We start from the raw sequence: 44765 nt of genomic DNA, 5'->3' as shown, positions 1-44765 counted from the left end.
CAGTCCACTGTCCCGTCACGGCAGACCAGGGCAGCGGTCTGCATGTCTCCGATGAGCGCGTAGTCCTCGATGGGATGAGGCATAGATCCAGATCCGTCCCTTGGGGGCGCAGTGCGGCTTGTGTGGTGCGCGGGTCAGTCAGGGCATCGGCTTGCTGCGGGGTCGTGTGGCAGCCAGGGCGACGGCCCGGGCCAGGCGCCAGGCGATGCCGTCGGCGGGTTCGCGGACGAGGCGGAGGTGAGCGGCCAGGAGCGCGTGCAGCACGGTGTCCACGTTCGGGCGCCGAACACCGGCAAGTGCTGCGCGGTGCTCGCCCAATGCCGTATGGCGTGCCGACCAGGGGCCTTCAACGAGGTCTGCTCCGGCGGGAGTCCGCCGGAGTCCGCACCAGTCGTCGTCTGGGTCGGCGATCGTGCGGGCCTGTTTCAGCAGTGCCGGGGAAAGTCGTCCGGTGGTGGGCGGCTTTGGCTGGGCGGACAGCCAGTGCATCCCGTTCGCGGTGCTCTGGTAGATGCCAGTCACGACGGCCACGATGTTCGCTGCCGCGAGCACCGGCGGAGGGGCCAAGGTGTGAAGGTGGGCGTGCTGGTAGGCGACCACTGCCGAGTCGGTCGCCCAGACCTCTTCCGCAGCCCTCAGCGTCCTGCGGGTCCCCCACAGGCCGGTGTGCGGCCGGTAGGGGGCGAAGACGACGTCGTTCATGACGCCGGTGTCGAGCAGGTGAGCTGCCCACGCGCCGAGCGTCGTTACCGCGTCGCCGGTGTGCGAGGGATCGGAGAGGCGGATGGTCAGTGAGGTGTGCGGCGGTTCTTCCGTGTCGCGGGAGGAGATCCACCAGATTGAGCGGGGCAGATCTGCAACGAGTGTCGGCAGGTGGTCGATCAGCAGGGCGTGCCGGTCCTGCGGCTGGCAGTAGAGCTTGGCGGACACGTACGGGGAGGCGCCGGGCAGGTGAGCCTGGTCGCGCTCGACGAGCGGGGCGTGGCGCACGGGCGGTGCTGGCCGGCGTGGCGCCTTGGAGGACAGGTAGGTCACGATCTCGTGGGGCCGGCCGTCGCACCATCCGTAGGCGTCGGCTGGTTCGGCCTCGGTGAGTGTGAGCTGGCCCAGCGACCGGAACCGCTCCAGACGCGTGCGCAGCAGCGCGCGGTGGGAGGGGTCCTGCAGGTCCAGCCGAAGTCGCACATCCCAGTGCGTCAGGTGGACATGCCGGGGAAGCCGCCAGTGCTCCCGCAGTGCGGCGAAGGCCTCCTCCCAGTCGTCGACGCCTGCGTCCGGGCCGGGCAGACCGGCGTGGTCAAGGCGCCAGGTGGCCGGGCTCAGGATGCTGCGGCCCGCTCGTACCCGGGGCTTGGCGGCCAGGTGCCGGGCGGCACCCCAGTCCCAGGCGGCCGAGTCGCCGATGCTGCCGATGAGCCGGCTGCTCTGGCCGCGTTGCATCTCGTCGAGGAACCGGGCAACTCCCGGGGTCTGGCATTCGATCTGGAGCGGGTGGGGGATCGCGGCCTCGAGGACCTGCCGTCGTGAGAGCGAGACCAGGTGCAGCCGGTCTTGGTGCCAGATCACAGCGAGGTCGTCGGGCGAGAAGACACCGGAGTCGGCTTCGCGGTATTCGGACAGGGAGATGAGCGGTGCGATCAGGCGAGGGGTGTGGGTGATGTGGATGGCCTGCGGCAGCAGTGCGGGGAAGGCGAGCTGTACGGGGAGGGCGCCGTGCACGGTGGTCGGCCGGCGGGCCAGAAGTCCCAGCAGGTCGCTGGGGCTTTCCTGGCGGGCGAGCAGAGCGGCGAACCGGCCACCGCTGAAGTGCCCCCACCCGCGGCTGACGCGGCGAACGTCAAGGGTGAACTCCCCGTCGTTCAGTGCCTTCGTGCTGGGCGCGTACACGGAGGCGGTCAGCTCCACGTGAGGGGGCGCGTCCGCAGCGGCGGCTGGCCGATGGCCGGCGAGCTGCTCGATGAGGTTCTCGTCGAGGACCAGATCCTGACCGGCGGCGACGGCGCGCTGGGCGGCGGCCACCAGAAGTCGGTCACGGCGCCCAGTGTCCTGATACGGTGCCCGCACGGTGCCGTGGTAGTCCTCGGGCAGACCGAGCCCGGTGTGCGGGTCGAGGAGATCCATCAGGGGAACGAGCGCTTCTTCGCCGTACCGGCGGTAGAACCGGTCACGGTAGCGGTTCCAGGCCAGGGCCCCGTGCGGCTCCGGCGTGACCCGGGCGAGCACACTCGCTGCCGCCTCCGCCTCCCAGGCCACCGCCCGGGGAACCGTTATGTCGGCATCCAGTTTCACGTCCACGGCGAGCGGGGCGGGCCGGTCAACGATCTGGCGCATCCGCTCACTGACAGCGATCCGGTGTCGCTCCGGTGCCGTGGGGTCCTGGGGGTGCTGATGGTTGAGCGAGTCGACCTGCGTGTGAATCTCCCGCAGGGCCGCCACCAGGCTCGCCGAGGAGGAGGACGGCATGGCGGAGGGGTCCCCCAGTTCCCGCACCACGTGCCCCAAGGCGTCGATGTCGGTGCTTGAGGGCTGGAGGCTGGTCAGCAGTATGCGCCGGGAGATCAGCAGGTCCAGCAGCTCCTCGCAGCCGGGCACCCCGAGCTCGGGATGGTCGGCGGCCAGCTTGTCGACCACCTCGCGATAGGGCAGCGGGACGGCCGTCATCCGCACGACGTCTTCGACCGCCGCAGTGCGCCGCACCGTCACTTCGTGCACCGCGGTTCCCGTCGCGTCCAACGCGCGCGGCCGCCACGGCAGGACCAGCCGCTCACCGCGGACCCGCAGGACGTTGCTGGCCGTGATCCGCAGACGCCGCCGCACCTCCGGCACCGCCTCAAGTTGTTGGACCACGGCAGCGAGCCACTCCCCCTCCGCGCGCGTGAGCAGCTGATGGCCTGTCCCCCACCGCGCCTCGGCCTCTGGGCCGAACCGGCCCTCAGCGATGCCGGCGAACAATCCGAACGGCGTCACGCGGTACGAGAGACGCAGGACGTAGCTGAGCAGGGACATGGTGAGCCGTCGGACTTCTTCCACGTCCACAGGCTCTTCCGCGAGGCCGTCGATCTCGCGGGCAAGGTCGGGACTCGCATGCCGCACGGCGGCCGCGACCTGCGGGATGCCGGCGAGCTCGAGCACCCACCGGCGCCAGGACAGCGCCTGCTCAGGTGTGTTGGTGCTCAGGTCAGGGGCCGGCGGAACCCGGAGGCCGTGGAGGAGTACGGAGCGCACCATGATTTCGCGTTGGGCGCGGAAGGCGGGTCGGGAGCTCATGTCGCCTCGGTCTTCTTGCTGGAAGCGGTAGGGATCGGACAGGACAGGTTGGTCACGCGTCGCCGAAGAAGTGCCGCAGTGCGTCTGCGGTGCCAGGTACTTCGTTCTCTTGGAGATCAAGGAACTCGACGAGCGGAGGTTGGCCGGTCTGCTGGGGACGGCCGGTGTCGGGTGCGTCGGTGAGCTCCGATGTCGTTGCGAGGCCGGCAGCGGTCATGGTCAGGGCTCCAAGGGGGAGGTGATGTGGCTGATGAGAGCTGGAGGCGAGGGCAGTGACGATGGGGTGAACCAGCAGGGGCCGGCTGAGTGGGGCCGTCCAGGTGCACCTGCCCGAAGGCTGCGCGCAGGTCACGTCACCGACGGCGATCTGCGCGCTTCCATAGCCGATCGGGCGCTGTTGAGGACGCGGACGGGTCCGCCCCCGGAACGAGCGACTGAGGCGGCGCGGCTGTCAGGCCCGGCCGATGGCGCGTTGACGTTCGATGTCGGTGACGTGGCCGCGCTGGTGGCCGATCTCAAGGCGGGCGGCCCGGGTGTAGTGGTCGACGACGCGCTTCCCGAACGCCGTCCCGGGAAACGTGCTGCCGGTGAAGTGGCCGAGGGCCTCGGCCAAGTCGCCGGGAACGGGAACCGCGTGTGCTGAGTAGGCGTCGCCGGTGCAGGGCGGGGGCAGCTCTGGGTTGTCGTCGAAGCCGTGCACGATGGAGGCGCAGGCGGCGGCGAGTGCCAAGTAAGGGTTTGCGTCGGCGCCGGCCCACCGGGCTTCCAGATGGGTGCCCTCGCCGGTGCTGGTGCCGGTGACGCGGACGGCGCAGCCGCGGTTGTCGAAACCCCAGGTGTGGCGGGTGGGGGCGAAGGAATGGGGGCGGTAGCGCTTGTAGGAGTTGATGGTGGGTGCGTACAGCGGGGCCAGGTGCGGCATGCCGGAGATCAGTCCGGCGATGGCCCGATCCATGGCCGGGGGCAGGTCTGCGTGGCGATTGCAGGCGAAGGCGTTGGCGCCGTTGTCCGTCCACAGGGACAGATGGAGGTGCAGGCCGCTGCCCACGTCGTTGGAGGGGGCGGCCATCCACACGGCGGTCATGCCCCGGCGCTGGGCGAGGTCGTCCACGATCAGCCGGTAGGCGGGGTAGGCGTCGCATGCTGCCAGGGGGTCGCCGTAGGCGAACGTCATCTCGACCTGGCCGGGAGCACCCTCGGTCTTGATGGCTTCGACGGGGATGCCGGCCAGGCGGAGGTCCTCGTGGAGGTCGCGGAGGAATGCGCCGGCCTTCAGCGGGTGGGCGAGGGCGTAGTCGAGGTTGTGGGGCCAGGCCGGGCGCAGATCACGGTATCCGGAGCGGTGGAGGGCGTCAGGGGTGCCGTTGACGAGCAGGAACTCGCTCTCGATGCCCACGGCGACGCGGAAGCCGTGGTGGGCGAGGTGGTCCAGTTGCGCGCGCAGCATGTGGCGGGGGGCGATGTCGACGGGGGTGCCGTCGTGGTCGAAGACGTCACCGATCACCATGGCGGTGCCCGGTTGGTAGGGCAGCGTGCGTGCGGTGGCGGTGTCAGCCTTCACCTGGACGTCGCCGAATCCCTGGTCCCAGCCGGTCAGGGCGAAGTCGCTGAGGGGGGTCATGTCGACGTCGGTGGCCAGGGTGTAGGCACACATCTCCGCCTGGCCGCCGAGCCTGTCCATGAAGAGGGGGGCGTCGAGGATCTTTCCTCGCGGACGGCCTCGCATGTCCGGTACGGCGAGCATCACCCGGGTGATCTTCCCGCTCTCCACGGCCTGTGCCAGCCAGGTCCCTTCCGGCGGGGCGCCGACGCTGTCCTGCTCGCGGTCTTGGTTCGGCTCCTGGTGCTGTTGTTCGTCGGCCATCACACGAGACCTTCCACGAGTGCCTGGTCGGACGGGGTGGTGAGCTGGTAGTCGCGGCGGCCCTTGGTGACCCAGGTCAGCCAGGCCAGGAGCAGGGCGACGGCCAGCGAGACGCCGGCGTAGTTGAACGTGTCCGCGGTGATCGGGGAACTCTGGGGCAGGCAGAAGACCACGGTGATGGCCAGGACGTAGAGGACGGCGATCCAGCCGACAGGGCGCCGCCAGCGGCCGAGCGTCCACGGGCCAGGCGTATAGGCCGTGCCCTTGCGCAGGGCGAGGTAGACGGGGATGCCGTAGGAGGGGATCATGCCGACGGCGTTGATCGCGGTGATCGCCCCGTAGGCTGCCGGGGAGTACAGCGCGGGCAGAGCCAGGACGAGGGGCGCGCCGACGGCCAGCCATACCGCCGCCACCGGGGTCTGCGTCGTGCCGCTGACCTTCTGCCAGAGGTGCGACCAGGGCAGGGCGCGGCTGCGGGAGAACGCCCAGATCATGCGGGAGGCGGCCGCGACCTCTGCGTTTCCGCAGAACAGCATGGCCACGATCACGACCAGCAGCAGCACCTTGGCCCCGAAGACGCCCAGGACGTCGAGGAAGATCTGCGCCGGAGCGACGCCGGTCGCCGAGTTCAGGGTGCCCTGGTAGTCCTGGATGGACATCAGCAGTGCCACCAGCAGGAAGAAGCCGGCCACCCATGACACCCAGATCGATCTGACGATGCCTCGGGGTGCGGAGTTCTGCGCGTCGGTGGTCTCCTCCGCGACGTGGGAGCTGGCGTCGTAGCCGCAGAAGGTGTAGCCGGGCAGCAGGGCGCCGATCAGGCACACGTACAGCACGCTGTCGAAGCCGCTCGTGTTGGCGAAGTGGGTGAACACGAACTCCGGCGAGCGGTGCTGGACGGGGGCGAGGAGCAGCGCGAGGACGATGGCGGCGACGCCGCCGATCATCCACCACGCCCCGATGGAGTTGAGGGCGTTGACGACGCGGACACCGCGCACGTTGACCAGACCGTGCACCGCGAGGATGCACGCGAAGATCAGTATTGTGAGGCCGGGTGTGGGGTTGATGCCCCACTGCATCTGTGCGAAGGCGCCCGTGAAGACGGCGGCGCCGTAGTCGATGCCGGCGATGGCGCCGAGCAGGCCGAGGAGGTTGAGCCACCCGGTGGTCCAGCCCCAGCGCGGCCCGCCGAGCTTCTCGGCCATGAAGTAGGGGCCGCCGGAGGTGGGGTAGGCGGAGACCACGTCGGCCAGGGACATGCCCATCAGCAGTGTGAGAAGGCCGATCAGGGCCCAGCTGCCCAGCATGACGACGGGCCCGCCGTGGCCGAGGCCGTAGCCGAACAGGCTCATGCCTCCGGCCAGGACGCAGATGACGGCGAAGCTGATCGCGAAGTTGCCGAATCGTCCCATCCTGCGTGACAGTTCGGGCTTGATGCCCAGCTGCTGAAGGACAGCGTCATCGGCGGCGGCTAACGGTGGGGTGGCAGATCGCGGCACAGAACGTCCTTGGTGTCGTCGAGAAGGGGTGCTGGGAGAAGGAGGCGGAGTGGCGGCGTTCTCCAGCTGGGCGGGTCACGAGCAGACGCGGTCCGTGGCATCACGAGCGCCGGTGGCTTCGTGGACGGCAACCGCGGCGTGCTCGCAGGAACTCCGCCTGCCAACTGTGCCGCCCCAGGACTGCTGCGACCTGCGCCCAGGGAGCGGGAGTCGCGTGGGGTCCGATCTCGTCGAACACGGCGTCGGCCCCGCCCTCTCCCGACGCGGCCAGCATGAACGCCAGATGGTTCAGATCGAGTAGCGACAACCGCGACCGCTCGCGAGCTGGCGTGGCCCAGAACCACATGTCGCGTGCTTGGCGGGCGTGATGCTTGATCTGTTCGGTGCTCCAGTACAGGGTGGCCGTCCTGCGGCCGGCGTGCACCTGGCGTTGGTAGTCGGACACGAAGGCATACAGGGGCAGCACAAAATCAGCGGACCCTGCTGTGGCGCGGCTGGCGGCCCAGCGGGTGAAGTCGGTTGCGCCGGATCTCCACGATGCTTCGATGTACTCGCGCATCCGCTGGTTCACTTCACGGTTGCTGGGGTCGAGGTAGCGCACGTGATGCCAGAGCATCCATGGGGCCGGATCGAGCTGAAACGTGCGGTCCGGCGGGTTGTAGGCCCAGGTATTGCGGAGCTGCTGGTAGGGATCCAGATCCTCGAAGGTGCTCGATACTTTGGCGAGGTCCAGCAGGCTCAGCCACGGCACCGGCGACGACGGCGATGCGTAGGCTGCGGTGAAGCAGGCTCTGCGGGCGGCCTCCCTCACCTGCTGCACGAGCTCTCCTTTCCCGTCCTGCCAGACCCGCACCGCCTGATGGGTCAAGACGCGGCACCACATCACACAGGCGCCGGGGTCGGACGGCTCCGTGTCTAGCCACGCCTTGACCGCCCCAGGCGCTCCTTGCCCTAGCGGCACGATCTGACTGCGGGAGGTCCACAGCCACCAGTCCTGACCGGTGGCGTCCAGGAGGCTCTGCAGGGAACCCCACCTGCCGACCCGAAGGTCTTGCAGGACGGGGCGCAGCTGCGCGTCACGGCCGGCCAGATCCACGACCAGATCGTCGCTACGCACGAGCATCGGTCCGCCCCGGGCCTGCGGTGGAATCACGGTGCACGGGGTGGAGCACAGGGTTTTGGTGAGATAAGGACTCAGACACGGAATTTGACCTTCAGGAACCGGATGAGGAACGGATGGGGTGGTGTCGGCCCGCCACCAGGACGCGATTCGCGCGCGGGCCGACACCGGCTAGAGGGAACTCGGCGCGGGCCGACAGCCCAGATGGCAAGCCAGCGACAGAGCAGCCCGGACTGTCTTGCCGCTGAAGTCCTGACAGACGGAATACGTGATCACAGCGCCTTGCTGGGCGGCCGTCCACAGGCCACTCCCCCGCTCGCCAACGACGGCTTCGCCGAAGCGGGGGAAGGACGGGTTCGCGTCCACGACGTCGATGAGGAGGCTTTGGTCCGCGGTGATGCTGAGTACGACGTCGAGCTTCTCGGTCGCGGATGGAATCTGTCCGTGCTGGATGGCGTTGTCCACGAGAGTGCTGATCACACTGACCGCGGCAGGGGTAGGGCCTTCCCAGCCCAGCAGGGTGAGCGCCGAGCGGGTTCGGATCCGAGCCATCCGGGGCGCCGAGGTGTCGGCGGGAAGATCCATGGAGATGCGGTCGACGACCGGTGTGCTCGGCTCCATGGGGGTGCGAAGTGCACGCTCGGGCAGGCGCAGGGTGCACCAGGTCGACGTGCCGTCGTCGCTGACACCCCACTGCTCCGCCAGGCAGTCCAGGAGGAGGAGACCGCGGCCGTTCTCGTCATCGAGGCCGGCCTCGCGCAGCACGGGACGCTCGGACGAGCCGTCGGCGACCTCGATCACGCAGTGGGAGCCCCGGAGGCAGACTTTCACAGCGAGGTCACCTTCGCCGTAGCGCAGAGCGTTGGTCGCCAGCTCGCTGAGAAGGAGGCAGGCATCATCGATCAGCTCGGGGTATCCCCAGTACGTGAGGCTGGCCCGTAGGTTCTGGCGGAGCCGCTGAGGCCAGAGCGCGTCCTCCACGGACTTTCCGGCGGAATCAGGGCCCGGGTTCCGCGCGGTCGAGATCTCGAGGGCCCTGAGGGCCGTCCGGACGCCTTCGTGGTACTCAAGCGCACGGGATGTCATGTCGAGACCTCCGGACGGCCAATGGGGGATCGACACGGCTCAGGGCATCGCGAAGTCGGAACGCCGACTGCTGCTCGTCACGCTGCGCCGTGGCTCAACTACTTTCTTGCATGACGGAGTTGATGTGCAATGGAGCGTGCAATTTTCACGACGAATGGCATATGCAGTTGTCTGGACTCTTGGCTGTGCAAGAAGTACTTGGGGTGGCACACTTCCAACTCGGGCATGGTTAAGGGGCACTTGGGGAGGCTTGGACCGGACTCCGGGAGACATGAACCGGACTCTGGGACGGGTGGACCCCACTCGATCGGCGCGTGCCTCGGCACGACAGAGGGGATGACGAGTGGCCGCACCGAAGGGGCCGACCAGCAGGCGGGTGCACCTGGGCAAGGTGCTCACCAGGATGAGGGAAGACCTCGGCATGAGACGCGAGGACGTCGCCTCAGCCCTGGGCTTCTCTCCGGAGAAGCTGTGGCGTGTCGAGAAGGGCAGGACCAGTCTCCCCAACCCTGGCGACCTGAAGAACCTCCTCGCTCACTACGGGGTCGAAGATCTTGAGGTCGTCGAGAGCCTGCTGGTCATCCATCGGGAGTCCCTGCAGGAGGGCTGGTGGGTCCCATACTCCGCACACCTGCCGAAGGGCATGCGTGAGTACGTGGGCATGGAGGCAGACGCCGAGTCCATCGCAGCATGGCAGCCGTCGCTCGTCTTCGGCCTCCTGCAGACTGAGCGATACGCACGCGAGCTGCTGCTGTCCGCGAAGGGCGTCGACGAGACCACCACAGAGTTCATCGACGCCAACGTCGAGGTGCGCATGGCGCGGAAGGCGCTTATCACCAAGGAAGACCCGCGGGAGCTGTGGGTCATCATGGGCGAGGGCGCTGTCCGAAGCACGATCGGCAGCCGTGAGGTGATGGCCGAGCAGTACGAGGAGATCAAACGTCTCGCCGCCCTCGACACGGTGACGGTGCAGATACTGCCGGCAGCGTCCACGGGCTACCGCGTCAGCCAGAATTTTGCACTGCTGGACATGGGCGAGCCTCTGGGCAAGATCGTGCAAGCTGACCAGCCCGGCGGACAGGCCAGCATCACCGACAAGAAACCGGACGTCGGCAAGTACTCCCGCAGGTTCGACGCCTTGCGGGCTGCGGCGCTCGCACCCAACGAGACGCCGAGTTTCATTGATGAAGTCCACAGGGACATGGAGCGAAAGTTGGCATCGTGAACCGTATCCGCAAGTCCACTGACCTGGCGCCGGAAGAGGCCTGGTTCAAGTCCTCGTACAGCAGCGGTTCGGAAGGGAACTGCGTCGAGGCCGCCGATCTCGAAGCTGAGGTGGGCGTCCGTGACTCGAAGGACAAGGCGGGCCCCGCGCTCGTCTTCCCGAAGTCGTCGTGGTCCGCCTTCGTGACCAGCGTTCGCGCGGGTGAGTTCAGCCCGCGCGCCTGATACCTGGCGCGCTGAAAAATGGCGGCCCCCCTCAGACACATTGAGGGGGGCCGCCATCGCCGTTCTACCCGTCTCCCCTCCAGCGGGGCGACGTTACGCAGAACAGTGTAGGTCTGCGCAACCCGATTGTTCGAGTGTTACTGACCTTTTCGAGCCGGGGCATGTATGGGGACCCTTATGAAGGCCCGGGGAGTTCCTCGGGCCCCGCAGTGTCGAGCGTTTTGGTGTGAACGTCAGGAGAGTGCTGCCTGGCGTTCGTCCTCGCGCAGGGGAGGCTCGGCGAGGAGCGGCTTCGTGGGGCCGAGGAGCATGGGCTTGAGCATGTCCGAGGGAGAGAACAGGCGGGTGGGGGGCTCCAGCAGGCTCATGACGTCGAGGAGGGCGTGGAGGGCGCGAGGGTTGGAGGCCCCGGTTACAACGCACCGGTCGACGTACCGGGCGAGCATCCGTTCCGCGGCGGTCGGCGGGGTGTCGGTCGCCCCGGGGTAGGACGCGTCCTGGCCGACGGCCAGGCCCCAGGCGGCGCCGACCGGGCGTGCCGCAGCCTGCTGTATGCGCCGGGCGGTGTCGGGCGCGGTGAGGGAGTGGGAGCGCAGGACGTCGCGGACTGCGACTGCGCACTGAGCGCTCACGCTGAGGCCGTGGCCATAGACCGGGTTGAATACGGCGATCGCGTCCCCGAGGGCGACGAACCCGGCGGGCCACTGCTTCATCTTCTCGTAGTAGCGGCGGACGTTGGCCGTGCTGTGCGACATCGTGACGTCGCCGATCGGCTTCGCGTTCTTGAGTAGCTCCCCGATGATGGGGTCTCCGAGGCCGAGCGCGAAGTTAACGAATGCGTCGTTGTCGCTGGTGGGTTCACCGCCGCGGGTGCCGCAGAGGGTGACGATCCACCGCCCGTTTTCGATCGGCAGGATGATGCCGCCCTGGCCGGGGGCCGTAGCGGGGTTGGCCTGGACGTTGATGAGGGGAAAGGGCCTGACTGCGGTGCTGCCGGGGGCTTCGAATTGCCGGGTGGCGTAGGCGACGCCAGCGTCGACCATGCGCCGCTCGACCGCGGGCAAGCCGAGGTCCTCCAACCACGCCGGGGCCCGGGTGCCGCGGCCGGAGGCGTCCACGACCAGGTCGGCGTCCAGGACCTCCTCGACGCTGTCGGTCTGGACGCGGATGCCCGTGACTGCAGTGGCGGTGCCGACCAGGCCGAGGGCTGTGGTGTTCTCCCGGAGGGTGATCCGTGGGTCCTTCAGGACGCGGGTGGACAGCACGTGGTCGAGGAGGGGCCGGGAGCACACCAGGTTCTTGTGCGGGACGTTCTCGAAACGCCTGAACCACACCTCGTTGGGGGCACGGCTGACCATGTCGCCCATGATGCGGACCAGGCGCGCGCCGCTGTCGACGGCTTCGGCCACCACGCCGGGGAGCAGCTGCTCGAAAGCCTTCACACCTCCGGTCCACACCAGGTGGGCGTGGTGCGCCTGGGGTATGCCGCGGCGGGGCTTGGGGCCGTCGGGCAGGGTGTCGCGTTCGAGGATGGTCACGTCGGCGAACTCGGCGAGGGCGGCGGCGGCAACGAGCCCGGAGGCGCTGGCGCCTACGACGATGGCTGTGGGGCGGCTGGTGGTGGTTCTGTCAGACATGTTCGGTGTGGCTCTCTGTGAAGGTTGCGCGCTGGCGCGTGCGGTCGAGCAGGCGAGGGTGTTGCATTGCCCAACCGATGGCATCGACGTGGCTGGTGATCTCGGGGCCGATCTGCGGGGGTGTGTCGCCCGTGTGGAGCGGGGTGTTGGCGGTGTAGGCGCTGAGGGCGTCCAGGATGGTGATGGCGCCGGCCTGCCCGCGGGCGCACTCCTCGCCGTGCTCGGCGACGGCTGCTTCGTAGTGCCGCTGATAATCGGCGTGGTCCACGAAGGGGGCGAGGACGCGCAGGGCGTCATAGATGCGCTGCTGACGTTGGATCAGCCGGAGGTCGAGCGGGGTCCAGAGGCCGAAGTTGGCGGTGGCTGCTGCGGCCCGTGTGACGCGGATGGCGCGCCACAGGACGCGCAGCCGGTAGTAGTCGCGCTGGTCACGCAGGTACTTCAGCACTGCGGGTCCTGCCTGCGGAATGATGAACCCCAAAGCCACCAGGACTGCTTCCAGCAGGGCGAAGGGGGGCGCGACCTTCGTGCTGAAGACGTCGAGATCGTGCCCGGTCCAGCGTGCGCTGACGGCGATCAACTTGGCTATGTCGAAAGCCAAGCCGAGGGCGTAGCCGATCTGGAGACAGACGACGCCGGACTTGACCCATCCCTTCGCGATCGCGGGGTACCACTTCCACAGCATGCCAGCTGCAACCAGGCTTGACACTGCGTGAGCGAGCACGTATAGCAGGATGTGTTCCCGCATCCATGGGGTGCTCGCGTAGTAAGTGTCGAGGTCGTAGATGCGCGGCTCGGGCACGTCCGCGAGGAGGAAGGTGCTCCACAGGCCGAGGCCGATGCCCGCGTAGATCCAGTAGATGGCGATCATTCGGCGGCGGCGGCGGTTCGAAGGAGGCTCTCGCCAGCGCATGATCATGGTCAGACCCGTGGCGCAGAACGCCGTGAGGAAGCTGTAGGCCCACGGTGCGGCGATGTTGGGGACGCCGGTGATCACGTTGAGCCTGTGGATGTTGATGGGGGTGATCACGACCAGGACGGCCGACGCCCACAGCAGGAGCAGCGTGGTCGCACGCACGTCGGGGTCACGCCAGGCGCGTAACAGCGTCGGGGCCTTGAGTACCAGGGCCCCGAAGAGCAGCATCGTGGGCAGCATGTACGGGATGTGGAAGTTCTCCATCAAAGGACACGTCCTCTGGGGCTCATAGTCAGCTCAAGCCGGCCTTCCACCGTCGATGCGCTGGGTCGACGCCGCGCGTGCGGCCCGGTAATCCAGTCGCGCACTGCGGCGCAGAGGAGCATGCCAAAGGATTCTGCATCGCTTTCCTCGTCGTCTGCCGAATCGCAGCGGGCCGCGACCGCCGTGACCGCTTCCTGGGGCAGCTTGTCGGAGGCCATGACGAGTTCGACAGCGCGCCGGACGGCATCATCGGACGAATCCGTGGAGACTCCGCGGGCGGCCGCCGACATGCCCGGGGCGTTATGTCCACGGTGGCCCAGAAAGCCGTGGGCCAGCTCGTGCCCGAAGATGACGACCTGCGCCTGGGGGTTCATTCCCTCGGCGACCACGATGAGGGTCTGTTCCGCAAGCTCCAGGCGCAGCCCAGAGATGGGCAGGTCCGGGGGAAACGTGCGGAAAACCAGGTTGACCGGCCTCTTATTGCGGTCGCTCATCGCTTGGCAGAACGCGTGCATCACGTCCTCGGCATCGGCCGGCACCGTGATGCGCTTGATCGCGTCCTCGGCCAGCTCAGCAAGCAGTGCCTTCATGAACCGCTTGCTCACTGGTCCTCCTGGGGGAGCACTGTCTTGAAGACCGCCTCCAGGAGTCGTGCGATCTCCTCCTTGTTCTTGCCTCCGCCGCCGTGGAGCCGCATGTCGGTGCTTTTCACGCCCCACCTCTCCATGAGCGCGTCGATCGGGTCCCGCTCAGGTGCCTCATAGCGGTGCAGGATTCGGGTCAGCTCGCGGTTGAGGGCGGTGGCCGGCGCACTGGTGAAATAGGTCTCCTGACCGTCCAATTTGAAGTACACGGCCAGCTCATGCAGGGCCTCTGAGCTGGGCACTTTCTGACCCCGGACGATCTGACGCACCCACTCTTTGGAGAGCCCCAAGTTCTGGTGCAGCTCCGCAACGAGTTGCGTTTCGGTCTTTTTGCTCTTCTCGTCCCTATTCATGTACATCGTCAGGAAAGTGGCGATGCGCCCTGTAACCTGCACCTTGAAGGGCTCTTCCGGTACACCTTTGCCCCGCAGCAGGGCTTGAACCGTGGCCAAGGGAAGGGAGGTCTTCGCGGCCAGTTCGCCAGGGTTGAGGATCTTCCGCCGGTCTAGCTTGCCTTCAGTGATGCGTCGTTCAAGGCGCCTCAGAGTCTCGTCGAGAGGCAGTTCCACCGATGTGCTCCCGAGGGGTGTCGATCACCGTCTTGTCGTGTCCCGCACACTACGGGACAACTGCCCTGTTGCCAACGATCGTTGGCGCCCGTGAGGACGATCGTTGACACCTGCGGTTGTCGCGTAGCAAGATCCGGGGGTAGCAGAGGACGCTTGCCCGGGCACTCCACGTGATCAGCCTTGGGTCGCCCAATCAGAGAAACCCCCAGGAAGGGTTTTGTCGTGCCCCTACGTGCATGTCATGGACCCAACATACGAAGGCAGTCCAAGCGAACCGAACTGAAATTCTGGTGACGTAGCCGACTGGACGGAAGAGAACGTGATGATCTCGAAGGATCGGACTTTTTCGGGCTCCATGAGTACGGCTCACGACCTTCTTGGATTCACCTTGCCAGCATGGTTGCTGGACATCGCTCTCGGCCCTGAAGTCAAAGCTGTGGTCGACGAAATTCCGCAGGGGGTTGGATCGATGGGGGAACTGAGATGCAGTCGACGGTGAGGTCGTGCCGCCGACGGGTGGACGGGTTGCGCTGGACCGCTCGGGTCCGGGGTCAGCTCGCCATACTCCGCGAGGCGCGCGCGGCTGCCAGGCTGATCCGCAAGGACTTTGGTTTCGCGGACGTCCTGGACATCGACAGCCTGGTTGACCTAGTGGCTCGCCGGCGGGGGAAGCCCATCAGTGTGCTGTACCTTGCCTTGCCGTTGGGGGTCAGCGCGTTCTGCATCGCCACTCCCGAGCGGGACTTCGTTGCCGTCGATGGGAAGGCCAGCGAGCTGACTCAACTGAGCTCCATAGCGCACGAATTGGGGCATCTCCTTTTCGATGATTCGGAGGATGCCGAGGTGCCCCTCGAGACGGGCGACGGCAACCCACTGTCGAGGGATCTGGCGCTTCAGATCGCGCCGGCACTCCACCCGGACGCGGTCACTGCCTTCTTCGAGCGGTCCCATTACGACTCGCGAATCGAACGAAAGGTTGAGGCGTGGGCGACGGTCATGGTGGATCGCAATATCGCACTTCGCCAGCCCGAGGCTCACGGCTTCACGACCACCTTCACACACCGGAGGACTGGTGTCTGAGAGCACCGCGACTGCCGTCTACTTCTTCATTGCGTCCCTCTATCTGACGGTCGCGTGCTGGAAGGGTTTCGCCCTCCTGCGGGCACCTTCTCCCTCGTTTGCCCTGCAGACTGCCGTCCACGCCGTGGGCGGCATCGTCTACGTGGTGGCATCCCCGCTGGGGTACCGGAGCCTCGGTTCGGCAGTTGGCCAACCGTGGCTCCCTACCCTGCCGATCTATCTCGGCATCCTGGCGTGCTTCGGGATGAATCACCTGTTGACGATCTTATGGACGCCGTCCCGGCAGGGCGTGTCGTGGCGGGCGCGTCGTTTGACTACAGCCTGGTCACTTGCCTACGGATTCTCCCTCACGGCCATGATCATCGCCTTCGTCGGTGCTGATCTCGAGGGGCCCGCTGTTCCGCTGGAGTTCAACACCGACCAAGTGGACGACTTGCACGTCCTGGTCTTCCTCACTGTCTTCCTGACCATGCTCACCTGCGGAACATTGAGTACTTGGCGTCGTTCTCGGCGCGCGCAGATCGACGATGAGGCGATCATGCACGCTGTTCGCTGGTTCGGGGCCGGCATGCTCGTGACGTTCGGATACGTGGTCTGCTCGGCACCCGCGATCGTTGCGGCTGCCACTGGTCATCACCAGCTCGACGCGCTGGGGGTTATGGGGTCTGGCTTCGGAGTCGCGGGTTCCGTCATGACGGTCTACGGAGTGAGCGGCGCAGCGGTAAGTAAGTGGCTCGCAGAGCGCCGGGACATCGCGGTTCTGCAACCGTTGTGGCAACTTGTCGTCGCCAGAGTAGATGAAAGGCTGTCGCTCGACTCCACACTGGGGCAGAGGGATAGCAACTATGAAACCGGGTCAACCGACGCCATGCAGCCTATGCCCCATCGTCTCCTGGGCGTCCGCTGGACGCTCACCCGCCAAGTCATCGAGATCCTCGACGGATTCCGGGAGCTCGAACGGGGTGCCTGGGCCCGGTCATCGCCAGCGAACTCGGTCAAGGCCCTGTACGAGGAGGCCATGAAGACCGACGAGCTCCGACGCAAGCTCGGCCTGGGCAAGAAGGGCCTGCCTGAAGCCGAACTGGACGCCCTCGCGACAGCTGCAGTCATACGAGATGCAGTGGAGCGTCTGCAGACTGCTCGCAAGTCGGGGAACGGGGTCGCTGTCTCTACTCCCTCTGCCGGCCCGCGTTCCGTGCCTGACGTGCCGGGGAAGAAGACGCCTGCCGCCAATGAGCGACCGCGCCTGGTACGCGTGGCTCGGGCGCTCGACCATCCCATGGTCGACGCATCGTTGCGGGTAGTCCGGTCCCTTCCGCAAACCGATGAACCGTTGACGACAGGAGCATCGTGATGCGCTGGGCAGCCGCCCTGACGAGGGCTGGAATCGCTGATCCGCGCCTGCGACGGGCCTACGATGTTCAGCGCAAGCTTGTGCGAAGATTCGCGCCTCACGAGTACGTCGCGGCCCGCTTGTTGCTGCCTGCGCGGCTTCACCCGCCCGTCATTGCCGCGGTGGCGTACATGCACGCCACCGACGAGCTGATCGATACAGGAGAGGTACGCGCCCGCCAGGCGGCCCTCCGCCGCTGGGATGCGGAGACCACCGCCGCGCTTGAGGGGAGCGGACCACCCGTTCATTCCGCTTTGCTGGCTCTCTGGGACACAGCAGGCCGTCACCCGCACATGGCCGCACGGGTGCGTGACTTCCTCGACGGCGCTGCGGTCGAGGCCACTTGGACCGGCTTCGACTCGGAGGCAGACTTCCAGACGTACATCGACAGTTACTCACTGCCTGCGCTGATGCTCACTGCCTCGCTAGTCGCGCCCGCCCCGGACGCCGCCGCCGATGAGCCGTTCGTGAGAGGGTGCCGGGCGCTGATCGAAGGATGGCAACGCTGCGACTTCCTGGCCGACCTGTCCGAAGACGCCGAGATGGGCCGCATCGGCATTCCGCAGGAGGAGCTGACCCGATACGGGCTGAAGTTCGAGGCCGTGCTCAGCAAGTCGGACGCCTGCGTACCTGCGCTGCAGCGCCTTGTCCGTGCGCAGACCGATTCCGCTGAGGCCGCCCTCACAGAATGCCGGGTACTGCCCTCTCTTGTCGCGGCGGAGTACCGACCGTTCCTCGAAGCCTTGATCGCCGTTCAGGAGCTTCGACTCCTGACGGTTCAGCGCTCGGGGGGAAGAATCCTGCACCGCGGGGCAGGGCCGGCCGGGCTGGCCGCAATGCGTGTCCTGGCCCGTCAGTACCGTGCCGCACGGACCCAGCGGCGCCGAGTGCAGTAGCTCAGTGGCTGACCGCGCCATGGCCTGGACGGCAACGCACGGTCGCCGGCCGGGCGGCCGAGTACCGGCTGGTGACCACCCTGAGCGATGCCCGCCCGCCAGCTGGCCGCGCCCCACCAAGGCCGTTGGGAAGCAGAAGCCGTCTTCGCCGAGCTCAAGCCCCATCAACGCGGAGCCGCACCGTACTGAGCTGCACGCCCCCGCCAGTGTCGTGCAGCAGATCTGGGCCCCACCTGCTCGTCCACCACGCACTGCATGAGCTGATGGTCAGAACCGCCGCCACCCGGGGCCTGAACGCCGACCGGATCTCCTTCACCGAAACTCTGTGCTCCGCCCGGCGCAGCGCGTCCGTCCCGCCGGGCAGACTTCCCCCCTGAGCTGCTGGTCAGAACCCATGTCCTGCCCCAGCGTGACCTGCTCGAAGGCCTCCTGACGCACAGACGCCTGCGCAGCCAGCCCTGCGTCGTCGAACGCAAGATGTCCAACTACCCGCTCAAACGGGACGAACACCAAACCGGACCCCAACTTACCCACACCGGCACCCGAGCAGTCTGCATCCAACGGCCCCACCCGCGAATGCATAGAGCAACGACGTCATCCCTGGTCGTTGTTTCTGGCGAGGCCCACCGCGCTGCGCAGGGCGCCCATTACGCCCTTACGGCTACTTGCCGGCAGGGACCGCATTGTGTCGGTGAGTTCGCGCAGCTCGGGGTCGTCGTCTGGTTCCTCTGACGTCTGTCTCATGGCCTGCGCGGTCGTCAGTACCTGGTGAATGGCCGCGTTCAGTTCGCGGGCCAGCTCATCACTGCCAGCTGTACTCCCTCGCAGGGCGACGCGTTCGACTTGGTGCCCTTTGAGCTCCGCAAGCATGCGGGCCTGTTCCAGTACAGGTTCCAGGGCCGCGAGGAGCGCCTCCTCGGGACCGATCGAGAAAAAGCCAGGGACCTTGAAGTGCTTCGCCAGGTCTCTACTGGTCTCGAACCCAGGTTGGCGCTTGCCGTTCAGGAGGTTGGTGATCATCGACCTGTCAACGCGGGCAGCTTCAGCGAGTTCGGGGCGGCTGTACGGCCGACCGTCGGGATGGAGCCGGGTCTTCAGGAGAAACTGCAGGCGGTCCTGGAACGGTGGGTCGACCTCGTCCGGGCTGACGGGTTCTCCCGCAAACAGTTTGCGGATCGTGGACTCGGCGATACCTGTCTTGTAGGTGAGCCGACCGAACGGAATCACATCGAGGGTGTGGCCCAACCCTTCGAGCTCCGCCCGTACTGCCGCCAGGGCTGCCGCGACGCCCTCCAGCTCGGTGATGTTCTCCATAGACGGGCGGTCTCCTGCTCTTCGGTCGGCAAACCCGCATGTGCGGCAGTCAGCAGGTTAACGCCCCCAGGCTGCTCCTCACACGAGGGGTGACATCTGCGTTGGTTAAGAGGCCTCCGGCAAAGCCGTGGTGACAATTGACACCAGCAGGTCCAATGCAGCATGATCGCTGCTCGGTGGCGGAGTGCCGTCCTTCGATGGAGGACTGGCTTCACCCTCGGTCACTCAACGGTCAGTTTGCGTTTCACGTCGAGCAAGGCCGACGTGGACGGCGCCTGGCGCGGTCAGTAGGTTCCTAGGCCAACAGTGACCGGGCTTGGCGTCATCGCCTCACGGGGAGACGTGGATGAGTGTTACATCATCTCGGACGCCGATGCAGCATATTCGCCAGTACCGGTATCCGTTAGTACTTGGCTCGGCAACTGCGCTGGGCGTGGGCACGCGGCTCGTGCCGCAAGCGACGCCGCGGGCTAGTGGGGACCAGGCCACCCGATGCCGGACTGCTGCAGCGTTCCGAACACATCCCACATTGGGGAGTACGTGCCTGCTTCGCAGTCTCTGGCATGCTGACGAGGTTGCCTCGCCCGGCACCCTCACCGTGGATACTACGCAAGTCTCGCTGCCTTGTTCCGTCTCTGACCAGGCCGGACGAGAGGTAGTGGAAGCCCGCTGACGGCCCATCCGATGGATTTTCGCGAGAGCTCGCTGTACGGCCCGATCGGCCGGAGTCTGAGCCCCGTTGATCCACAACAGAGGAGCCAGCTCACATGGTGTACGAGCCGCCGGCCAAGGGCCGTCCGTTCATCGCGTACGAGAAGAAGGCACGTGCTGCCGCAGGTCCTGACGGCCAGACCGTCCGAGCTGGCCCGAGCGTGTACATCCGCGAGCATGCCGACGTGAACGTCGCCGCCTACAAGGAGAAGACCAAGGCCACCGACGACGGCCCGCTGAAGACCGGCCAAATCACTTTCGACGCCGAGTCGGTGGGCGTGAAGCACGACTCCCACAGACCGGTCCAGACCGGGTCCAAGGCTGCCAAACTGCTTGCCGGAGCATTCAAGAACGACCTGCCGGTCACCGTCGCCATGGAGACCACCCGCCACTACAAGGAGAACAACAGCGGTGAGCTGATCAGCCCCCACACACCCATACACAAACTGCGCGGCATCGTCGGCGACCCCACGAAGGCCGCCTCCGAGGACACCAACCGCAACTGTCGCAACCACGTCGTGGCGGTCAACGGCGAGTTCACCGACGAGCTGGCCTCCGATCCCGGCGAGTGGGAGTCTCTGCGAGACAACCGTGACGGCAGCCTGGCCCCCGACACCCACGCCATGTTCGGCGGCGCGATCATCCCCGCTGCTAACCCCTCGTCAGGCAGCCTCAACGTAAGCCCGCAGACACGGGATGAGCTGAAGAAGTTCTTCGGCTCCTCGACCAACGCATCGGCCGCCCATCCTCGTTCCACCCGCCCGGCGCAGCGTGCGGCCCACGCTGCCGAGACCCAGCCATGGGAGGACTGGAACAGTGACTGTCGGTTCAACCACGGCTCCTTCCGGCCACCGCCAGCCGGGAGACCTCCACGCAGGCAAACCGGGTGATCGCCACGGTGAGCCTCGACCCCGACTCGGCTCTCGTAGGCCCCCTCACCGAAATCCTGGCGATGGCCGATCGCATCCAGCTCGGCGTCTACCGCAACACGGACGGCAGCGCCATCCGCTCCGACCGCTCCCACCACGAAGCCCATGCGTGGATTGACTTCGTTGTCATCCATCAGCCCGCCCTCGCCTACACCGCCACGATGGCAGACCCGACCAGCGCCGAGGCCGTCCGCGCCCGCAACGCGTGAGCCCGCCAGGCCATCGCCACCGTGGGGCCGCTGACGGACACGGTGGCCAGTGTCGCCGAGACCAACCGCGCGCCGTCGGCCTGGAGGGCATCCCCGTCATGCACCCGGTCGCCAACGACGACGCCTTCGCCCGCTTCAAGAACCTCCTGGGGAACGCGGACGTCCGCCTCGCCAACTGGCCCGACCGCGTGTTCCTGCTGCTCACCGACCGCTTCGGCACCCACGACCTGAACCGCATCGAGACCGCCTTCTTCCCCCCCTCGCGGAGGGGGAAGCGACCCAGCCGCGTTCCTTGCCGCCGCCCGGGCCAGCGCTACCGCCCACCAGACGGACGAACCCGCTGCCACCGCAGCCTGATCCACTCCGCCCCCAGCGGGCCCGACCGAGAGAAGGACGCACGATGAGCAGCAGCATCGATGTACAGCACCCCATCACCGAGAGCGGCTACCGCCCCTGCCCGTTCTGCCCCGCCGTCCCTCGCCCCACCACCCGCTGCCCCCACTGCCGCAACCATGTGCCCGCCCCCTCAGCCGTGAACATGCGGGCGCCGGCCTCCTGGCAGCGGCTGGCCGCTGTCAGCGAAAAGGTGCTCGGCAGCCTGCTGAACCTCCCGGAAAGACGTCTGACCTTCACCGTTGCCGAAACCCCCGTCACCCAAGGCTCCGTCGATGTCCCCGCGCCCGGCGTCGTCAAGTACAGCCGTGAACTACACAACTGGCTCCACCAGATCAACGCGGCCACGCAGAAGGCATGTGGCACGAACTGGGAGCCGGCGAACTGCCCGATCATCATGTCGGCCGTCTTCACCTTGCCCAGGCCCAAGAGCGCGCCCAAGACCAAGGCCGTCCACGCCGCCACCAAGCCCGACATCGACAAGCTGATCCGCGCGGTCCAAGACGCCCTGTCACCATCCGCCGAGAAGGGCTTCCACGTGTATACCGAGGACTCGCACATACTCGGCTACGACCCCGGCCCCTACAAGACCTACCCCGCACCGCTGGGAACCCACGCCTGGGCTCTCCCGGAGCCCGGCGTCACCATCGCCCTTACCGCTGCACCTTCCGCAGCTCTCTGCCAGGACACCGCATGAGCGCCGTACCCTGCGCCGTCCACGCTGACGTCTTCCGACTCCTCGAAGACCTGGCCGGCTCAGGGATCAACGACCAGATGCTCGACGGCAACCAGCTCACCATGTTCACCGACGAGGAAGCCGACTTCCGTACAGCGCTCGACCAGGCCCGCGTCCTATGTGCCAGCTGCCCGTTGCTGGAGTTCTGCCTCTTCGCCGCGGTGACCGATCACGCCGTCAAAGGCATCGTCGCCGGCACCACCGAAACCGACCGTGAGCGGATCCGCAGCAGCCTCGGCCTCGCTCCGTTCGCCGAAGAGGACACGGACATCTACCTGATGGTCCGCCGCACCTACGACGAGGTCGACGCCGAGAAGGTTGCCGCCATGACCGCAGCTGGCCAGCTGACGCAGGTCGAGATGGCCAAAGCACTCGGCTGCTCCACCCGCACTATCCGCCGCAAGCAGCGCAGCTCCTGCAACATGCGCCGCCGTCCGCGCCGGAACCCACTCACACCGAAGAAGGTTCTCGACACCGCCGAGCAGCTCCTCCCGTGGTTCTGACCGTGGCGCCGGGCACCGGCCCTGACACCCAGAAAGCGGCACCCTCGCCCGTCGCGTGAGCGGGGCCAGCCTTAGCCGCTCACAGCGGCTGACCGTCGGCCCCACACGCCACGCCCCGGTCTGCGACCGGTGAGCGCCCGCCCCCGAGGCGGCCCTCTTCCCCTTACTCCGCACCCGCGCGGCAGCCACGCCTGACTTTGTGCTGCCCGAAAACAGCGAAAGCACCTCTCTCCATGCGACGCGCACCCCATCACCAGCACGCCGAGCCGCACCGGCTGGAACCTGTCCGGCCCGCCGAGCAAGACGTCATCACCACCCACTCCCGGCGCAGCTGGCCCCGCCCCTGGCTCAAGGCCGTCGCCTGGCTCATCGACATCGGCGCGCACCCCAAGGCACTGGCCACCACCACGGTCGACGTCGCGCTCGACCTCGCAGCGCGCATGGACTTCCAGCGTGGCATCGTGCTGTACGACCTCGAGGGCACCACCCGACGTACCGGCTTATCGCGTGCCACCGTGAAACGGCACATCAAGATCCTCCGGGAACTCGGCGCACTCGTCTGGCTCCAGCACGGCAGCCGCCGCAACCTCCGCCTGGCCGGCCGCCCGTACACCGCCACAGCCACCGTCTATGGCGCCACCATCCCGCCGGCTTACGACGATGCTCACGGCCACCGCCTGTCCGGCCACGGCTACACCGCCCGCCGCACCGGTTTCACCGAGGCTGGCCGTGCACAGGCCATCGTCATCGCTCAGGAAACGACAGCTCGCTTACAGCGTGAGCCCCCTTCCCGTAGCAACACCACCCACTCCCCCAATCCTGACCTGAGAGGTACTTCAACAACTACGCCCCAGGCGCGAGCAACCAAGATCGCCAAGCCCAGGAAGAAGTCCGTCCTCGGCCGGCCCGTCACCGCTGCCGTCTACAAGGCAGCCGACCGGTTTGCCCGAGTACTGCGCCCGCTGCACAACTGGCTCCAGCGCACCCGCATCGAGCAGCTGTCCTGGGTGCTGGTCGACAAGGCCGCCGACGGCGCGACCCTCCAGCAGATCCACGCCTGGCTCCACGAGATCAACCCCGCGCACTACTTCGGACCCCGATGGCGTCCCGCCCGTGCACACGCCTACGTCGCCGCGAAGCTCCAGCAGGATGCCGCCCGGGAGCGGGAGACGGCGCAGCGGCTGGCCGACGAGGCCCGGGCCACCCCGCCCACCGCCGAGTTCACCAACGCCGCCCAGGTCTTGAGGAACGAAAGCGTCGGCGGCGGCGAGGAATTCGCGGAGATCACCGCAATCGACGAGCTCGATGCCAGCCTCGTGCAACAGATGAGGGCCGACGCCTGGGGGCGCTTCAAGCACTACGGCGACACCGACCTCGTCCTCACCGTCGCCGACGGACTCGGCAAGGCCGCAGCATCCCGCCTCTACACCGCCCAACTCGTCGACGCCTGCATCCGCTTCCGCGCCAACCCGCGACTGCAGCCCGCCCACTGACCATTCACTCAAGTCCAAGGAGGACGAACGACATGACGGCCCACCCCGCTACGCGCCCGGCAACGAACTCCTCCGCTGCGCCGCACGGCAACCCCGCCGCTCTTCCCCCGACACCACGGCCCAGACTCCCTCAGAACCCACTTCAGGCGCCGATCTGGCCCGCATCGCTCTGCGCCGCGCCCAGACCGATGCGCAGAAGAACCCCTTGCAGACCGAAGGCAAACGGGCCCTCCGCTCCCCCGCGAGCCGCCGGCGCTGACGGCCGGGACCCCAACCCCCTCGGCGGCACCCTCATCCAGCTCGTCGTCGACAACCACGGGGAGGCCGAAGCCGCAGGAGCGGACCCGAAGAAGGAGCGGCCCTCCCTCCTCGGGCAGACACGGGCCACTCACTGGAAGGCCGACGCGTTTGACGAAGCGACCGGCACCCTACCCATCCTGTGCGATTCCGCCTCCTGGGCAACCAGCCTGAGACTGCTCCCGCCTCACGTCATTGCCGAAGTCAACGAGAAGTTCGAGCGGGCCCCGGCCGAGAGGAACAAGACAGCGAAGACACACGGAAGGCGCAAGACCCAGTCCCCTGAGGCCACTCGACGCACAGCTGCGCAGTGGCCGATCCGCCACCCCCTCTCACGACGCGGTACCAGCCGCCGAAACACCCACAGCCGGACCCGCACATCGCAAGGAGCGCGGAGCCGACCCCAGGCCGCGCACCGCCAAGAACGCGCCCGCCAAGAAGAAGCCCAGGCTGCGCGCAAAGCCGCAGGAGAAGCCGCAAGCCCCCATCCATGCTGGCACCTGCCCTGGCACCGCGTCAGCACCACGATGACGCCCCGAACGTCGAGTACCGCAGGCGGCGTAAACGGATCCGTCGATCACGCCAGGCCATCTGCGACCACGTCCTCGCCGTTGCGAGGAACGAGGAACGCGCCCCCAACACCCGCTTCACCTCAGCCAGTTGAGTCGATCTCTCCGAAAGGAAACCCTCCATGCCCGTACCACCCCCCTCCCGGCGTGCCAGAGAAGACGGCCACGGATGACATCCGACTGAACCGGCCGGAGCGAACTCCTACCCACTACGCCCGAAGAGCACCAGCGAAACATTGACACCTACCTGGCCGGCATCCGGCGTCAGGACATCGCGGTCTATCAGCACGTCAGAAGGGTCGGCAGCAGCTATCCCACCGACCTGCTGGTCCTGCACGACGCGCTTCGGGTGATCGCCGCTCTGCAGACCCCGCCCGGGTGATCGGCCGCCCTCCCCCTTCTGGTGGCGCCCTCTGAGCCCTCACGCACGGCAACTGCTGAACGGCGCCCCCAGGCGGGCCCGCAAGCGCCGTCCTCGCGCAGGTGTACATGCTGTCCAGCGAACTCGGCGTCAAGAGCGGCGACAGCGAGGCAGCATGGGTCCATGCGAGGGCTGCCGTGTCCGCCGCCGAGGCCTCCAGGAAGGCGACGGTACTGGCCGAGGCGACCCGGATCTGCACCACCCCATTGCGGCGGATGGGACGGTCCGAGGACGCGGTGGTACTGCTTCGGGACACCCTCGGACAACTGGACGCCGGGTCCAGCCGGGCCGAGCCGACGCACATGGGCGCCGCCGGGAATCTCGCGCTCACGGCCGCGTACTGTGCTGCCCTCGCCGGCCGGGAAACAGCCGCACTCCCCCTGGTGGACATCGCGAAAGATGCGGCAGGCCGCCTCCCAGCAGCACAGCAGCCCTACACGGCCGGCCTGTCAGCCCATCAGGTTCACCTTTACCAGGTGGGGGTGGACGCCGTCGCCGTGCGGATCGCGCGGCAGATCGATCCCCGGGCACTGCCGGCAGGCGAGCGCCGGGCCCGGCTGAGCACTGATACGGCGCGCGCCCCGCTCGGCCTCAGTGACTACGGCCAGGCGTTCACGGAGCTTCTGGCCGTTGAGTCGGCCGCGCCTGAAGAGGCGCGTCGCCCGTCGCTGCGCACCCTGACCTGCGAGATCCTCGCGCACCGCCCCAACCTGGTCGGGCTGCGCGACTTCGCGGCCAGAACGAGGGCGCTGCCCGCGTGAGCGACGTACCGGCTATACGCCAAGCCGTGCCGCCGGGTGCCTGCTGGCTCGCCTGGCTGCTCGGCATCCTGCTGCTGAGCACCCGATGGACGCCGGCGGGCAGAAGCAGGCCGCAGTCGATCTCGAAGACGGGATCGCAAACGACCTGTTCCTCGCCGCACAGGGCTCGGCGTCGCTCTACGAGCGGTTCGGCTTCCTCGTGGATTCCAGTCGGATACGTACGTCCGCCCTATGTCCGGCCCAGTGACGGTGAGGGTGTCGGCGCGAGCCGGATTCGGATGCGGGGGCTGAGCAGCCCTTCGGGCAGCCAGGTCTGGCCGGGCATGAGGTCGATCAACGTTCCGCCCCGGACGAAGGTCCGCGCGATCCGGCGGCTCTCCTCTCGGCTGAGGACCGGGAGCACGTTGATGTCCAGACGGTCCGGGAGCTGTGGCCACGGCTTCACCACCAGCCCGGTCGCCTCGGCGGGATGGCTGATGTCCATGACGGGATGACTGAGCAGCTGGAACTGGGCCATTCTCTCGTCGGGCAGGCCGAATCCGAGGTCTATCGCCTGGCCCGGCCCCCCGGCCGCGTGGGGGTGGTGGATGCGTGGGAGCAGGACTTGTTCGTCGGGGACGCGGGATTCCTCGCCAGTGCTCGGGCCGATGATGCCGAGCCACAGCGACAAGTCGGCGGGCAGATTGCCGGTGGTTCGCAGGGCGGGAAGCCAGTCGTGGGGGAACTCCCATACTGAGCGGTCGCGCTGGGGCGGTGCGGAGCGCACGAGGTCGGGGTGCGAGGCGAGCAGCAGTGTCTTGACGGACCAGCGTACGAAGGCACTTACGGCAGGCCCGTCAATGGGCTCCAGGGCGTCGAGCGCGGCGCGAACAGGGGTCTTGGCGGGCTGTTCGAAGACGGTGTTCAGCCACCCGTTGCAGTCCCGGCCGACGTCCTGCTCTTCACCCTTCCCGCAGACCGGGAGCATCCAGCGGGAAAGGTGGTCCCGTTCCACGACGCCTCTGGCGTATTCGACAGGCTCGCCGTCGACCTCGGTCGTGAAGGGGCCTTGTCCGTTGTGGCGCTTGAGGAACCAGGACGTCAGCACGTGCTCTCGGCTGCCGCGCACGACAACGCCGCAGAACAGGCAGTGCAGATCGCTCATGGCCGGGAGCGTACGCGCGGTGGGCGGCCGGCTGCTGGTGGATTCTGAGGTGCCGGGCCGGTCTCGGCCCGGTGTCCGGACGTCCGCGGCGTCACCCCGACTGTCTGATCACCGCCGGGGGCGACTGCGGCTGGAGCTGCTCGACGAGGCGGTGCTCGTGGAGGTGGGTTTCGATCTGCCCGGCAAGGATGGCCACGCCGAGGTCAGAAAGGCGGACGCCGTCGCTCCACAGGCTCGGTGTGTTCCCTGGGCGTTGGCTGGCGAGCGTGCGGGCGGTCTCGGTGAAGGGTGTCCAGATGTCGATAAAGGGGACACCGGCGACGGCCGCGCAGCGCGCCGCGGCCTGGTTGTAGCGGGCGAGGTCGGTGTTCATGGCGGCGACGGTCTCCGGCTCGGCGACAAGCCCGAACGGTGCTTCCAAGACACATACGACGCGGCGGGCTCGCGTGGCCAGGGTGGTGAGGGTGTCAGCGTAGTGGTCGGTGTACTCCTCGATGGGCACGGCCTCGGCGGTACGCCCCTGGTGGGCGCGCCAGACGTCGTTGATACCGCGGCCGAAGGCGGCGAGGTGATACCCGACATCCGCTGGCAAGGCCCGGCGGTCGCGGCGAGGTCACGGGAGGTGGCGCTGTCCTGGCCGTGGTTGTCGGAGACGAAGGCCATCTGGGGGTGGGCGAGTCGGAGCGCGGGGAGGACGTCAATGAACCCTGCGGTTCGATCCGTCAGTTTCGTCAGCGAGACTAGGCAACGAGGTGGGTGTCTGCCTTGTGTAGAAGACGCAGAGGTGGGCGCCGTAGCCTCAGCACTACACGCGTCTGGCTAAGGATATGCCCTTGACCTGCGGATTTAGCGTGCCAGGGAGGGAGGGATGAGAGAAGATTGGTGGGCTAGTCAGAACCCCCCGGCAACAGAGTGTTGCCCATTCCGAAGGACTCTCATGGATCAGAAGAGGCCGCCCAAGCCCCTCAGGGCTGCGGTGGTTGACACCAGTCGTGTCGTGGCGCGTTTCGAGAAGCGGCACACGACAGCCGACAATCCTCGACGGGACGAGTTCCCCGATCCCGAGGCGCCAGGAGCCGAACTCGCAGTCGTGCTCTTCGCACGCAACCACAAGAGGGCACTCCCGCGCCTTGCCCGGCGCGCAGAGGCCATTGACCGCCTGGTCCTCATTCAACAGCTCCGCCTCCTACTCGATCGTGAGGAACTGACCGCGCTTCAGGACGGGAACGAAGCCGGCGCCACATGGAGGCAGTTGGGCGACCCGCTCGGCATCACCACGAAGAACGGGGCCGTTCAGCGAATGCAGCGGCTCCGGGTAGCCGTGGAGCTCGGGCCTTCAGCTCTGCGAGCGCCGCATGTGCTGAGGGCGCACGAGAGAGGCGAAGCGGAGGACGAGGACAGCCGCAGCAGCTGGGTCCAGCTAAACCACGAACGGGTCCGCCGGGCCTCCGCCGACTTCCTCCTCCACCGAGCGGCACTGACTACTGACGACGATGCCGTCGAGTGGCTCGATGACCTGGAGGACCTGCTCAAAGAACCGGTGAGCCCGACCTGCGAAGCCAGCATCATCACCCATCTCCGATTCGCCGTGGAAGAGATCGACCGGGTCTCTGAAGAAGTCGGGCAGACGCCTGCGTGTTCGCCGGAAGCTGCGGTGGCGCTGAAGGCCGTACGCGGCCTGATTGGTGGGTACAGACGCCGGAGCGCCCCGTGAACCTGAATTACGTGGCTGCCTACTTCTCCCGACGCTCGTCCTAGGTCGTGTCCGCAAAGTCAGGGGAGCCAGAGTCGTAGGCAGGCGAGGGTGACCAGGGCTTGGTAGTGGCGGGCGCGTTTGATGCCCCTATGGATGTCAAGCTGCCAGGAGGCGGGTGTGTGGGCCTGCGCTGGCGAGGGTGATCAGCCGGTGGATCTCGCGTGCGACGTAGCGTTTGAGGCAGCGGAGTGCTTCGCGTCGGGTCTTGCCTTCGGAGACCCGCCTGTCGACGTAGCTGCGGGTGCGGGTGTCCCAGCGAAGACGGGCCAGCACGACGGTATAGAGGGCGGAGTTGGCCTGCCGGTTTCCGCCGCGGTTGAGGCGCCGACGCTGGGTTTTCCCGGAGGAGGCTTCGACTGGGCTGACGCCGCAGAGGGCCGCGAACGAGGCCTCGCTGCGGAGCCGTTCCGGGTTGTCGCCCGCTGCAATGAGAAGGGTCGCGGCGGTGTCCGGGCCGACGCCGTAGCACTCCAGCAGCTGCGGGTTGTGCTGCGTGATGACGTCTGTGATCCGCGTGCTGAGGTCTTCGATCTCCTCGGTGAGGTGCTGAATCCGCCGGGCCAGGAGCTTGAGCGTGTGGGTGGTGGCGCCGACCGTTCCGGGGGCCGAGCTGTCGAGCCCGGCGCAGGCGCGGATCAGCTTCGGGTTGCTCAGGCCAGCCAGTGAATCGCGGAGCTCGGGATCGGTGGCCACGAGAACGGCTTTGAGCTGGTTGATCGCCTGAGCCCGGGACTTGGTCGCGGAGGCCTTGGCCATCTTGAACAGCCTGAGCATCTCCACGGGCCCGTCGCTGGCCTTCGCGGTCGCGGTCGCCCTGCCGGTGATCACTGCGCGGGCTGCGGCCTCGGCGTCGATGATGTCGCTCTTGCCGCGGCGCCGGCGGGTGGCCTTGTCAGGCTGATTGACCTCGAAGACAGTGATGCCCTGGCTGTGGAGATACCGGCTGAGTGCGGCGCCGTATGAGCCTGTGCACTCCACCCCGGCCCGGCTGAGGTGCCCGAGCGTTTGGGCCCAGTCCAGTAACTGTTCGTAGCCATCGGCGGTCGTCGGAAAGCTCCGGCTCTCGACGAAGGCACCAGCAGTCGTGACCACGGCAGCGACGTGGACATCTTTGTGGGTGTCGACACCCAGCACGATGTCGGGGGTGTCTTGGTCCAGTGGAACGGCCTGGGTCATCCTGGTCACGGTCACCTGTTCTCCTGCAGCCATGGGAAGCGGGGCGGCCATCGCTGGATCGGTCAGGGCGGTCAGGACTGTGACGGTGCCTCTCGCGAAGGCCCCTATCGGGACACGCCCGCCGGTCCAGCGGCAGCGAGTACCGCTCCGGACAGTGGCCGACAGATCAAACACAAGGCACAAGGGCCAGTCGTAACGCGGGTCAGGCCACCGCCCGGAGCGGCACCCGAACATCCTCACAGTCGTAGCGGGTGGCCAGGGCTTTGTTGTGCTTGAGCCGGTTGAAGCAGCGTTCGACGACGTTGCGGCGCCGATAGGCGGCCCGGTCGAGCCGGCAGCGGCTCTCGCCCCGCCGGATGCGGCCGTTGATCTGGGCGATCCGTTCCGGGATGGCGCCTTGATGCCCCGCCTGCGCAGGTAGGCGCGGATCTTCGTCGACGAGTAGCCCTTGTCCGCCGCGACCAGCGCGGGGCGGGTGCGAGGACGGCCGGGCCCGCACCGCTCAATGCGGATGCGGGCCATCACCGACTCGAACTGGGTGCAGTCGTTGACGTTCCCGGCGGTCAGGACGAAGGCCAGGGGCCTGCCCTCGCCGTCGCAGGCGAGGTGGATCTTCGTGGTCAGTCCGCCGCGGGAGCGGCCGATCGCCTCGCCCGGCCAGTCCTGCCCCTTTTTCGGGCTCCGGCCGCGTGCTGGTGGGCGCGCACGGTGGTGGAGTCGACGGACACGACGGTCCAGTCGACGGCGCCGACGGCATCGGAATGCTGCTGGACGTGGGCCAGCAGGCGGTCCCAGGTGCCGTCGGCGGACCAGCGGCGGAAGCGTTCGTAGACCGTTTTCCATGGCCCGTAGCGCTCGGGCAGGTCCCGCCAGGCGGCTCCCGTGGACAGCTTCCACAGAATGCCGTTGAGGACCTGCCGTCGGTCACGGACCGGGCGGCCCATTCGCGGCGGAGCCAGCAACGGCTCCAGGACCGCCCATGCCTGATCAGTCAGCTCGTGACGACGCACCACGAACAGACCAACGCACCAAGCACTTTGCGGACACGTCCTAGGCGCAGGTTAGAGCGAGTTGGTGTGTCCTTTCCGCTTGCCACCGCCCCATAGCCTCTGAACTCGGCTGAGGGGGTTCCGAGGGCTCCGGGCCCCCCGAGCGTCCACGTGTGGCGCCGCATCGATCAGATCCCTCCTCCTCGTCCACGTGCGACAGGCGTAGAGCACGTAGCGTACGAAACATCTCAGTAGGTTCTTCTATGTGGCACCGAAGAGTTGAGTCAGTACAGGCGACCGCGCCCCAACCGGAGAGGGAAGCGCAAGTAGAAGCGGGCAGCCCGGACAAGACGGCAACGACCTGCTCACCACGCCGAGGACGACACCCCGTGCGCGACGACGGCTACAAGTACGGCGCGAACGGTACTGGAGTGTGCACCGACCTGGTTCAGGCCACCGTCGCCGCCTGGTCCAGTCTCAGCTACACGAGTGACCCGGCGTCGCCACTGCGCAGCGTCAACGATGGAGCCATTCATAGCGGCACAACCTCACGCCCGACCGGCCGCCCCGCAGTGGCCCGCACGATCGCACTCTCACCGTCTATGAAGTCGAGTGCCCCTATCGAAGCCCTCCCCCACTACGCCAGCACCCGCATCCGCTGTGTGCTGCCCAACTCCTGAAATGTTCCATGCGGCAACTGCGGCGCAGATCAATGCACAACTGCATTTCAGTGCCCAGGTCGGCGTGTTGTCGACTGAAATCCTCGACACGATCCGACAGACACACCCACCACGTGACAGAGACTGAGCGCCGCGCTCTGCCCACAGGCGACACCGTCCGCTTGCAGGCAGTCGCTCGGCCCCTGTGTTTCCAAGGAGACCGGCCCTGCACGTCACTGCGAGGGGCTGGTGAGGGACGGTGTTCCGTGACCGCGAGTTGAGTCCAGTCTTGACCAGTCGATAGTGTCGCGGAAGAGCTGCACAGCCAACTGCAGAGAAGGCATCAGACCCCGCAGCCATGCCGGTCCACGTCGTGCAGCGTAGACGTTGAGCCGGGACACCACACGGGCGTGACTGCTACACCCGGTTGCCAGACAATCGAGCAGAGCACCCATGACTCGTTCTGCGACTCGTTCGAGGCAGTTTCGTCGACGAAACCGTGGTAGCCCTCGGACGCCACAGTCCGCCCCTCCCCCGGACGTCTTATGTCCTGTCGCACCGAAGTTTGATCAATCTCATGGACCTCTGACCGACTCGATTCCTGGCCAACGGTGCGCCTTCGAAACTCCGTGACCGACCTTCGCTGCCAGGCCGGAGCGAAGCCTCCTACGCCGGCTCGGCCAGCCGGTCGAGTTGCTCGTGGTGGGCCGATGTCAGGTGGAGGTGTGCCGCAGCGAGGTTCTCCTCCAAGTGGTCGATCCGGGCAGTGCCCGGGATCGGGAGGATGACCGGCGAATGATCGAGGAGCCACGCGAGCGACACCTGCGCGGGGGTGACTTCGAGTTCGGCCGCCACGGCGGCGATCTCGGCCATCGCGCTTGACGCCGCTCCGGCGACCCGGCCGCCATAGCAGGAACGCGATCCCTGCTGCCTCGCACGCCGTGAGCACAGGCTCGTGCTCACGGTCCAGCAGGCTGTAGCGGTTCTGTACGCTCACGACCTCAATGATCTTCCGCGCCTGGTCTAGCTCGGTAACCGTGACCTCGGACAGTCCGATCCGGCCGACCTTGCCCTCGGCCTGGAGCTCCCGCAGCACCCCGAGCTGGTCGGCGAGGGGTACCTCAGGATCGATGCGGTGCAGCTGGAGCAGCTCAATCCGCTCGACACGCAGTCGACGCAGGGCATGTTCGACCTGACCGCAGAGGGCATCAGGCCGCCCGTCGAATCTCCACTCGCCCGCGGAAGCCGATCGCGCGATGCCGACCTTGGTCGCGATGAGCAGCCCGTCCGCGTAGGGGTACAGGGCCTCGGCGAGGAGTTCCTCGTTGGCTCCCCAGCCATACATGTGAGCGGTGGCGATCAGCGTGGTGCCCAGCTCGACGGCCCGTCGGGCGACCTGGAGGGAAGCCTCGCGAGCGGGGCCTGGCTCGGTCGGCAGGCGCATCGCTCCGAATCCGCGCCTCCGTACGCTCGGGTCCCCGCCCATGCGAAACGTAGTCGATCTCATCTCTGCTCCCCGCCTCCTAGCTCAAGTGGCAGGGGAAAGCCAACAACGCTGCTGGTCTGGGCATGGGGCTGGTCTCAAGCACGGTGAGACGAATCCACCGGTCACCGAACTTCAACGAGACCGGTGAACCCTCGGTGCGACGAGACATCCCAGCCGCAAGCGCTGAGGGCGGCCCATCCGGGCCTTACGCCTTGCAGGCCGCGCGAGTCCTGCCCGTTGGTTTCGCCGACGAAACCCAACCCCTGCAGATCGGGACCTCCATCGTCTATGCGTCGTTGACTCGTCGCAGCGAAGATTGAGCGCTTCTCATCGAGGTTGCGCGGCTGACTGTGCTGGTGCCATTGGGAGATCATTTGCGACTTCCAGAGCTGAACCAGCGCTTCCTGAAACGGATGACCAGCGGGCACCCGGCTCAACCACTCCGCCATTCGCTCGCGTCACCGTCCTTGGCGGACGCAACCTTTCAGCAGGGCCCCAGTGGCAAGCCCGGCCGACGCCAGCCCTGCTGCGAACCATCGGAGATCACCCCCGTCAGATCTGCCGCCTCTACCAGTGCGAGGCCGGAAAGAGCAGACAGGATGGGCGAGAGCTTGCGGATCCAGAACAGATCAGGCTCTTCAGGGATGGCGTGGTCTGACACGATGGCGCTTCCGTTGTTGTCTCCGAATGCGTGGCAGGAGACGCGAGCTACAAGAGGCTGCTCCCCTGGGCACCTACTGTTTGCAAGCCTGTCCAGCCAGCTGCAATTGCCCCGTGCCCCCGTGGCAGGCCTCGCCAGTGAACTCGTCGCTCATTGGTACGGACTCGATCCAGTCAATCCCAAGTGCGGCGTGTCCAACCAGAACGTGGCTTCCTGGGCGTGGTGAGGGGCGAGGTTCGCCACCACCAGAAACCGGGTTCGCCACGCAGCGCCTCCCAGGTTCGGAGGTAGTCCCCGAAACCCGGCCGCTGCGTTGGCCTGGGCGCGGGTGAGCGCAGCACCTTGACCCCGACAAGATCTGGCTTCGCCCCCCTTCCCAGCTCGGCATCTAGTTTCGTCGGCGAAACCCCTACCGCCAGGATCAGTGTTCTACATGAGGCTGTAGGCCCGGTATATGAAGTTTGTGCCGCTGGCCAAGGGCAGTTTGCCGCAGACGTCGTGATCAACACGCTATGGTTCTGGCGATCCGCATCACGTCCAGCTTGGAGACTGCATGCCACGCGACAGGAAGAACAAGACCCCCGCAGCGCCCCCGGCCCCGCCGCTTCCCGCAGCGTCGGCAGGAGCGCCGGCCGCAGGCAATCCCTCCATGGCTCCCCGCGGTCAGTTCAACCGGCGGCAGGAAGGCCAGCGGTTCCTCACGCCCTTGCAGTCGATTGCTCCGAATCCTCGCAACCTGCGTGAGGAGTGGGAGTACGAGACTGACGAGTTTGAAGAGTTCAAGAACAACGTCGAGAACACCGAGTTGATCCAGGACCCTGCGGTCTGCTCGGTCGACGCCTATACCGCGAAGTATCCGGAGCACGCGAACGCCTTTGGCCCGACGGTCGAGTGGGTTCTCCTGGCGGGTGAGCGGCGCTACAGGGCGCTCCTTGGAAAGAAGGCCCTCACCGAGAGTGTGCCGGTCGTGCTCCGCGACACCCTTCTGCAGAAGGGGGACTTCGTCCTTCTCAGCGAGAACAACTTCCGCAAGGGTTGGGATCCTATCCAGGAAGCGATGCTTCTCGATCGAATCCGGCGAGAGGAGGGCCTCACCTACGACGAGATCTTGGCGAAGCTCGGCGGAGAGCAGAGCGCCATCAAACGACGTTCCGACATCTCGAAGCGCATGAAGCTCCTCGAGCTGCAGGACGGTTCTCTACGACGCGCGATCCGCGAAGGCAGTATCGGCCTGGAGCCGGCCTACACCTTGGTCAGCCGCCTTAAGGAACCCGAGCTGGTCGAGGAGGGCTGGGCCCTGATGCAGGCGGACGGGGTCACAGCGCGAGTCGCATGCGACACCCTGCTGGGCAAGACGCATCCGTCCCTCCAGGAAGCAAGCGATCCCGACTCCAACAACACGACCCCGGATCTACCTCACGAGCTATCCGAAGGCGGCCCGAGTTCATCTTCGTCCGCTGAGGGTGCTGGTACTTCGGAGAGGACTACCAGGCAACAGGAACAGGCCGCACAGGACGGTGCTGAGCAGCAAGTCGCAGTGGGGCACACGGTGACGTCGGCATCACCTGAGCCTCTCGGCTCCGCTGCCCTCGCAGATGATTTCGTCGGAGCAGCTGTCGGCACCAACGACATCAAGGTGCCGACCCAGCAGAGCTCCGGCTCCGAGCTCTCGCCTGCTCAAGCCTCGCCCGCACCTGTGGACACGAAGAGGTCTCCTGATGAGGCTGAGTCGAGCGCTGAGAAAGACGTCAACGCCCGAATCACCGCCTGCACGAAGGTGTTGTCATCTGTCCCATCGTCGATCCCGGATGCCGGCATGCTGCGAGTCGCTGTGCACACACTCCTGGAGGCTCCGCCCCAAGCCTTTGACCTCGCCGTGCAGCTCGCGGAGCGGGTCGGGCTGACGGACAGCAACCGATTCAGGTATGTTGCAGCTCTTGGAGCGGCAGACGACAGCGGCGTCCTCACCATGGCGTACGCGGTCGCCCTCGCAACCGACGAGCTGCACTTGCGCAGCGTCGGGAATCACCTTGACGCCCGTGCCGCCGACTACCTGAAGCACCTTCACGACAGTGCTGGTTACGACGTCACGGGATACCAGTCAGCCCTTGAGGCAATTTCGTCAGCGAAACTCTGAGCTCTGGAGCCCCCGTGACTCAACCGTCCCGCCACTCAATCGCTCTGCCCCGGCAGCTCCCACTCGCTCGGCGTCTGTACCCGGACGGCCCGCTCGTTGTGGCTTACGCCAACGAAGGGGGCGGAACGAGGAAGACCACCGGCATCGTGAATACTGCGGTCAGCCTGGGCAGCCAGGGACTTAAGGTGGGCATCGCCGACTGCGACCAGACGATGGCGGCGTCCACGTACCTCGGCTATGGCGTCACGAACAGGAAGTACTACCCCCAGCGCACTGAGCTGACCTATTCGCGCCTGGCCCAGATGCCCAATATCTATGGCGTTCTCACGGGCGAGTGTGACCTCAAGGAATCCATGGTTCCTGCGCGTACCCGAGCCGTGCCCGTCACTCGAGGAGAGCAGGGCGAGCTCCTGGACGACGAGCGCTGGGACTCTGATCAGTGCTTCGAAGCCATCCCTAACGTCAGCTTGATCCTGGGATCCCGTGACATGGCGATCGCCTCTGAAGACATTCGCAATGCTGGCCGCCCTGGCTCCCGCTCAAAGGCGGGGCTCCACTGGCTCCGGAAGTCCATCGAAGCGTTGCCCTCGGGCACGCTCGATGTTCTCCTCATCGACAGCCGGGGAACCTTCGACACTCTCGAACTCACTGAGCTTGGTGCGTCCGACTATGTCGTCGGCTGCGTCAAGCCGGACACCAAGGACGACGACACTCTGCACGGGCTCAAGGCACTCATCAGCACCGCGCAGGAACAGTTCGAGTTCTCAGGCGGATCTGCTGACCTCCGATACATCCTCTTCAACGGCTACGTGAAGAACCGCGGCAAGTTCTACGTGGAGATGTACGAGGAGCTCAAAGCCTTCTACGGCGACATGCTCCTGCCGTACGTCTCTGAGAACGTGCAGGTGGCTGAGAGCGTCAAGGCGCAGGAGCCTGTCCACTACTGGATGGAGGGGCAGGATCCGCTGATCGTGGAGCAGTTCGACGCGATCGCCAGGGTCATCGAGCGCGATCTTCGTCTTGCGGCATAGGAGTTTCGCCGACGAAACCCGTATGCCGCAAGCTGGGCCTGGTTCAAATCAACCTAGGACCAGGTCCAGCGGGCATTCCGGAGTCTCGGGTCACGTGCCATCTGTGCATTCATGCGCCACAGCGGGCAGTACTGTCTGGCGAGGCGGCCGACGTAGATAGCCCGGTACAGGCATGCATTGCGGCGGTCCTACATTCGCGACTCTGGGCCCATGACCAGCGGGTTCACAACTACACTGTGTGCGCGCTCTCTTTGGTCCTGCCTGGAGCCTTCGAAGCTTGCTGGTGGTGGCCGAGACGGCTCTCCTCAGAGCTCGAGGAATCAACGCTTTCAGTCTCTCGTTCGTAGCGGGACGCCCACAGTTCGATACCGCCGCACGCTGACCGCGCTCATCGGCGGTCGCTTCCGCCCAGTGATGCCATGCTCCTGAAACAGGAGCTGCAACAGAGCAGGCATGCTGGGATACTTTCCCGCCCGATCTGTAAGGCCAGCGAACACGGTGGAGATAGCCTCGGCCCGCGTAGCGCCCGTGCCGGTAATGGCGCCGCCGCTTCGAGCCATCTCCGTTTCAGGCAGTGTCTCCGACTTAGGCTCAGTCTCGGGCTTGCCCCGAGGCGCGCACTCGCCTTCTGGCTCCAGGTCAGGTTCGGGCATGGTGGGCAGGGCACCGTCTACCTCAAGGGTGAGGGGCGCCGGAGCCCCTGCTTCCTCAGTCCTGCTCCTGGAACGATTCTCCTCCCTGGCTGAAGGCTGCCTAGCTTCCCGGGTGAGGCGAGCGGTGGTAGGAGTTGGTTCCGCTGACGCGACCTCTGTATCAGGGTGCCGCGCAGGGACGCGCTGCCCAGGCCGGGGCGGGGCGGACGCCCGGTTGCGCGGCTGGGGGTGATGAGGGGGCTGCGCCGCGGGAGGTGTCGCAGCTCTCGGCCTCAGGGTCACGTTCTTGGGTTTCGGGACGCCGAGGGCCGCCAGGCGGAGCGGCAGCAGTTCCTCAACTGTGGCTCTAGAGCGCCACCCGATGCCGTGTCGCTGGTTGAGCTTGGCGAGGTAAAGGAGCCGGTCCTGCTCCGCTTTGAGGGCTGATGGGTAGGACTGGTTCCACAGCTGCATGCCGCGCCAGAGTTTGAAGGTTCGGGACGGAGGAGAGTGGCCAGCGGGCCGGGCGGATGCCGTTGATGTGCCGGGTGTCGCTGATGCCGCCCAAAATGCCCACGGCATGGCGGGCTGCTTCTACCGTCACTATGAAGATCACAGGCATGGCTGCCTGCATGGCAGTCCCCAGCGGGTCCGGCAGAACTGTCGCATTAAGGCGATGGTCGCGCCGGTCAGACGTCATGCGGTGTGGCGCAGCAGAGGGAAGGGACAGCGAAGCCAGCTGTGGAGAACGTCGAGCGCCAGGACGAAACGGATGCCGCAGTCGATCCCGATGAGGACGACGACTGAGAGCGTGTCGAGGCTTTTGGACGCCGCGAGATCGCGTACTGCCGTGTAAGACCCGACGAAGGCAATGCTGGTGACAAACAGCCCACTCACAATCACGGCTGTGATGAGCAGTCGTGGGAGGGGAGTGAGGGTTGTCTGCTGGTGCGCAGGTAGGTGCCCCTTGCGATGAGGTCGGTCGATACGAGGCTCTGAAGGGGTCCTCGAATGCCTCTTTACGGGCCTTCGTAACATACGGCAGTGGTGATCGTTGACCGAATTCTAGGCCGGCCTGAGGTGCAGTTGGAGACCCTGGCCGAGGGTCACCCATGCCGAAGGGCTTGGGTTGTCGGGGCGGGTGTTGGGACCGCGTATCGCCGGTACCGGGAATGGGGGATGGGGTGTTGCCTGACCTGCGGCCTGACCTGCGGGGATGGCGCGAGAAAGCCACTAATCTGCTCATCTCCGGCGTGTCGGGCGCGGCATGTTTGACCACGGTGCTGGGACTGGAGTTAAGTGTGATCGCAGCTCTGGTGGTCGAGCCTCTTCCACCGGGGCGAGCCCCCGGTTGTGCGAGGGCGCTGAGTGTTCCCCAGAGGTCGTATCTGGGGCTGGATCGGTTTCGAGTACCAGGGACGGTTGATGATCGATGTGGCAGCGCTGCGGCAGCCCCGGTCGCAGCACTGGGTTGCCTCGCAGTCTGGTGTGAGTCGGCAGACTCTTCGGAATCTTTCCCGGATTGGTCTGTTGCCGCCGGCACAACAGCTCACTGGGGCAGACGTAGTTGTGGCCCGGTGTGCTCATGCTCTCGGCGCCACACGTTCCACCAATCGCCGGGAACAGGCGGGGGAGTGGACCGCGGCAGCACAGGAACGGGACCGAAAATTGATCAAGACGGTGCGCAGTCTCCTGAACTCTGGACAGTTCGATGCCCGCACCACCATTGTCGTGTATCCCGACAAATGCGAGGCTACTGCCGCCCTTGAGGCGGTGTCCGAGTGGATGCACACCGGGGAAGCTGCCGAGCACTTGGTGCTGCTGCCGGTTGGGAAGTGGGCCTTGGCTGTTCCAGGGGCCGCAGAAGAGGCGGCGAACGAGGGGGTACTTGTGGCATAAGAAAAGGCACCCTCAACTGCCGGAAACAGTGAGGGTGCCTTCACGCAGGCTGGGCCTCCGCTTGGTGCTGTCGAGGTTACCAGCCAGATCACGGACTGACCGGTTCGCCAGGTCGGCCATCCGCCCTTCTCTCCTTCATTGCACATTCAAGAGCTGGTGATCATGACGACAACCCACCTCGTCCAGTGGCACAGCAGGCCAGCCGCGGACCGCTTTCGGTTCCCAAGCACAGCAGGATCCTCACTTCGATGAGAACTGCCAACTCCATCGACATCGCACGCTGGTGCGCGCGCCAGGGATGGCCTGTACATCCACTGCAGCCCATGCGGAAGCTCCCGATGCCAGGGTGCTCACGCTGCCGCAGCAGCCATCCCGAATACGTTCCACACACCGTGGCGGAGTGCGGCTGCCTGAGTCGAGGGCTTTGGTGCCACGGCTTCCACGCAGCGACGCGAGACTCCGCGCTGATCGATCGGTGGTGGGGCCGAAACCCGAATATGGGCGTCGGAATCTCTACTGGGCCGGCTGAACTACTGGTAGTTGACCTCGACTGCCACGCAGACACGCCGCCTTCGGAACCCTCCGAAGTCCTGCCTGCCTTCTCCGTGCCCGAGGACCTGCTCAAGGCAGTCCGTAACGGGCTCGACGCCTTCCGTATCCTGAGCCAAGCCCTCGACGGCGAAGACTTCACCGATGGGGAGCGCACCCTGGCCGTGCGTACACCGAGCGGCGGGATGCATCTGTACTTCCGCACACCGCGGCAGACCACTTGGCGGTGCTCCACAGGAGGCAACCTCAAAGGGGTAGCGCTGGGGTGGCAGCTGGACGTACGTGCTCACGGCGGCTACATCATCGCGCCAGGCACCCAGGTTGCTGCCGGAATCTATGAGGCAGTGGGTTCTTGCCGACAGCCTGCCCGGCTGCCCGGATGGCTGGCGGGCGCTCTTGAGCAAACCGGACATCTCCTTGCGGCAAGGCCTCCGGCACAGACACGCTCCCGAGTCCCCAACCGGGCCCGCATGGCCACGACTTCCCCCGCAACGACCTCCGCATGGGCGGCGAAGGTTGCAGCAACTGCTTTGAGTGACGTGGCAGACTGCGCATCAATCAGCGAGGGCAGCGGCTGGAACACCAAGGTCAACCGGGCCGCCTATACCCTCGGCGGGCTGGTAGCTGCGGGGTTCATCACCAACCAAGCCGGGGCCGAGGCCGCCCTCTTGGAGGCCGCGCTTTACGCCCGTCCAGAGCGCGCGCAGCAGGCACGCAGCATCATCCAATCCGGACTGGTCGCAGGACAGCGCCAGCCCCTCACTCCGAAAGACCGCTGATGAGCACCACGAGCAGTTCTGTGCCGACGAGCCGGGTTCCGGAGTCCTACAGCGCCTCAGCTTCGGCTCAGGCGCTGATCGGGGCTGATCACCCCGCCGAGTACAAACCTGTTGAGGTGCTCCTCCCGTCCTCTCTGACGGACTGGGGCATGGCCAACCTCTTCTCGAAGGTGTTCGGCGACGAGTACCGGTTTGTTCCCGAACATGGCTGGTACAAGTGGGCTGGACACCGATGGCAGCTCGACGCAAAGTTGAAGGCTATCCAGCACTCGGTGTTCCAACTCGCTGAGCAAATGCCCTTTCCCGACCCTCGGGAGAACTCCTCAGTCCGGTTCCCGGATAGGGAGCTAGGGAAGCACAAGAAGAAGTCACTCAGCATTGCCGGTGCCCGGGCACTTATCGCCACCGCGGAGAGTCTGCCGGATCTCATGCTGGAGTCCAACGAGCTCGATGCCGACCCCTACGCCCTGTGCACGCCTGTGGGCATCGCCAACCTGAGGACGGGTGGGTTCCTTGAGCCCGGCCGCGATCAGGCTCACACACGCTCCACCATGGTGGGGCCGCGCCGGATGCCGACGCCGATCTGGGACAAGTTCTTGGTCGACACTTTCGGAGATGATGCCGAGGGCCGGGAGATGATCGCCTACCTCCAGCGGCTATGCGGATACAGCATCTCTGGCGACGTCGATGCCCAGATCATGCCCTTCTTGTTCGGTGAGGGACAAAACGGCAAGTCTGTGCTGGTAGCTGTCTTGCTGGCGCTCCTCGGGGACTATGCCGATACGGCTCCGCCGAACTTCCTCATGGCTCCGTTGTACCCGGACCACCCGACGGAGATGGCGGATCTGCAAGGCCGCCGGTTGGTGTTCTGCAGCGAGATCGACCCGGGGGCGAAGTTCGACGAAGCGAAACTGAAGCTCCTCACCGGGGGAGACCAGATCAAAGCCCGGAGGATGCGGCAGGACTTCTTCACCTTCAGCCCGACCCACAAACTCTGGTTGATCGGTAATCACCGCCCGACGGTGGAGACCGGCGGCTACTCTTTCTGGCGCCGAATGCGGATCATCCTGTTCGCCCGAACCGTACGGGACCAGGACGTAGTGGAGAACCTGGCGGCCAAGATGATCTCGAAGGAAGGGCCTGGCATCCTCCAGTGGCTCATCGACGGTGCTGTCGCGTACTTCGATGGGGACGACCGCAAGCTCGCCGGCCCTGACTCCGTTCGGCTCGCGACACAGGACTACGAGGAGAGCGAAGACACTGTTGGCCAGTTCGTCAGCGAATGCTGTGTGGTGGGTCCGCACAACGCCTACCGCGCAGAGCAGGCACAGCTGCGACGCGCCTACGAAGCTTGGTGCACCACGACAGGGATGCGACCCGTCCCGGTTCGTGAGTTCGGCAACGCCGTCAGGCGCCTAGCCAAGATGAAGAGCGCGAAGGACATGGTCAAAAGCAACGGCCGCCGGCACTACGTGGGTATTGGTCTCGTAGAAGAGACCCAAGACCAGTCCGAGACGGCAGGGGCACAGCAATGAGCCAGGGACAGAAGTCCTGCTTCACTTCACAACTGAAAAAGGCCTGGTCAGAGGCCATGTGGTCGTCAGATCAGGGACACACAGGGACACGCTTCCCCTATATGTCTTCGTTCTGGAACGTCTTCCTGTTCTCCCGACAAGATAAAGAATCTGTCCCTAAGAGTCCCTGTGAGTCCCTCAATGCCTGCTGACATGCCGTCCGACCTGGTGTTTTCTGAGCAGGGACAGAACCTTGCGTTCAGGGGCACAAAATGTCCCTCCTCGCTGACTGTTCCCAACCCCCGCCAGCACGCCGTGACCGAGGAAGGGGTCTCGTCGATGTCCGACACCTTGGCGCAAAAGATCACCGACGAGGTGGAGATCGTCTGGGTTGAGGGGGAGGAGGCCGTCATGGCGAGGTACGACTACGTTCGCCAGGACTTGGTGAAGACCCCTAAGAAGCGCGGTGTGCCGCGGATCACCTGGGACGCGCGTATCGTCGGCTATGCCAACCTCAGCCCGGAGGCCGAGCCCCCGCCCCGGCTCGGCTCGGGGCGGTGGGAACGACGCGTTTTCTATGTCACCCCCAGAGACCGTAGTGAGAGCGAGGCCGCCAGCGAACGGGTCCTGTTTCAGGAGTCCACGCCGACAGAAGCGGTTGACCCACGAACAGTCAAACCGAAGGTGGTGGGCACCCTGACGGACCGCGCTCGAGGAAAGTACACGTCCTTGGAGAATGTGCCCGCCTTCACCAACGCTGCAGAGGACACCCAACCTCCGGCGCCGGGAGAGAAGGGGATGCTCTTCTGACTTGATCTACCGCTTGACTCCACTCCGCCCTCAGATACTGGAAATCTGTCCCTGTGTGTCCCTGAGAAGGTGTGAGCAGGCGTAACCTGCTTCTCTGACCTGGGCTTTTACTCGGAACTGGGGAGGAAGGGACACTGTCCCTTCCTCCCCAGTTCCGAGTCGCGGTAAGGCAAGCTGAACCCCCGGCACGGCCGCGATGCCTAGGGACACAGGGACGCCCAGGGACACACCTTGCAGCAAAACTCTGAGAATTGAGCGGCCTTGCCAGGCCATCACCGTCGCTGCGGGCGACCGGCGTTAGCCTCCGCCACTTGCTGGCTACCTACCAGAGCGCTCAGGTCGCACATGGCCCACAGGCCCTCGATAACTCGGTTCTCCGACCAGCGGCTCAGCTGCTGGCGTGCCTAGGTCGTCTCAAGCCTCCTGCACGCTCTGTTTGGCTGGGTAAAGCACCCAGCCCGCCCAGGAGCAGCAGCTTCATGCGATCTCCGAAGAGCTGGAGTGCCATGCGCAACTGACCCCGCACGAACGCGATGTCGAGGACTCCGTGTGTCGAGCAGGAAAGACCGTTCCGGCTGGTCTGCGTTTATCCTGGCCGGCTCGTCCCGCTAGGAATCTGGTCCGTTTCAACCGCCTCCGCCGCCGACAGGGCCTTTGCAGTCTCGCCCACCCCAGATCCGCCCCCTGGTCCTGATGACCGCGGTCGTGAGGGCGGCCGGCCTGTTCGGCTGGTGGCTGGCACGGCGGATCACCCACCGGCTGGTCATCCTCACCGCCGCCGCCGAGGACGTCGCCCGCACCCGGCGCCTCGGCGTGCAGGTCCCGGTCACCGGCCACGACGTCGGACAAGTTGCTGCCGCACCAGCCCGCTCCGGGCTCGCCAGTACTTTCACCTGGAATAGGCAGGCAAGCGTGGTCAGGAGTTCGTTCCGGAATGGACACCAAGCCCAGTGAGTACACGGTAGTGGCTGTTGAAGCGGGCGACGGATACCAGACGGAGGGACACACAGGGACACAGCTGACGCTAAAACACTGTCGGTGTAGAGCAGTTGGTAAGCCGGGCTACCTGTCGCGCTGCACATAGTGGGTGCTCTGGTCGCGGGGTACGTCCGCAGCCAGGGCCGGGAGCCAGCCGCGGCGGCGCTGGTCTCCAGTCACGGCGAGGCGGCCGCCGTCGTCGCCTCGTGGGCCAGGGAAAGTGCTCTGTCCGCAGCAGGACTGACAGTGCCGCTCACGCGTCTCGCGGCGGCCGTTCCACCGCGACTGCACCGGACGACTCGCTGCTGCACCGGACCGAGCCCAGCATCGCGGAAGCGGCGGGGGAGCTGCTGGAAGCGGCCACCACGCACTACGCGGACACCGCCCGCACCGACCGCGCTCTGGAAGCCTTTGTGGAAGCGGTACGCCTTGCGCTGGCGCCCCCCGGCTCTGCCTTGGCGGTGGTGGGAGCGGCGGCGGGCGACTGCCGGTCGTGTCCCTTGACGTGGTGTAGGCGATCAATCGTCGGTCGTGTTGGTGGTGTT

The 44765-nt window shown here is 66.4% G+C and carries 36 protein-coding genes and 3 pseudogenes; 20 read left to right on the top strand and 19 right to left on the bottom strand.

The genetic code is table 11. The annotated features are described in order from the left end of the window. Positions 1-138: 138 nt before the first annotated feature. The 6 genes from IE275_RS42220 to IE275_RS42195 all read right to left on the bottom strand — a co-directional run bounded on the left by IE275_RS42220 (position 139) and on the right by IE275_RS42195 (position 8731). Positions 139-3267 (bottom strand): lantibiotic dehydratase, encoded by a 3129-nt coding sequence (locus IE275_RS42220; protein ID WP_189718007.1) that lies wholly within the window; start codon positions 3265-3267, stop codon positions 139-141. Between the two features lie 52 nt (positions 3268-3319). Next, positions 3320-3484 (bottom strand): hypothetical protein, encoded by a 165-nt coding sequence (locus tag IE275_RS42215; RefSeq protein ID WP_189718006.1) that lies wholly within the window; start codon positions 3482-3484, stop codon positions 3320-3322. A 234-nt stretch (positions 3485-3718) separates the two neighbouring features. Further along, a complete protein-coding gene (locus IE275_RS42210; RefSeq protein ID WP_189718005.1) occupies positions 3719-5131 on the bottom strand; it encodes a glutamine synthetase family protein in 1413 nt (470 codons plus the stop codon). Further along, positions 5131-6543, bottom strand: a complete 1413-nt coding sequence (locus IE275_RS42205) for an amino acid permease (RefSeq protein ID WP_189718004.1) — start codon at positions 6541-6543, stop codon at positions 5131-5133. Before IE275_RS42205 ends, IE275_RS42210 begins: the two co-directional genes overlap by 1 nt. Positions 6544-6730: 187 nt before the next feature. Then, positions 6731-7753 carry a hypothetical protein gene (locus tag IE275_RS42200; protein ID WP_189718003.1) on the bottom strand — a complete coding sequence of 341 codons (1023 nt, stop codon included), beginning with the start codon at positions 7751-7753 and terminating at the stop codon, positions 6731-6733. 168 nt (positions 7754-7921) lie between these two features. Next, positions 7922-8731, bottom strand: a complete 810-nt coding sequence (locus IE275_RS42195) for an ATP-binding protein (protein ID WP_229871215.1) — start codon at positions 8729-8731, stop codon at positions 7922-7924. A 448-nt stretch (positions 8732-9179) separates the two neighbouring features. Between IE275_RS42195 and IE275_RS42190 the strand changes: the two genes are divergently transcribed. Next, positions 9180-10061, top strand: a complete 882-nt coding sequence (locus tag IE275_RS42190; protein WP_189718002.1) for a helix-turn-helix domain-containing protein — start codon at positions 9180-9182, stop codon at positions 10059-10061. Then, positions 10058-10285: a DUF397 domain-containing protein gene (locus IE275_RS42185; protein WP_229871214.1), complete on the top strand. Its 228-nt coding sequence runs from the start codon at positions 10058-10060 to the stop codon at positions 10283-10285. Before IE275_RS42190 ends, IE275_RS42185 begins: the two co-directional genes overlap by 4 nt. Before the next feature lie 233 nt (positions 10286-10518). Here the strand turns inward: IE275_RS42185 and IE275_RS42180 are convergent, their stop codons facing one another. The 4 genes from IE275_RS42180 to IE275_RS42165 are packed head-to-tail and all read right to left on the bottom strand — an operon-like array spanning position 10519 to position 14315. Beyond that, positions 10519-11922 (bottom strand): NAD(P)/FAD-dependent oxidoreductase, encoded by a 1404-nt coding sequence (locus tag IE275_RS42180; protein WP_189718001.1) that lies wholly within the window; start codon positions 11920-11922, stop codon positions 10519-10521. Further along, entirely contained in the window at positions 11915-13102 is a 1188-nt protein-coding gene (locus IE275_RS42175) for an MAB_1171c family putative transporter (protein ID WP_308435781.1), read from the bottom strand. Before IE275_RS42175 ends, IE275_RS42180 begins: the two co-directional genes overlap by 8 nt. Beyond that, complete coding sequence (locus IE275_RS42170; RefSeq protein ID WP_189717999.1) at positions 13102-13707, bottom strand: toxin; 606 nt, start codon at positions 13705-13707, stop codon at positions 13102-13104. Before IE275_RS42170 ends, IE275_RS42175 begins: the two co-directional genes overlap by 1 nt. After that, the gene (locus tag IE275_RS42165; RefSeq protein WP_189717998.1) at positions 13704-14315 is read right to left on the bottom strand and encodes a hypothetical protein; all 612 of its coding nucleotides are present in this window, start codon (positions 14313-14315) and stop codon (positions 13704-13706) included. The genes IE275_RS42170 and IE275_RS42165 overlap by 4 nt, the downstream gene beginning before the upstream one ends. A gap of 483 nt (positions 14316-14798) precedes the next feature. On the opposite strand from IE275_RS42165, the gene IE275_RS42160 reads away from it, so the two are divergent. Genes IE275_RS42160 through IE275_RS42150 form a run of 3 tightly spaced genes read left to right on the top strand, consistent with a single transcriptional unit; the run spans position 14799 to position 17684 of the window. After that, positions 14799-15395 (top strand): ImmA/IrrE family metallo-endopeptidase, encoded by a 597-nt coding sequence (locus tag IE275_RS42160; RefSeq protein WP_189717997.1) that lies wholly within the window; start codon positions 14799-14801, stop codon positions 15393-15395. After that, complete coding sequence (locus tag IE275_RS42155) at positions 15388-16749, top strand: DUF6545 domain-containing protein (protein ID WP_189717996.1); 1362 nt, start codon at positions 15388-15390, stop codon at positions 16747-16749. Before IE275_RS42160 ends, IE275_RS42155 begins: the two co-directional genes overlap by 8 nt. Then, a complete protein-coding gene (locus tag IE275_RS42150; protein ID WP_229871212.1) occupies positions 16749-17684 on the top strand; it encodes a squalene/phytoene synthase family protein in 936 nt (311 codons plus the stop codon). The genes IE275_RS42155 and IE275_RS42150 overlap by 1 nt, the downstream gene beginning before the upstream one ends. A 594-nt stretch (positions 17685-18278) precedes the next feature. Here the strand turns inward: IE275_RS42150 and IE275_RS42145 are convergent. Then, positions 18279-18998, bottom strand: a complete 720-nt coding sequence (locus IE275_RS42145; protein ID WP_189717994.1) for a helix-turn-helix transcriptional regulator — start codon at positions 18996-18998, stop codon at positions 18279-18281. 767 nt (positions 18999-19765) lie between these two features. Here IE275_RS42145 and IE275_RS42140 point away from each other — a divergent pair. The 8 genes from IE275_RS42140 (at position 19766) to IE275_RS42105 (ending at position 26020) form a co-directional block, all read left to right on the top strand. Next, entirely contained in the window at positions 19766-20599 is an 834-nt protein-coding gene (locus tag IE275_RS42140; protein ID WP_189717993.1) for a hypothetical protein, read from the top strand. Beyond that, positions 20596-20847: a hypothetical protein gene (locus tag IE275_RS42135; RefSeq protein WP_189717992.1), complete on the top strand. Its 252-nt coding sequence runs from the start codon at positions 20596-20598 to the stop codon at positions 20845-20847. Before IE275_RS42140 ends, IE275_RS42135 begins: the two co-directional genes overlap by 4 nt. A 98-nt stretch (positions 20848-20945) precedes the next feature. Then, on the top strand, positions 20946-21251 hold the full coding sequence (locus IE275_RS42130) for a hypothetical protein (RefSeq protein WP_189717991.1): 306 nt from the start codon (positions 20946-20948) through the stop codon (positions 21249-21251). After that, entirely contained in the window at positions 21248-21937 is a 690-nt protein-coding gene (locus IE275_RS42125; RefSeq protein WP_189717990.1) for a RusA family crossover junction endodeoxyribonuclease, read from the top strand. Before IE275_RS42130 ends, IE275_RS42125 begins: the two co-directional genes overlap by 4 nt. Continuing rightward, positions 21934-22479 carry a WhiB family transcriptional regulator gene (locus IE275_RS42120; RefSeq protein ID WP_189717989.1) on the top strand — a complete coding sequence of 182 codons (546 nt, stop codon included), beginning with the start codon at positions 21934-21936 and terminating at the stop codon, positions 22477-22479. Before IE275_RS42125 ends, IE275_RS42120 begins: the two co-directional genes overlap by 4 nt. A gap of 233 nt (positions 22480-22712) precedes the next feature. Next, positions 22713-23972: a hypothetical protein gene (locus IE275_RS42115; RefSeq protein ID WP_189717988.1), complete on the top strand. Its 1260-nt coding sequence runs from the start codon at positions 22713-22715 to the stop codon at positions 23970-23972. A gap of 32 nt (positions 23973-24004) precedes the next feature. Next, positions 24005-25078: a DciA family protein gene (locus IE275_RS47400; protein ID WP_373299386.1), complete on the top strand. Its 1074-nt coding sequence runs from the start codon at positions 24005-24007 to the stop codon at positions 25076-25078. 249 nt (positions 25079-25327) lie between these two features. Further along, a complete protein-coding gene (locus tag IE275_RS42105) occupies positions 25328-26020 on the top strand; it encodes a transcriptional regulator (RefSeq protein ID WP_189717986.1) in 693 nt (230 codons plus the stop codon). A 229-nt stretch (positions 26021-26249) separates the two neighbouring features. Here IE275_RS42105 and IE275_RS42100 read toward each other — a convergent pair whose 3' ends face one another. Both IE275_RS42100 and IE275_RS42095 read right to left on the bottom strand, forming a co-directional pair. Further along, on the bottom strand, positions 26250-27164 hold the full coding sequence (locus IE275_RS42100; RefSeq protein WP_189717985.1) for a hypothetical protein: 915 nt from the start codon (positions 27162-27164) through the stop codon (positions 26250-26252). Between the two features lie 91 nt (positions 27165-27255). Next, positions 27256-27756, bottom strand: a complete 501-nt coding sequence (locus IE275_RS42095) for a GDSL-type esterase/lipase family protein (RefSeq protein ID WP_189717984.1) — start codon at positions 27754-27756, stop codon at positions 27256-27258. Between the two features lie 345 nt (positions 27757-28101). On the opposite strand from IE275_RS42095, the gene IE275_RS42090 reads away from it, so the two are divergent. Then, positions 28102-28878 carry a hypothetical protein gene (locus tag IE275_RS42090; RefSeq protein WP_189717983.1) on the top strand — a complete coding sequence of 259 codons (777 nt, stop codon included), beginning with the start codon at positions 28102-28104 and terminating at the stop codon, positions 28876-28878. A gap of 138 nt (positions 28879-29016) precedes the next feature. On the opposite strand, the gene IE275_RS42085 is transcribed toward IE275_RS42090, so the two are convergent. The 5 genes and pseudogenes from IE275_RS42085 to IE275_RS42065 form a co-directional block, all read right to left on the bottom strand. Next, positions 29017-30096, bottom strand: coding sequence for an IS110 family RNA-guided transposase (locus IE275_RS42085; RefSeq protein ID WP_189718008.1), 1080 nt, complete (start codon positions 30094-30096; stop codon positions 29017-29019). Between the two features lie 202 nt (positions 30097-30298). Then, positions 30299-31109, bottom strand: a pseudogene (locus IE275_RS42080) (IS5 family transposase). A gap of 1301 nt (positions 31110-32410) precedes the next feature. Beyond that, a pseudogene (locus tag IE275_RS42075) lies at positions 32411-33251 on the bottom strand (aldo/keto reductase). Positions 33252-33352: 101 nt separating this feature from the next. Continuing rightward, positions 33353-33679 (bottom strand): hypothetical protein, encoded by a 327-nt coding sequence (locus tag IE275_RS42070; RefSeq protein ID WP_189717982.1) that lies wholly within the window; start codon positions 33677-33679, stop codon positions 33353-33355. A gap of 35 nt (positions 33680-33714) precedes the next feature. After that, positions 33715-33891, bottom strand: coding sequence for a hypothetical protein (locus IE275_RS42065; protein ID WP_189717981.1), 177 nt, complete (start codon positions 33889-33891; stop codon positions 33715-33717). 649 nt (positions 33892-34540) lie between these two features. Between IE275_RS42065 and IE275_RS42060 the strand changes: the two genes are divergently transcribed. Both IE275_RS42060 and IE275_RS42055 read left to right on the top strand, forming a co-directional pair. Further along, positions 34541-36028, top strand: coding sequence for a ParB/RepB/Spo0J family partition protein (locus IE275_RS42060; protein WP_189717980.1), 1488 nt, complete (start codon positions 34541-34543; stop codon positions 36026-36028). Positions 36029-36042: 14 nt separating this feature from the next. Next, a complete protein-coding gene (locus tag IE275_RS42055) occupies positions 36043-37059 on the top strand; it encodes a ParA family protein (RefSeq protein WP_308435779.1) in 1017 nt (338 codons plus the stop codon). Between the two features lie 1328 nt (positions 37060-38387). Here IE275_RS42055 and IE275_RS47395 read toward each other — a convergent pair. Beyond that, positions 38388-38729 (bottom strand): DUF2637 domain-containing protein, encoded by a 342-nt coding sequence (locus IE275_RS47395; RefSeq protein ID WP_373299385.1) that lies wholly within the window; start codon positions 38727-38729, stop codon positions 38388-38390. Between the two features lie 1109 nt (positions 38730-39838). Here IE275_RS47395 and IE275_RS42045 point away from each other — a divergent pair. The 4 genes and pseudogenes from IE275_RS42045 to IE275_RS42030 form a co-directional block, all read left to right on the top strand. After that, the gene (locus IE275_RS42045; protein ID WP_189717977.1) at positions 39839-40918 is read left to right on the top strand and encodes a bifunctional DNA primase/polymerase; all 1080 of its coding nucleotides are present in this window, start codon (positions 39839-39841) and stop codon (positions 40916-40918) included. After that, entirely contained in the window at positions 40918-42453 is a 1536-nt protein-coding gene (locus tag IE275_RS42040) for a DNA primase family protein (protein WP_189717976.1), read from the top strand. The genes IE275_RS42045 and IE275_RS42040 overlap by 1 nt, the downstream gene beginning before the upstream one ends. 192 nt (positions 42454-42645) lie before the next feature. Then, positions 42646-43242 (top strand): DUF6009 family protein, encoded by a 597-nt coding sequence (locus IE275_RS42035; RefSeq protein WP_189717975.1) that lies wholly within the window; start codon positions 42646-42648, stop codon positions 43240-43242. Positions 43243-43905: 663 nt separating this feature from the next. Next, a pseudogene (locus tag IE275_RS42030) lies at positions 43906-44103 on the top strand (two-component sensor histidine kinase); the annotation flags it as partial. Between the last annotated feature and the right edge of the window lie 662 nt (positions 44104-44765).

Origin of the sequence: Streptomyces phaeofaciens (assembly GCF_014648915.1) — a bacterium.
Lineage (GTDB): Bacteria > Actinomycetota > Actinomycetes > Streptomycetales > Streptomycetaceae > Streptomyces > Streptomyces phaeofaciens.
This window is presented reverse-complemented; position numbering and strand designations above follow the sequence as displayed.

Bases quoted from the DNA above. Each gene is read 5' to 3' on its own strand.
- IE275_RS42220 (WP_189718007.1), bottom strand. From the start codon at position 3,267: ATGAGCTCCCGACCCGCCTTCCGCGCCCAACGCGAAATCATGGTGCGC.
- IE275_RS42215 (WP_189718006.1), bottom strand. From the start codon at position 3,484: ATGACCGCTGCCGGCCTCGCAACGACATCGGAGCTCACCGACGCACCC.
- IE275_RS42210 (WP_189718005.1), bottom strand. From the start codon at position 5,131: ATGGCCGACGAACAACAGCACCAGGAGCCGAACCAAGACCGCGAGCAG.
- IE275_RS42205 (WP_189718004.1), bottom strand. From the start codon at position 6,543: ATGGGACGATTCGGCAACTTCGCGATCAGCTTCGCCGTCATCTGCGTC.
- IE275_RS42200 (WP_189718003.1), bottom strand. From the start codon at position 7,753: ATGCTCGTGCGTAGCGACGATCTGGTCGTGGATCTGGCCGGCCGTGAC.
- IE275_RS42180 (WP_189718001.1), bottom strand. From the start codon at position 11,922: ATGTCTGACAGAACCACCACCAGCCGCCCCACAGCCATCGTCGTAGGC.
- IE275_RS42175 (WP_308435781.1), bottom strand. From the start codon at position 13,102: ATGGAGAACTTCCACATCCCGTACATGCTGCCCACGATGCTGCTCTTC.
- IE275_RS42160 (WP_189717997.1), top strand. From the start codon at position 14,799: ATGCAGTCGACGGTGAGGTCGTGCCGCCGACGGGTGGACGGGTTGCGC.
- IE275_RS42150 (WP_229871212.1), top strand. From the start codon at position 16,749: ATGCGCTGGGCAGCCGCCCTGACGAGGGCTGGAATCGCTGATCCGCGC.
- IE275_RS42145 (WP_189717994.1), bottom strand. From the start codon at position 18,998: ATGGAGAACATCACCGAGCTGGAGGGCGTCGCGGCAGCCCTGGCGGCA.
- IE275_RS42140 (WP_189717993.1), top strand. From the start codon at position 19,766: ATGGTGTACGAGCCGCCGGCCAAGGGCCGTCCGTTCATCGCGTACGAG.
- IE275_RS42130 (WP_189717991.1), top strand. From the start codon at position 20,946: ATGCACCCGGTCGCCAACGACGACGCCTTCGCCCGCTTCAAGAACCTC.
- IE275_RS42125 (WP_189717990.1), top strand. From the start codon at position 21,248: ATGAGCAGCAGCATCGATGTACAGCACCCCATCACCGAGAGCGGCTAC.
- IE275_RS42120 (WP_189717989.1), top strand. From the start codon at position 21,934: ATGAGCGCCGTACCCTGCGCCGTCCACGCTGACGTCTTCCGACTCCTC.
- IE275_RS42115 (WP_189717988.1), top strand. From the start codon at position 22,713: ATGCGACGCGCACCCCATCACCAGCACGCCGAGCCGCACCGGCTGGAA.
- IE275_RS47400 (WP_373299386.1), top strand. From the start codon at position 24,005: ATGACGGCCCACCCCGCTACGCGCCCGGCAACGAACTCCTCCGCTGCG.
- IE275_RS42105 (WP_189717986.1), top strand. From the start codon at position 25,328: ATGCTGTCCAGCGAACTCGGCGTCAAGAGCGGCGACAGCGAGGCAGCA.
- IE275_RS42100 (WP_189717985.1), bottom strand. From the start codon at position 27,164: ATGAGCGATCTGCACTGCCTGTTCTGCGGCGTTGTCGTGCGCGGCAGC.
- IE275_RS42090 (WP_189717983.1), top strand. From the start codon at position 28,102: ATGGATCAGAAGAGGCCGCCCAAGCCCCTCAGGGCTGCGGTGGTTGAC.
- IE275_RS42085 (WP_189718008.1), bottom strand. From the start codon at position 30,096: ATGACCCAGGCCGTTCCACTGGACCAAGACACCCCCGACATCGTGCTG.
- IE275_RS42070 (WP_189717982.1), bottom strand. From the start codon at position 33,679: ATGGCGGAGTGGTTGAGCCGGGTGCCCGCTGGTCATCCGTTTCAGGAA.
- IE275_RS42060 (WP_189717980.1), top strand. From the start codon at position 34,541: ATGGCTCCCCGCGGTCAGTTCAACCGGCGGCAGGAAGGCCAGCGGTTC.
- IE275_RS47395 (WP_373299385.1), bottom strand. From the start codon at position 38,729: ATGTTACGAAGGCCCGTAAAGAGGCATTCGAGGACCCCTTCAGAGCCT.
- IE275_RS42045 (WP_189717977.1), top strand. From the start codon at position 39,839: ATGAGAACTGCCAACTCCATCGACATCGCACGCTGGTGCGCGCGCCAG.
- IE275_RS42040 (WP_189717976.1), top strand. From the start codon at position 40,918: ATGAGCACCACGAGCAGTTCTGTGCCGACGAGCCGGGTTCCGGAGTCC.
- IE275_RS42035 (WP_189717975.1), top strand. From the start codon at position 42,646: ATGCCGTCCGACCTGGTGTTTTCTGAGCAGGGACAGAACCTTGCGTTC.